A 56247-nucleotide genomic window follows, 5' to 3' on the forward strand; every position below is an offset into this window, starting at 1 on the left:
ATTGCTACGCACACTCTTAGAGTACATGTACCCGACGATAAATACGCAGTTCAACACGCATTGTGCGCCCACATTGTGTAGTTAACTACTGATAAAACGAGCAGGTGTTGCTTCATGTCGGCCGGGACGGCGCCGGGCGGCGCAGGCTCTCCGAGATCGCGGTGCTGCGCCGCGCGGCCCGGGGTGAGCTCGAGGTGGTGACGGCATGGGACGCCGACACCGGGTTGGGCTGCGGTGCAGAGATTCTCGATGCTCTGGTGGACCGGCGGGTATCGCCGTGACGGCGAGTGCACTGGCCTTGGCTGCCGCACTTCTGCTGTGGCCGGTCACGCCCCGCCGAGCTGCGGCGCTGCGGGCGGAGGCTCCTCGGCGGCGCGTTCGGGCAGCACCCATCGTCGTGGTGGTGGGAGTTGTTCTGGCCTGGCTGGTTTCGCCGCCGGTCGCGGTGGCCACGGCACTGGTATCGGGGACGGTCTTCGCACGCCGGCGGCGTCACCATGCATGGCGGCGGCAGCTGGAGGAATCGGCGTCACTGCAGGCCGCCTTGGACGTGTTGGTGGGTGAACTGCGTACCGGCGTCCATCCGGTGAGCGCCTTCGGCACTGCGGCCGGCGAGGTGTCGGGGGCAGTACGCGAGGGCATGGGCGCTGTCGCCGCCCGGGCCCGCCTGGGCGCCGATGTCGCGGCGGGCCTGGAGGATGTCGCGGCGACTTCGCAATTGCCGATGCACTGGGAACGGCTCGCGGTCTGCTGGCGACTGGCTCACACATACGGCCTTTCGATCGCCACGCTGATGCGCACCGCACAGCGCGACATCGTTGAGCGCGAACGGTTTTCCTCTCACGTCGAAGCGGCGATGGCGGGCCCCCGGGCGACGGCAGCGGTGCTGGCCGGGCTGCCGGTGGCCGGGATTGCACTGGGACAGTTGATCGGCGCGCAGCCCCTGGCGTTTCTGTGCGGGCCAGGGGCAGGCGGTTGGCTACTGGTGATCGGGGTCCTGCTGGCCTGCGCCGGACTGACGTGGTCGGACCGGATCACCGAACGGGCACTGAGATGAGTTGGGCAGCAGTATTTCTCGCTGTGGCACTGTTGGTCGGTGCAGATCCGGCGCGGGTGCGGTCGCGCGCCGCGCCCGCACCGCGTCTGCGGGCGGACCCGCGGCGGGTGCGCACCGATGATCCGCTCGCGGCAGCCTCGACGTTCGACCTGTTCTCCGCATGTCTGGCCGCAGGGATGGCGGTATCGACCGCGGCGGCGGCCGCCACCGCATCGGCCCCACCGTCACTGGCGCCGATGTTGCGGCGCGCGGCCGAGCTCCTGGCGCTCGGCGCGGATCCGGCCACGGCCTGGTCCGGTGGCAATGACGCGGTGCCGCAGGACAAGAACGCCGAGGCCCTGTTGCGGCTGGCCCGCCGCTCGGCGGCCTCGGGCAGCGCTCTGGCCGACGGCGTGGCCGAGCTGGCCGCTCAGTCTCGACACGATGCCACTGCCGCGGCCGACGCGGTGGCAGAACGGGCCTCGGTACTGGTCGCCGGACCGTTGGGGCTGTGTTATCTGCCGGCGTTCGTGTGCCTGGGTGTGATTCCTGTGGTCGCCGGCCTGGCCGGTGACGTACTGGGGTCAGGTTTGTTGTGAGTGCACATCGCAGAGGGAGGAAATATCATGGCGGGAAGCATGTTTCAGCGGGTGAATGCCAGGGCGGCACTGCTGATGCTCGACGAATCGGGGATGAGCACCGTCGAATACGCGATCGGCACGATCGCCGCCGCGGCGTTCGGAGCGATCCTGTACACCGTGGTCACGGGGGATTCGATCGTGAGCGCGCTGACGAACATCATCAGCCGGGCGCTGAATACCAACGTCTAGATGACCGGCTGGATGACCGGGGTGCGGTCACCGTCGAGGCGGCCTTTGCCATCGCATCACTGGTGGCTGTCCTGGTGTTGTGTGTCGGTGGCCTCGGTGCGGTGGGCATGCAGATCCGGTGTATCGACGCGGCCCGCGAAGCCGCCCGCCTGGCGGCCCGAGGTGAGGGCGATACGGCCACGGCCGCCGCTCGGCGTATCGCCCCGTCCGGCGCGGTGGTGCATCTCGGCCGCGACGGCGGTCTCGTGGTCGCCCGGGTCAGCGCCGCGACGGCACTGCCGGGGTTCACGGTGTCCGCCGAGGCAGCCGCGGTGCCCGAACCCGGAATCGGGTGAGCGCGGTTCGGCCACGCTGTTGGCCGCGGCGATGATCGCGATGGTGATCGCATTCGCGGCGGGTGGCGTCTACCTCGGTGCCGCCGTCACGGCCCGGCACCGGGCCCAGGCCACAGCGGATCTGGCCGCCCTCGGCGCTGCCGGCGCCGTGGTCTCCGGACCGGACGCGGCGTGCGCGCAGGCCACCCAGATTGCGGTACGACTGCGTTCGGCCCTGGGCGCTTGCCGGATCGACGGCCTCGACGTGGTGCTGGAGGTATCGGTCCCGGTGCGCCTCGGCCGATGGGGCGTCGGCCCGGCCCGCGCAGCCGCTCGTGCCGGACCGGTGGACACCGTCGCCTAGCCGAGGTTGCTTAGTCGAGCCGGTCGAGATCCGCTGCGGCGACCTCGTCGTCGGTCGGGAGCCGCAGGGCGATCAGGCCGGCGAACGTGTCCTCGTCGAGTTCGATCCGGTTGATCGTCATGTGGACCGGCTGCCAGCCGCCTTCTTCGGCGCGCATCCGCAGCACCGCCGTGGTGACACCGTCGGTGAAATCGGTGGTCATCCGGGCCATGTGCCGGGCGTCGGCCGGGTGGATGCGGGCCGGGCCGCCGTCGCGGTGACGCCAGTCGAAGAACGGTGCGGGCTCGTCGAGCCACTTCAACAACTTCCAGTCGTCGAGGCCGACCAGGGCCCGGTGTACACCGGGGCAGGCAAGTCCGTTGAGGATGCGCTGGGCCAGGTTGTCGACGGGTGTCACCGGGGTGTCGCGTTCGCTGCGCCAGTTCATGGCCCGGCAGACCATGCGGTCGGCGCCGTCGTCGTGCGGCTCCAGGGTCACCCGGGCCACGAATCCCACCGTGATGGTCTCCCCGCGATGGTCGGTGACATCCCAGGTGGTGCACAGGGTGTTGCCGACCACGGGCTTGACGGTCATGGCCAGCACCTTGGCCTCGCTGCCGTTGAGGTCCCGGGCGGGCAGATCGTCGGCGAACGTCCGGTCGTGGGTGGCTTCGGTTTCCGGGTTCATTCCGCTGTTGCGCAGCGATTCGGGGGTATCGGTGGCCACGCCTGCGGTGAGGTCCCAGATCAGCGGGCCGGGAACGGGCCGCTGGGGTGGGTCGACGTCGGTCGGCCCGATCCAGACGTGGACGCCGTGGATGTGTCCGTCGGACATCCGCACCACCTCGGTGCGGATTACGCGGTCATTCTTGGGTGTGATGCTGCTGAGACCCTGGCCGGCTTGGACGGTTTCCCTGATGGCGCTCTGAATTGCCATCAGGTGCGGATTTCGTCGTAGAAACACACTGATCGGGACGAGGTTCTTCGTCTGCAGACCTCGCGCGACCACGGCAGGCTCGCTACCCAGTGTCTCCACGAGCAGCCAGTCGTGGGTCATGCGCGGCATTTTACCGGGGGTGTGGGTAGCTGCATTACGCCTGCGACGACGACGTGATCCGCAGGAGAAAACTGCGGATTACGGTCGCGGATACCCGAAGCCGGGTCTGTCGGGTTGCAAACATGAGTGAGTTCACGTAATTTGCCACTGCGCCCGGCCTCCGGGATTGGGAACGGATCGCGTTGTCCGACCGTTCGTCGCACCGTCTGTGTGTTCGGCGTGGCCGAATGCAGCCACGCAGTTGTAGATCCGCGTAGTCGGCCGTCGAGGGGTCGGTCGTCAACGCGGTCGGGGGTCCGCTGAGGACGTACTCAGCGCGCCGAGCACCAGGCGGAGCACTTGTATCGCGCCCGATTTGTCCAGCGGTTCGTTCCCGTTGCCGCATTTCGGTGACTGCACGCACGAGGGACAACCCTGCGGGCACTCACAAGCCTCGATGGCGTCGGCGGTCGCGCCCCACCACGTACTCAGATTGCGGAATCCGCGGTCGGCGAAACCCGCCCCGCCGGGATAGCCGTCGTAGACGAAGATCGACGGCAGGCCGTCCACCGGTCCGACGGCCGTCGAGACGCCGCCGATGTCGCCGCGGTCGCAACTGGCCACCAGTGGCAGCAGGCCGATCGCTGCGTGTTCGGCGGCATGCAGACTCCCAGGCATGGTCAGCAGATCAATGCCGTTGTCCTGTAACGCTTCCGGAGTGATCGTGCACATCACGGCCATGGTGTCCAGGGTGCTGGGTGGCATGTCGAGCTCGACGAAATCGATGACCTCACCGTCGATGCGGCGGCGCAGGTAGCCGACCACGGTGTTGGTCACCGACACCGGGACCAGGCCCACGGTGACCGGGCCGAACGTCCTGCGCTCGCCGGGACCGGTGACCGCGATGTCGGTGAGTTCCCTGGCGAACGTGCTGTAGCCGGGATCGGCGGGATGCACGAACGCCACACCGTCCTCGAAGGACAACGAGTCGACCAGAAAGGTCTCGCCCTGGTGCAGATATACCGCGCCAGGATGCAACGACGCCGCCGCCTGCCCGGCGCCGGTGCTGCCCAGCATCCTGCCGGTGTCCACCTCCAGGATCGCGATCTGGCCGCCGCTGGAGCCGCGGATGTCCACGGCCGGGTGCGGATCCACCCCGGGCGCGGGGAAATAGCCGCGGGGACGTTTTCGGAGCAGGCCGTCGTCGACCAGGGTTTCGGCCACCGCCTCGGCGTTCCACAACCGGACCTCGGCCGCAGTGAGCGGCAGCTCGGCTGCGGCGCAGAGCAACTGCGGGCCCAGCACGTGCGGATTCGTCGGGTCGATGACCACCCGCTCGATCGGCTTGTCCAAGAGTGCCGCGGGATGGTGCACCAGATAGGTGTCGAGGGGATCGTCGCGGGCGATCAACACGATCAGCGCGCCCTGCCCGCGCCGGCCGGACCGCCCGGCCTGCTGCCAGAACGAGGTGACGGTGCCGGGGAACCCCGCCATCACCACCGCATCGAGTCCGGCGATGTCGATACCGAGCTCCAGCGCGTTGGTGGTGGCCAGCCCGCGCAGCCGGCCGTCGGTCAGGGCGTGTTCCAGTTCGCGGCGGTCCTCGGCGAGAAAACCGGCCCGGTAGGACGCCACCTGATCGGCCAGTTCGGGTGCGGTGTCCTCCAACCGGGCCCGGGTTCCCAGCGCGGTGAGTTCGGCGCCGCGCCGGGACCGGACGAAGGTCAACGTGCGTGCGCCCTCGGACATCAGGTCCGCCATCACCCGGGCGGCCTCGGCGCCGGCCGAACGCCGCACCGGCGCGCCGTTCTCACCGGTGAGCTCGTCGAGCAGGGCCGGTTCCCACAACGCGATCGTGCGCGCGCCCTGCGGTGAGCCGTCCTCGGTCACCTCGGCCACCGTCTGCCCGATCAACTCCGCGGCAGTCTCGGCCGGTGACGCCGTCGTGGCACTCGCGAAGATCACCGTCGGTATAGAAGGCTCAGCGCCGTCGGCCGCATATCGTTCGCACAATCGCAACAGGCGCCTCAGTACCATCGCCACGTTGGAACCGAAAATGCCACGGTAGTAATGACACTCGTCGACCACGACGTACTTGAGGTGACGCAGGAACACCGCCCACCGGGCATGGTTGCGCAGCAGCGACAGATGGATCATGTCCGGATTGGAGAAAATCCATCTCGACCGTTCCCGGGCGAACCGGCGCACCTCGGTCGGGCTGTCACCGTCATACGGTGCCGGCGCCACGTCACGCAGAGCGGCGACGGTCTCCGTCAGGGTCTGTGCCGTACGCAGTTGGTCGTGCCCGAGCGCCTTCGTCGGGGACAGGTACAGCACCCGGGTCTGCCGGTCCTCGGCCAATGCCGACAGGATCGGTAGTTGGTAGGCCAAGGACTTACCCGATGCGGTGCCGGTGGAGACCACCACATGTCGGCCGGCGCGGGCCAGTTCGGCGGCGGCGAGCTGATGTGACCACGGTGCGGTGACGCCGCGGTCCTGCAAAGCCTGAACGACCTCCGGATGGGCCCATTGCGGCCATCGATCTGGTTTGCCGGGTCGTGCCGGTATATCCGCAACATGTCGTAGCGGATCTTCCCCGGATGGGGTGCCGTCGACAGCGCAAGCCAGCAGCTCACGGCCGAAATCCGACCCCTGATCCAGCACTGTCTGTCCTCCTACGATCTACCCCGCCGACAACCGCTCGGATTTGTAAACGAATTGTTCACCACGCGCCGAATACCGAGACTGTCGCAGCAGCCTCGAACATGGTTGACTGATCACGGTCGCAGCTTCTGTGTTTGTACTCGCACTCGCAGGATCGTCGTTGCGATCGCGGTTCCTGCGAGGGTTGTAGGTCGGGTCAGTTCCGGTCGACTCGCGCGTTGGTATGGCGGTCGGAACGGGCCCGGTGCACCGGAAGTAGGTGGACCGCACCCGGTTGAAAGAGAAGGAAAGAACAAAAGATGCCACAGGGAACTGTGAAGTGGTTCAACGCGGAGAAGGGCTTCGGCTTCATTGCTCCGGAGGACGGCTCTGCCGACGTGTTTGTCCACTACACGGAAATCCAGGGCAGCGGATTCCGCACCCTGGAGGAGAACCAGAAGGTTGAGTTCGAGGTCGGCCAGAGCCCCAAGGGGCCGCAGGCCACGGGTGTTCGGGCCATCTGAGCCAAACAAACCCAAAGAGACACCCCCGTGTGAGTCCAAAATCGGACACCGCGGGGGTGTTCTCGTTTTTGCAGCCTGCGCTGGCCTAGTGTCGGTTTGTGAGCCAGCTGTCCTTCTTCTCGGCTGAGTCGGTGCCGCCTGCGGTGGCCGACCTGACCGGGCTGCTTGCCGGTCCGGGACAGATCGTTCTGGCGGGCAACAGTGGTCGGCAGGCGGCGCGGTTCTCGGTGGTCGTCGCCGAGCTGTGGCGTGCCCAGGGCCTGGCCGACATGATCACCGAGGTCGGGCTGGTTCCGGAGATCTCCCGGACCGACGAGAACAACCCGCTGGTGCGTACGGCGCTGGATCCGCAGTTGATGCTGATCGCGGAGGAGTGGACCAGGGGCGCGGTCAAGACAGTGCCGCCCCGATGGCTGCCCGGCGCCCGCGAGTTGCGGGCCTGGACGCTGGCCGCGGGCACGCCCGAGGTCGACGACCGTTACCTGCTGGGGCTGGACCCGCATGCGCCCGATACCTACGCGGCGCTGGCAGCGGCCTTGATGCGGGTGGGAATCGCCCCGACCCTGATCGGGACCAGGGGCTCCCATCCGGCGCTGCGGATCAGTGGGCGCCGACGCCTGTCACGCCTGGTAGAGAATGTCGGGGAACCGCCCGGGGATACCTCCGCGTTGGCGCATTGGCCACGTATTTAATGATGCATACGCGGAGAGCCGGTTTGCGTAGGCTCGCGCGTAATGCGAAATTGTCAGTTGCCGGGCGTGGCGCGGCAACTATAGGAGTGGAGCGTAAGCACAGTTGGCTGGCGATAGCGGCAGCAAGGGGAATGTCCGGCGACTCGTGATTGTCGAGTCGCCGACGAAGGCGCGCAAAATCGCCGGCTACCTGGGCTCCAATTACGTGGTCGAATCCTCCCGCGGGCACATTCGTGACCTGCCGCGCAATGCCGCTGACGTGCCGGCCAAGTACAAATCCGAGCCGTGGGCGCGCCTCGGGGTCAATGTCGACGACAACTTCGAACCGCTCTACATCGTCAGCCCGGAGAAGAAGAGCACGGTCACCGAGCTCAAAGACCTGCTCAAGGGTGTCGACGAGCTCTACCTCGCAACGGACGGTGACCGCGAGGGTGAGGCGATCGCCTGGCATCTGCTGGAGACGCTGAAGCCCAAGGTGCCGGTCCGGCGGATGGTGTTCCACGAGATCACCGAACCCGCGATCCGGGCCGCCGCGGAAAACCCCCGCGACCTGGACATCGCGCTGGTCGACGCGCAGGAAACCCGCCGCATCCTCGACCGGCTCTACGGCTACGAAGTGTCGCCCGTGCTGTGGAAGAAGGTCGCGCCGAAGCTGTCGGCAGGCCGGGTGCAGTCGGTGGCCACGCGCATCATCGTGCAGCGTGAGCGGGAGCGCATGGCGTTCCGCAGCGCCGGGTACTGGGACGTCAGCGCCGAGTTGGACGCGTCGGTCTCCGACCCGCAGGCCACGCCGCCCAAGTTCACCGCCAAGCTCAACACCGTCGACGGCCGCCGCGTCGCCGCCGGTCGTGATTTCGACTCGCTGGGCCAGCTGAAGAAGCCCGACGAGGTGCTGGTGCTCGACGAGGCCAGCGCCGGGGCCCTGGCCGCCGGTCTGCGCGGCGCCCAGTTGGCCGTCAGCTCCGTCGAGCAGAAGCCGTACACGCGCAAGCCCTACGCGCCGTTCATGACCTCCACGCTGCAGCAGGAGGCCGCCCGCAAGCTGCGGTTCTCCTCGGAGCGCACCATGAGCATCGCGCAGCGGTTGTACGAGAACGGCTACATCACCTATATGCGTACCGACTCGACGACTTTGTCGGCCAGCGCCATTGATGCTGCGCGCAACCAGGCGCGGCAGCTCTACGGTGACGAGTACGTGCATCCGTCGCCGCGGCAGTACACCCGCAAGGTCAAGAACGCCCAGGAGGCGCACGAGGCGATCCGCCCCTCCGGTGACGTGTTCCAGACCCCGGGGCAGCTGCACGCGCAGCTCGACACCGACGAGTTCCGGCTCTACGAGCTGATCTGGCAGCGCACCGTGGCCTCGCAGATGGCCGACGCGCGCGGCACCACGCTGTCGCTGCGGATCGCCGGGACGGCTGCGGGCGGCGAGCAGGTCGTCTTCAACGCGTCCGGCCGCACCATCACGTTCGCGGGCTTCCTGAAGGCCTACGTCGAGAGCCTCGACGAGCAGGCCGGCGGTGAGGCCGACGACGCCGAGAGCCGGCTGCCGAACCTGACCCAGGGTCAGCGCGTCGACGCCGCCGATCTGACCGCCGACGGGCACACCACCAGCCCGCCGGCTCGGTACACCGAGGCGTCGCTGATCAAGGCCCTCGAAGAACTCGGTATCGGCCGCCCGTCGACGTACAGCTCGATCATCAAGACCATCCAGGACCGCGGCTACGTGGTCAAGAAGGGCAGTGCGCTGGTCCCGTCGTGGGTCGCCTTCGCCGTCATCGGACTGCTGGAGCAGCACTTCGGCCGGCTGGTGGATTACGACTTCACCGCGGCCATGGAAGACGAGCTTGACGAGATCGCAAACGGCCAGGAACAACGCACCAACTGGCTGTCGAACTTCTACTTCGGCGGTGAGCACGGCGTCGAGGGATCGATCGCCCGCGCCGGTGGCCTCAAGCACCTCGTCGGCGGCAACCTCGAAGGCATCGACGCGCGAGAAGTCAACTCCATCAAGCTCTTCGATGACGACGAAGGTCGCGCGGTGGTGGTCCGGGTCGGTCGCAACGGACCGTACCTGGAGCGGATGATTGCCGACCCGGACAATCCGGGGGAGCTCAAGCCGCAGCGCGCCAACCTCAAGGATGAGCTGACGCCCGACGAGCTGACCCTCGAGTTGGCCGAGAAGGCTTTCGCCACACCGCAAGAGGGCCGCGTGCTGGGTGTCGACCCGGTGTCCGGACACGAGATCGTCGCCAAGGATGGACGATTCGGCCCCTACGTCACCGAGATTCTCCCGGAACCCCCCGAAGATCCCGATGCGGGAACGACGGCCAAGAAGGGCAAGAAGCCCACCGGACCCAAGCCGCGCACCGGATCTCTGTTGCGCACAATGGATCTGGAGACCGTGACGCTGGACGACGCGCTCAAGCTGCTGTCGTTGCCCCGGGTGGTCGGTGTCGACCCGTCGAACAACGAGGAGATCACCGCGCAGAACGGCCGCTACGGTCCGTATCTCAAGCGCGGCACCGACTCTCGTTCGCTGGCCACCGAGGAGCAGATGTTCACCATCACCCTCGAAGAGGCTCTCAAGATCTACGCCGAGCCGAAACGCCGTGGGCGCCAGGCCGCTGCGGCCCCGCCGCTGCGTGAGCTGGGCACCGACCCGGCCTCGGGTAAGCCGATGGTGATCAAGGACGGGCGATTCGGTCCGTACGTCACCGACGGTGAGACCAATGCCAGCCTGCGCAAGGGCGACGACGTCGCCTCGATCACCGACGAGCGTGCCTCGGAACTGCTGGCTGATCGCCGGGCCCGCGGTCCGGTGAAGAAGGCTGCCAAGAAGGCTCCGGCGAAGAAGGCTGCCGCCAAGAAAACCGCTGCCAAGAAGGCGCCGGCGAAGAAGGCCGCCGCCAAGAAGGCCTGACCTTCTCTAGCCGTTGTTGTGCAACGAGTGGCCAGTTATGTCACGCACTTCGCGAAAAGGCGTGCAATAACCGGCCATTCGGCGGTGGGGTGCGACTAGGTCGAGCTTCGCACGTCGTCGTCGGTGACGTTGCTTTCGGCTTCGCGCTCCAGATCCCGGGGCAGGACCAGGTTCATCGGGCGGGCCAGCTGGGTGGGCACGGTGCGTCCGCGCAGTTCGACGATCTCGCCGACATCCCAGCTCAGAGCCTCGGCGTCCAGGGCGCCGCTGACCGCGATCGCCGAGGCCAGCACATGGCCTTCCTCCAGTTTGGCGAGCTCGGTGAGGCGGGCGGCCTCGTTCACCGGGTCGCCGATCACGGTGTACTCGAACCGGGCCTGAGCACCGATGTGGCCGGCGATCGCGCGGCCGGCGGAGACACCGATACCGAACTCGGTGTCGGTGCCCAGCACGCTGAGCAACTCGTCGTGCAGTTCTCGGGATGCGGCCAGCGCACCGCCGGAGGCGTCGGGATGCTCGATCGGGGCGCCGAAGATGGCCAGGGCCGCGTCACCCTGGAACTTGTTGACGAACCCGCCGTGCCGGTTGACCGTGTCGACGATGACCCGGAAGAACTCGTTGAGCAGGTTCACCACGTCTCCGGCCGGGATCGTCGATGCCAGATGCGTCGACCCCACCAGGTCCACGAACAGCACCGCCACATCGCGTTCCTGGCCGCCCAGCTCGGTGCCGCGTTCCAGGGCGCGTCGGGCCACGTCCTCACCCACATAGCGGCCGAACAGGTCACGTAGGCGTTGCCGCTCGGCCAGCTCGCGCACCATGTCGTTGAACCCGGCCTGCAGCAGGCCCAGCTCGCTGGCGTCGTAGATCTGCATGTGCGCGTTGTAGTTTCCGCGCTGCACCTCGCCCAACGCCCAGCGCAGCTGGCGCAGCGGATCGGCGATCGACATCGCCACCAGCACGGTGCCGGACAGGCCGATCACCAGCGCCGCCACAGCCAACAGCAACAGCGGGGTGATCAGCCGGTCTGCAGAGGCGGTCAGGATCGAGAACTTGCTGGCCACCAGCGCCAGGACGATGGCCAGGACGGGCACGCCCGTCGAGAGCACCCAGGTCAGCACTTGGCGCAGGATCACCCCGGGGGCGCGGAAGTTCTCCGGAACCCCGCCGCGCAGTGCGGCCACCGCGACCGGCCGCAGTACCCGCTCGGACTGCAGGTAGCCGATGATCGCCGTGGCTGTCGCCCCGAGGGCGGTGGCGACGAGAACCACGGGAGCCGACTTACTGGCCACCGGCCAGCTGGCCACGATGAACACGATGGAGCCCAGCAGCCAGTTCGTGACGCTGATCAGGGTGCGGTAGAAGGGCATCTTCAGCGCCCGTACGCGGGCCAACTCGGTGATGCCGGGGTCCGACTTCGACAGCAGGGTGTCGCGGCGCTGCCACCGGATCACCGGGATCAGCAGCCGCAGGGCCAGGTACGCGCCGACGGTGAACGACACGAACAGATACCCCAGGAAGATCGCCAGGTTGAGCACCGGCAGATCCTGGAGCTGGATGCGGTCCTCGGGAGGCAGACCGAACCGCAGGAAGCCGAGCACGAACAGCGCGCCGATGATGTCGGCCTGCAGCATGCCCAGCGTGAACACCGGCCACGGGGTACGCGCCACCCATCGGACGAATGCATTGATTCGCCTTACGGGTAAAGCCTGCGCGGTCACCCGTTCACCGTATCGGGCGCCGGGGACGTTGAGCGCCTGCTGTGACGTGGTTGTGTCGGCTTGACCACTACTGTTGGGGACGATGAGCGGGGTCTTTTCGCGGCTGGTGGGCCAGCATGCGGTGGAACAGGAGCTGGTGGCGGCCGCGTCGGCGGCCCGAGGTGATTCGCCACACAGTGGCATCACCGTCGGGACCATGACACATGCCTGGCTGATCACCGGCCCGCCTGGATCGGGGCGTTCGGTGGCCGCACTGTGCTTTGCGGCGGCCTTGCAGTGCACGTCAGAAGGAACGCCGGGGTGCGGTGAATGCCGCGCCTGTACGACGACGATGGCCGGAACCCACGCCGATGTGCGCCGCATCGTGCCCGAGGGGTTGTCGATTGCGGTCAAGGAGATGCGCGAGATCGTCCAGATCGCGTCGCGGCGGCCCGGAACCGGGCGCTGGCAGGTCGTGGTGATCGAGGATGCCGACCGGCTCACCGAGGGCGCGGCCAATGCCCTACTCAAGGTGGTGGAGGAGCCGCCCGCCTCGACAGTGTTCCTGCTCTGTGCGCCGTCGGTGGACCCCGAGGACATCGCGATCACGCTGCGCTCCCGCTGCCGGCACGTGGCGCTGACCACGCCGTCGGTCGACGCCATCGCCGACGTGCTGATCTCCGGTGACGGGCTGCCCGAGGCGGACGCACGCTGGGCGGCGTCGGTCAGCGGCGGCCATGTGGGGCGGGCCCGGCGGTTGGCGACCGATCCCGAGGCCAGGGACCGTCGGAAAAGGGCGCTCGGGCTGGCCCGGGACGCTGCGACGCCGGCGCGGGCGTTCGCGGCGGCCGAGGAGATGGTGGCCGTCGCCGAGTCCGAGGCACTGGCGTTGACCGCGGGACGCAATGAGGCCGAGACCGAGGAGCTCAAGACGGCGCTGGGCGCCGGCGGGACCGGCAAGGGCACCGCCGCCACCACCCGGGGAACGGCCGGCGTGCTCAAGCAGCTGGAGAATCGGCAGAAGTCGCGACGGACGCGGGCTAATCGCGATGCGTTGGACCGGGCCCTGATTGACCTGGCCACCTACTTCCGCGATGCCCTGCTGGTGTCGTCGGGGGCCGGCGGCGTCACCGCGAACCACCCGGACATGGCCGAGAAAGTGGAGGCCATGGCCGCCCACGTGCCGCCGGACCGGCTGCTGCGCTGCATCGAGGCGGTGCTGGAATGCCGCGAGGCGCTGGCGATCAACGTCAAACCGAAGTTCGCCGTCGACGCCATGGTGGCCACCGTCGGGCAGGCGCTACGTGGGTGAGTTGGGTCCTGGGCGGCGTCTGCCGTAAAGTGGTGCCGCCCGGTTCGCCCGGGTGCGCCACCCTAGCTCAGTCGGTAGAGCAATTCACTCGTAATGAATAGGTCAGGGGTTCGATTCCCCTGGGTGGCTCCACGCGTTGTTCGCCTGGGCTGCTGCACTCGCTAGTGCAGCAGCCCGATGGCAATAGTCATGCCGACAAATAGCACTAGTTGATACGCGCTGTTGATCACGGTGAGCCGTGCCGGCTTCAACTCGAAAGCGTTGTGCTGTGCCAACGTAGACAGCGACAGTCCGAGCCAGGCCGCAGCTCCGACCGCCAGGGCGAGCCAGAGGGAATCACTGCCGAAGAACCCGAAGGTAATAGAGCACGCGGAGGTGAGCGCGATCGCCGTCACGAGTAGCGACACCAGTAGAACTATGAAGGGGCGCTTGCCCGCTCGTGCAGAGTCCTCCTTGGCCACCCCGGTCAGCTGTCGCCAGGCGCTGCCGACCAGGCCCCAATCGCTGTACCAGACCCACGCGATCGCCATTCCGACCGCGGTGGCCACGACTACTGCCAACCAACTGATGCTCAGCACCATTCGAAATCACCCCTCCTCGTCCGACATCCTCCCAACGTGATTGATAAAATCAAGTATGGTTGAAAATATCAATCAAACTGGAAAAGTTTCCCGCTCCTACGGGCAGTTCTGCGCTCTCGCTCGGTCGCTGGATGTTGTGGGTGACCGCTGGACGATGCTGATCGTGCGGGAGTTGCTTCCCGGAGCGATGCGGTACGGCGAGCTGAAGGCCTCGCTCGCAGGGATCGCCACCAATCTCCTGGCGGAGCGGCTTCGCACCATGGAGACGAACGGCATCGTCGAACGACGCCTCGATGACACCGGGGTCGTCTACGGACTCACGCCCTGGGGTGCGGCGCTCCGCGAGCCGATGGAGGCGCTCGGAAGGTGGGGCGTTCCGCTGCTGGCGACGGGGCGTGGCGAAGATGAATTCCGGCCTCGCTGGCTCACCCTCGCCCTGCCTGCCCTACTTCTCGGCGTCACGGCCACCCCGGCCGTCGAACTCGGGATCGAGACCGACGGCTTTCTGATGACCTTGCGCATCGATGAGAACGGTCCGAGTGCCTTCGTCCCGAAGGAGCGGCCCGGCACGGTCCTCACCGCCTCGCCCGACAGCGTCGTAGGACTCGCCGTCGGCGCGATCACCGTGGACCAGGCCCTCGCCGACGGAGCTTTCCAGGGCGACGTGAAATTGCTGCATTCGGCGTTCCCGCCGGGCAGATAGGCTCACCGCTATGCGGCGGATGGTGGTGGGTGCGGCTCTCGCAGCAGCGGTTTCACTGACATCGCCGGTGGCCGGGGCCGACCCGGGGCAGATCCCGGATCTCGGCGGTTACACCGCGGTGGACGTGCACCCCTACAACACGTACTACAACTACCCGACGACGAACGGCGCGCAGTTCGTCACCCCGGGCGGGTACCGCTGCCGAATTTCGTACACCGGCCGTGCCAATCCACCCATGAAGCAGGCCAGTTGCTGGGGTGAGCTGCCCGGTACCTCGAGCAACCTCGTCAACGTCTTCGCGGCCATGTCGGTCGATCCGGCGAGGTTTTCCACCGGCGATCTGGCGGGCATGGAGAAGTACACGGACTACAAGGAGCCGCGCGACCGCACGGTTGATCCGGCTGACTACAAGTTGCTTCCCGCGGGCAGCAAGCTCGTCTACCCCGACACCGGGACGTGTGCCGTCACCGAGGTGAGCACGGTGTGCGTGGTCGGTGACCACGGCTTCGAGCTGTCGGAGAAGGGCAGCCGGGTCTTCTAGTCCTTGGCCAGCGCTGCACGCGCCACGTTGCGGGCGGTGTTCGCAGCGGGGAATCCCGCGTAACCGCTGGCGTGGTAGATGACCTCGGCGATCTCGTCCTCGGTGAGGCCGTTTCGGAGGCCGATCCTGACGTGTGACTCGAACTCGTCGGTGGCCCGCAGGGCGATCAAGATGCCCATCGTGACCAGGCTGCGGTCACGTCGGCTCAACCCGTCACGGCTCCACAACCGGCCGAATACGTTGTCGACACCGATGGCCATCAGCTCATCGCCGAACCTGCCGTCCGGCTCGACGACGTCTGCCGGCAGATGCGGCACCATCTCCTGGAGGACCCGCAGACCCTGTTCGCGTACGTCAGTCATGCCTGCCAGCTTGGCACGCGCTCCGCATCACTCGTCGACCGATCGCATGACGAGCGTGTTCGACCCGTCGTGGAGGGGTGCCGCGAGATTCAGCGACGAGTCCATTGATCTCATCAGGGCAACGGGCTCAGTCGGGCTCGTGGATTGCTCCCATTATCGGCAGGGCACGCCCACCAACTAACTGTCCGATGCGATCTGCATCGGGAAGGCGGTGCCATCACGCGCGATGGTGCCCGGGGAGCAAGGCGAGATTGCATTGACGGTGGGCGGGAAATTTGTCGGTGACGCAGAAACGATCTGTAGGCGGTAGCCATCAGGGCCATATCCGAACTGGTTGGGCTTCCGGAACTCGTCGCGCTCGACCACTTTCCATCCCCAGCTGCTCCAGATCTCGCCAACCTTTCTCACGGTGGCGTCGTTGTCGGTTCCCGGGGATGAGTGCAGTTCACCGATGGTGCTGAAATTCCTCGGAGCGGTGGGTGTGCTGTCGTTGTCGTCGCAGTACCCGGTTGAGCCAGCTGAACCGTATCGGGTGGCGTCTATGACGGTGCCTGCCGGCAGCCCGTGCAGGGTGCGCTTCAGGTAGCTCATGAGCGTGTCCTGGGCTTGTTGTTGCGATTGGGGCACAACAGCATTCACGGATGAACCTTCGGCGGTGCAGGCGGTGGGGGTCAGGCAGAGCCCGGTCATGATGGCGACGAGAATTCTAGTTTTCATCGGCGTACCACCAGTGTGTGGCGGATTTGAGATCAACTGATTGCCCGTCTACTCCCCAATTGCGGTAATGACGATGACCGGCGAATTCTCGGCTAGGTAGGCCTTAGATTTGATCCTGGTAGAGGTGAACGCCGCGTTGAGTTGCTCGCTGCCGAGCAGGCCGCCTTGTGGCAGAACTCCTCTCAGCGTTTCCCAGACATCGGGCTGGTTGGCGGTCGGAACGGCTCGATACCTCGTTTTCAGATCGTTCGCGACTGCCGGGCTGAGTTCGACGATGCTGTCGATCCAGTACAACGACGGCCCTGGGGCCTGCGGATCACCCATGTCTCCGCTAACCCACGAGGCGGTGACTGGTGACCCGAGCGCGGGGAAGCGTTTGGTCAATGGCTCCAGTTCGTGCCGGACCGGATTTGACGTGGTCTTGGCGGCAGGGGTGTTCACGGTGCCCTCCATCGGTTGCCGATCATGCGAACTGGGAAAACATGCTGTAAGCGCGAAGATGAGCAAGGTCAATGACAGGGCTGCGGCGCTGATCCTTTTCGCCCCAAAAGAATTCGTCACGGCAGTGTCACACCTCCGGTGTTGCGATTGTTATCGGGTACTCGAATTCCACCGGGGCTGCCTCTGCCGTCCACCCGGTCTTCCCGTCCCGGATTGAATTGGGGTGAGCTCCCTTGATCGGCTGTCGGCGCGCTCCCGAGTTCCCAGGTAACTGTCCGGGTGACTTCCCCGTGGGAATCGAACGGCTTGGCCCATCCCAGCTCGGTGAACCTACCGTTGTCGTTGTCGGACGCTCCGGTCCCAATGTCGGATTGACCGCGATTGAAGTTGTAGTGGTCTTCGGCGTGCACTGTCACCGTCATCGTGACCTTGTTGCCTTCGACCTTGACGTCCGAACTGCTCCATTGTTGGTATCCGCCAACTGCTTTCTGCCAATTTTCAGTGGTCGGGTAGTTCGCGGTCTGTGTCGCATCGCCGGTCATCGAGAATGACGTGTTGCCGCCCCGGATCAGTTCTTCAGCCCCACGTTGTGCTCGGCTGATCTGATCGTCGACGTTGGCGCGGATACCTGGGTCCTCACGGTAGGCCTCTTCGTAATCGAATTCGATTGGTTTTCCGTCGTTATCCCAATAGTGCCGATACATCTGAGTCGCGTCGTCGAGGTCGCTTCGCAGCAAACGACCACCCGCAAGCTTTGCCTCCCATTCGGCTCGCTTCAGGTAATCACCGACCCCGGGCTCGGCGGAACCGTATTTGAAGTCTTCGTCCCAGGAGATGTCGGGTTTCGTAGGAGGTCCGATGACAAACTCAGGCCCGCCTGGCTCACCGGGTTTCGATCCAGGCTCGGCTGGCGCCTCGCCGCCGTCGGGGTCCTTCGAATCCTTGCCGTCCTTGTCCGGCCCGAGCTTCTGGTTCTGCAGCTCGTCGTACTGGTTCTTGATGTCGGTGATGCGAGAACCGATCTTGAGCATGTCTCCGTTGGCAGTGCTGACGGCGTTTTTGACCTGGGTGATGCCCTGATTGGCGATCGGTATCAGGCTGTTTTCGCGAGCCTGGGGGCTGAGCGAGCTGGGCAGTGAGTTCACGGCGCTGTCGACCCAGGACTTTGTGGTGTCGAGTTGAGTGCGACCGTTGGTGACGATGTTCGCGGCATTCGTGACCTCGGCAGCCATCTTTTTGTCGAGGTCGGCGAGTTTCTGGTAGACGGCTGCATGCTGTTTGTTGGCTGCGGCATAGGCCTCGGCGCCCTTTCCTTGCCAGCCATCGTGCTGGGCGGCCGATTCGACCATGCCCTTCATCCGCAGTAGCTGGGAGCTGCCGTCATGCTGGGAGCCGTCGACGGGCGTACCGACCCCGAAGGTTGCCCGCGCTTTGTTCCACGTGGAATAGAAGCCGTCAAGCGCGCTCACAAAACTCCCCCTCGACTGGATCCTGGCAGTCACCGGTCAGTATCTCAGCACTCATCGACCGCGATGCTCAGCCACCGAGAGCTGTGATCTCTTCGGGGATGTCGCCGACTGTTTCCGGATAGATGCTGGTCTTGATCCAGGTCCCATCGGGTTTCCGGTCGACGTGCGCAGTTCCGACATCGCTGGAGAGCAACCATAATTGGTCACTGGTGGACAGCCAGGTGATGCCGACGCCGTGACGGCTGCTGTAGGAGTTCGAGTCGCGGAACACCTCGGCGCCCGTTGCGTTGTCCCGGATCACTGCCACCCAGGTGTCGACACCGTTCTGATTCGGTCCCATGTCCACCGCCACCGCATACTGCCCGGACGGTGAGTCCTTCGGATGGTCCGGTCGCGCGAAGCGGTCGTCATGTGGACTCGGGCTGCCGAAGAGTCCACAACCAGCGAGCAGGCAGGCGACCAATGCTGTGATGGCTAGTTGGCGGATCACCGTGCTGACCACCTGTCTTCACTGTCCGCGAGCGATAACGTCGTACTCATCGCCGAACTGACGGATCGCGTCGTTGATGCGCGGCCACGGTGTCAGATACACCGTCAGCTGAGTGTCGTAGATGCTCCAGTCGGCCTCGGCGATGTCACTCGGGGGCAGAAGCCGTCCACCACTGAAGAACCCATCATTGATGTGAGGATCATCCGGGCGAGCGGTGAGCACTGCGACCTGATAAGCGAGTTCAGTCTGGGCATGCGCGGGTGTCGGGGGCGGCCTCTTCCCCGCCAGATGCGCTCCGGTGGCAACGAGACTGCGCAAGGTAGCGGCGCGAAGCAGGTCCGCTTGTTGTGCGGCCCCTCGGTCGGCCAACAACGGTTCGGCCACCGCGGCTTTGGCGAATGCGACCTCGTAGCCGTGCGCGCGCTCTGAGACCGCGTCGATCAAGACTTGGTTGGCGTCGTTGTCTTTGGTCATCGCGGCGAACAGGGCCGCAGTACGCCGCATCTGCGAACCCGGGCCGTCCAACGAGTCGAAGCCCTCGACTCCCGTCGCGTCGCCGACCATCGCGCCGACGTAAGGGCCGAGGCTGCGGGCAAAGGCTTGCCAAACAGGGGGATTGGCGGGGGTATTCACAGGTTCGCCCTTGTTGTCGGCGATGAACGAAGCGATGGCGTGCGCCGTTTGGCCGGCGCGAGTGGCTGCGGTGCGATCGGTTGAATGCGCATCGCGCGGAATCCATACGAAGAGTTCGGCCGCACGTCGGCCGTCGTCGGGCCACTCCGCAGACGTGATGTCCCGCAGGAACTCCGGACCGTCGGCTCGGTTGACCCGGTCGGAGATTGTGGCGGGATCTGTGTCGGAGGGAAGTGTGGGTTCGGCGCGTGAATTACAGCCGACGAGTGCGAGGAGAGCCATGACCAATGTGAGCCCACAGATGTGTCGACACCACTCGCGGCGCAGCGTTGTCATCGCTGTCTGCCCACAGAACGCCCCCCCACCAGGATTTCGACAGTCAACCGTCAGTATCTCAGCAGCTGATCTACTTCGGTGCCAGGAATCCGACGGGTCCGGGGGAGATGCAGACCGACAGCGCGGCGGTGTTGGCCTGCACGGAAATGGACTGCCCGGCGCCGGGCAGTCGGACGAACACCCGGTTGAGGCCGGGCCGTACCGGCACTTTCACCTCAGGGCCTTCGGCGAGGGCCATGGTCAGGGAACCGTCGCTGTTGGCCAGATAGTTGATCTCGGCGGTCCAATCGGCCGGCAGCAGGGGCCCGTCGAGCGGCATGACGACGGGTTCGTCGGGCTGGACCAGGAAGCCGCACTTGGGTGCCGGGCCCTCGACGATGGTGCGCACCCACGTCACTTTCGCAGGCAACAGCGTCCCGGTCCGGTCGAACATTCGCAGATCGGTTGTCGCCGAGGCGAACTCGGGACGTGGCGAGGCCAGGGCGAACATGTGGCTGGCCAGGTTCTCCGGAGCGGCCACCCGCTGAAGGATCAGCGGATCGACCTCCTGGTCCAGCAGTGGTGCAGCCGATGAGGTGGACGCCAGCGACGCGCGCGCATTGTTCAGATAGGCGGGCACCGGGTTGTCCTGCCACACCTTGAGGAAGGTGAACGTCGAATACAGGCTGCTCGCCACGAAAAGCACGGCAACACTGACACATACGGCAGTGCGCGCCGGTGATGCCGAAAGCAGGCGCGAGGATTCCCGGTTCGGCGCACAGAACCCCACCGCCGCCAACAGCGCCAGCACCACCACGAGGTCCGGCAGATAGCGCAGTGTCTGGGCCAGCTCCAAGGCGGTGAACCGCGACGAGCGCATCAGATAGATCGGGATCTGGCAGGCGACGGCGTAACCCAGGGCCACGACCAACACCGGCCAGATGCGGGTCTTGCGCACCAGCACCACCGCAACGGCGACAACGAGCACCACCCAGCCCAGCACCATCACCGAGACGGGTGGGGTGGCCCACGGTGAGGCGGGTGCCCAGCGTTGCCAGGACCACGGCCCACCCACGATCCCGGGCACGATGCCGTGGGTAAATGAGCGGCTCAGCAGGTCCCAGGTCATCCCCAGATCGAAGCTCCACCGCTTCTGGTCGACGACGAGAAGGTAAACCCCGATCCAGGCCACCAAGAGCGCCAGAGACCCGACCCACAGCTGAAGGCCGCGTCGCCAGACATCGCGCAGGCCGAAGGTCCCCGTGACGTACCCCAGGAGAGCGACGACCGCGAACGCCACGAACGGGATCACCGCGGCCTTCTCGAAGAACAACAGCCCGCCCAGAAAGACGAGCACACCAACAACTGCGTGCCGGGAAGACCCGGTACGCACCAGCAGCACGGCCTCACCGACCACCCACGCCAGCGCGGCCTGCATCGGCAGTGTGTTCAGCCCCGCAGCCCACCACGCGAACCCGGGCAAGGCCAACGGGGTGAACAAGGCGAAGGTCAGTGGGATCAGCAGCACGGGCCGCCAGCCGAGGATCACCCACAGCGCCCGCAGCAGCGCCAGTGAGGCCAGGAGCTGCATCACTACCAGGCTCACCGCGGCCAGCACCCAGGAGAACGGGGCCAACCGGGTCACCGCGCCGGACACCAGGAACGCCGCGGGCATGACGTGGCCGTCGTGATCGTCGAACAGGTACGACGGGGACAGCAGATCCTGAGTGCCGGCCCGGCCGATCAGGATCAGATCGTCCCAGTAGAAATAGCCACCGAATGCGAGTACCGCCCGGACCACCAGGTGCAGCGCGATGAGCGCGGCGGCTGTACGGGCGACTTTGTTCACTCTTGTCGACTGTACGGTGGGCGAGTGCGAACACTAGTCACGGGTGCGGCAGGTTTCATCGGGTCGACCCTGGTTGACCGACTGCTGGCGGACGGGCACAGCGTCGTCGGGCTGGACGACCTGAGCTCGGGGCGGGCAGAGAACCTGAGCAGCGCCGACAACAGCGACAACTTCGAGTTCGTCAAGGCCGACATCGTCGACGCCGACCTGCTGGGCCTGTTCAAGGACACCCAGCCCGAGGTGATCTTTCACCTGGGCGCCCAGATCTCGGTGAAGCGCTCGGTGGACGATCCGCAGCTGGACTCCACGGTGAATGTGGTGGGCGTGGTGCGGCTGGCCGAGGCGGCGCGGCAGTCCGGAGTGCGCAAGGTGGTGCACACGTCGTCGGGCGGCTCGGTGTACGGCACTCCGCCGTCGTATCCGACGAGCGAGGACACCCCGACGAATCCGGCGTCGCCGTACGCGGCGAGCAAGGTGGCCGGCGAGGTCTACTTCAACATGTTCCGCAATCTGTACAACCTGGACTGCTCACACATCGCGCCGGCCAACGTCTACGGCCCGCGGCAGGACCCGCACGGCGAGGCCGGAGTGGTGGCGATCTTCGCCCAGGCACTGCTGGCCGGGCGGCCCACCAAGATCTTCGGCGACGGCTCCGACACCCGCGATTACGTGTACGTAGACGACGTGGTCGACGCCTTCGTCAAGGCGTCCGGGCCGGACGGCGGCGGTCAGCGGTTCAACGTCGGCACCGGGGTCGAGACCTCGACCCGCGAGATGCACACCGCGATCGCGCTGGCCGTCGGTGCCGCGGACGACCCGGAGATGCACCCGCCGCGGCTCGGTGACCTGCGTCGTTCCCAGCTCGACATCACTCGGGCCCGGGACGTGCTGGGCTGGCGGCCGCAGGTCGATCTGGCGGCGGGTATCCCCAAGACGGTCGAATTCTTCCGGAGTAATTCTCACTAAAAGATTGTGAGTACTCACTTTCTCGTTTAGCGTTGCGTCATGTCCTACGACGTCATCGTTCGCAACGGCTTGTGGTTCGACGGCACCGGCGCCCCGCCGCAGGTCCGTTCGCTGGGGATTCGCGACGGGGTAGTGGTCACGGTGTCCGCCACCCCGCTCGACGAGACCGGTTGTCCCGACGTCATCAACGCCGGCGGTAAATGGGTGCTGCCCGGCTTCGTCGACGTGCACACCCACTACGACGCCGAGGTGCTGCTCGATCCGGGTCTGCGGGAATCGGTGCGCCACGGGGTGACCACCGTGCTGCTCGGCATGTGCTCGCTGTCGACGGTGTACGCCGACACCGAAGACGCCGCTGACCTGTTCAGTCGCGTCGAGGCGGTTCCGCGCCAGTTCGTGCTGGGTGCCTTGGAGCAGCACAAGACCTGGTCGGGCCCGGCCGAGTATGTGAAGGTCATCGACGAGTTGCCGCTGGGCCCGAATGTCGCATCTCTGCTGGGGCATTCGGATCTGCGGGCCTCGGTGCTCGGGCTGGACCGGGCCACCACCCGTGATGTCACCCCGACCGATGCCGAACTGGAGACCATGGCGGCAAAGCTCGACGAGGCGCTCGAAGCGGGCATGCTCGGTCTGTCCGGAATGGACGCGGCGATCGACAAGCTCGACGGTGACCGGTTCCGGTCCCGCGCGTTGCCGTCGACGTTCGCAACCTGGCGTGAGCGTCGACGGCTGATCAAGGTGCTGCGCAAGCGCGGACGGATGCTGCAGAGCGCGCCGAGTACGGCGAAAGCCTATGAGGCACTGAACTTCTTCCTGGAGAGCAGCGGACTGTTCGGCCGCCGCAAGGGTGTCCGGATGAGCCTGCTGGTGTCGGCCGACGCCAAGTCCGCGCCCGTCGGGGTGCACGTGCTCGGGCCGGGCATCCGGCTGCTCAACCGGGTCCTGGGCGCCAAGGTCCGGTTCCAGCATCTGCCGGTGCCGTTCGAATTGTATTCGGACGGAATCGATCTGCCCGTGTTCGAGGAGTTCGGCGCCGGAACTGCCGCGCTGCATCTCAAGGATCAGTTCGAGCGCAACAAGCTGCTCGCCGACCCCGAGTACCGCCGCCGGTTCCGCAAGTCGTTCGACCGCCGGGTGCTCGGACCGACCCTGTGGCACCGCGACTTCCACGACGCCACGATCGTCGAATGCCCCGACCAGTCGCTGGTGGGCAAGAGCTTCGGGCAGATCGCCGACGAGCGCGGCATCCACCCGCTCGACGCGTTCCTCGACGTGCTGGTCGACAACGGTGAGCGCAACGTGCGCTGGACCACCATCGTGGCCAACAACCGGCCGAAGTACCTGGACAAGCTCGCCACGGATCCCTCGGTGCACATGGGTTTCTCGGATGCCGGTGCGCACCTGCGGAACATGGCGTTCTACAACTACCCGGTGAAGCTGCTCAAGCGGGTACGCGATGCTCAGCTGGCCGGTCGGCCGTTCATGACCACCGAGCATGCCGTGCACCGGCTTACCGGCGAGGTGGCCGACTGGTTCGGCGTCTCGGCCGGCACCCTGCGCCAAGGTGACCGGGCCGACTTCGTGGTGATCGACCCAGCCGGCCTCAACGAGACGGTCGAGGCTTATCACGAGGAGTCGGTGCCGTTCTACGGCGGGCTGAGCCGGATGGTGAACCGCAGCGACGACGCCATCATCGCCACCGCCGTCAACGGTGCCGTGGTATTCCGCAACGGTCAGTTCCGGGACGGCTACGGCGAATCGGTGAAGTCGGGCCGCTACCTGCGGGCCGGTGCTGAGCAACTGGACCGCGCACCCGTATAGAGATGGCCAGAACCCAGCAGCAGCGCCGCGAGGAAACCGTCGCACGGCTCCTCGACGCCGCCATCGACACCATCATCGAGGTCGGCTACGCCAAGGCCTCGGCGGCGGTGATCGCCAAGCGGGCCAAGGTTTCCGACGGCGCGCTGTTCCGGCATTTCCCGACGATGAGCGACTTCATGGCGGCCACGGCGCGGGAGGTCGCGCGCCGGCAGGTGGAGTTGGGCAGCAAGTTGGGTGCGGATATCGCCGCCGAGCAGCCGGCGCTGCCGGCGGCGCTGGCGATCCTGCGCGACATCGCGGGCAGTGAAACCAACACCGTGTGGCACGAACTGCTGATGGCGGCGCGCACCGACGAAAAGCTGCGGGGCCCGCTCCAGGCGGTGCTCACCGAGTACATCCACAACATCTACGAAACCGCCAAGCACGGGCCCGGCATGGACCAGATCCCCGAGGATGTTTTCGCCGTGCTGCTGACCATCGTGATCAACACGTTCGACGGCGCCGCCATGGTGCGCCGTGTGCTGCCGATGCCGGAACTCGAGGACGCCCGGATCGCCATGTTGGCGGAGTTTGCCCAGTCGCTAGCTTCCGGTCAGGTCGGCGGCGTCGCTACCGTCCCAGAACGGTGAGAGTCCCGTCCACGCCTGGGTGTCGCTGAAGGACAACAAGATCCGCGTGGCGTCGGTCAATGGATGGTCCTCGCCGACGATGATCGTGCAGTCCTTGACCAGCCGTCGGGCCCGCTGACCGGCCGAACCGAATTCGTGTCCGGCCCACAGACACCATGCGAGGTAGTAGCGCCACAGCAACGTCTGGTGTGCATCGATACCTGCGTCCCGGACGCACCGCGACAACGCCCTTTTCGCCGTCAGAACGCATTCGAGGGAATGAGCTTGCGCGGACTCTTCCTCGTCTGCGGCATCAGTCGCTCTGCTCTCAGCTTCGGCGCCGGGGCAGTGTGGCTCGTTGCTCTGCTCTTGGAACTCAACGCTGTAGGCGATATCGCGGGTCGCCTCCAGCAGGTCTTGCCACTCCATGCGTGCTGCGTCCCGCTTGCCCAGAGCCGATAGGGTCAATGGGTCTGCATCGCCTCGTCCGTGGGCGAGATCCTCTGTGAGGACCTCCCATTCCGAAATGCGATCCATTGTGTTGTCAGCTGCTTCCGGGGTCCACAGGGCTCGGGTATACCGGGCCGTCAACGTGGTGGGATCGTCGTGACCGAGCGCTTTTTCCAGCACCGGGATCAGGTCGTCGAGGTCGTTGAGGGTCTTCGCGGTAACCCCCATCGCCTCACCGTGCCAGCTCACCTGCGCCAGTCGCGCCGCCAGCGTTTCGGGATGGTGCTCACCGAGGAGGCGAGCCCGGTGCTGGTGCACTACCAGCGCCTCCATACTCGCCCCGTAGGGATCGCCGAGATCGCGACGAGCCAACGCCGCTCCGTATGCTGCGGCCAGCGTCAGCGGGTGGCGTGCGCCGAAGGCACGAGTGTCTGCACCGCACAGGTGGACCCATCGCAGCAGCCGATCGGCCGGATCTGTTGCGCTGTCGTCGATTGCGGCCAGGGTGTGCTGCGCCCACAACGTGTCGCGGTGCTCGGCACCGAGGACGCGCTCCATGGTCGGGAGCAGGTCACGCACCGCTTCGACGGCCCCGGCTTCGCCGAGGTCGTATCGCCAGCTGACCACGAGCCACGCCACAGCGAGCGTGTCCGGATGATCGTTGCCCAGGGTGGTACGTCGGGCTTCGTGAACCTCGATGGCATTGCGCAGCGCCCCGCGCAGATCGCCTGCGTTCTGTCGCGCAGCCGCAGCAGCCAGCAGCGCGTTCAGCGACGCTGGGTTGTCGGTAGGGCCGGATGGCTCGTCATTCATCTTCTGAGGACGCCGGCACCCGCACGTTCTGCAGGGCCACGGCCCGGGCCAGCCGGGCATAGCGCAGCTCGAGATCCTTGATGCGCAAATACGTCGAGAGCGTGACGAAAACGAACGCGATGATGAGCATGTACTCCATCAGGTCCGTACCGCGGTCCACACCAAGCCAGTTCGCCACCACGGTGGTGTCGTCGGGGCGCAGGATCGCATAGATGCCGGCTGCCACGAACAACACGAAACCGACCTTCACCCACGCCTTGGACCGTGCGCTGCGCCGTGACCCCAACAGGTACGCCAACAGCACCAGCACCGCGACGATCAGCAGTGCCTGAATCCAGTTCACCGGGACATCCTCCTGCGTAACAGCCCGTCGAAGACGATGTTCACCCCATTGAGCAGTGGTTGCCCCTTCGACTTCGAGTAGTCGGTGTAGAGGATCTCGACCGGTTCCTCGACTACGCGCCAACGGTTTTCGTAGGCCAGTGAGATGAACTCGCCGGCGTGGCTCATGCCGTTCATCGTGAGGTTGAGTTCGTCGGCGACCAACTTGTTGAACACCCGCAGGCCGTTGTGCGCGTCGGTGAGCCCGAAGGCACGGCTCTGCGGGCTCAGGAATGCCGCCGCGCGCAGGATGATCCGTTTCAACGGCGGGGTGTGCGTCACCGCGTGGGCGTCCGGATTGGCGAACCGGGTGCCCACCACAAGATCGGCGCCGTCGGTGTCGAGCCGGTCGACCATCCGCACCACGTCCTTCACCTGGTGCTGACCGTCGGCATCGAACGTGGCGAACACCCGGGCTCCTGGCCGGCTGCGCGCGTACTCGACACCGGTCTGGATCGCCGCGCCCTGGCCGAGGTTCACCGGATGCGGGACGACGTGCGCGCCGGCCCGCACGGCCAGGTCGGCCGTACCGTCGCGGCTCCCGTCGTCGACACACACCACGTTAGGGAAAACCGAGCGCACGTCCGAGATGACGTCGCCGATGATGCTCGCCTCATTGAAGGCGGGGATGATGATCCAAATGTCGTGAAAGCGCATGTCGATGGGCACCAAACTACACTGCGGTCCAATGTCGCGGCCGGAGCCGCTCCGCGATCAGCCAGCAGCCCTCCGCGCCAGCGCGCCCAGGTGAACCGCGATGCCCACCAGCGGTCCGCACAGCAGCGCGATGACGGTCCGGGTCTCCAGCCCGACCGGTAGTAGCAGCAGCGCGACGGCCGCGACCGTGGCGATGATCCAGCCCAGCGCGTAGGCCCGGTGCAGGGCGGCCGCGACGGTCGCGGCGCCGGTCAGCGTGAGCATGGCGATGGCGACAGCGGCGGCGGTCAGCCAGGCCAGCAGAGGTCCGCCGGCTCGGTACTCGTCGCCGAATCCCACCCTCAGCAGCCACGGCCCCAGCAGTCCCGCCGCGGCCACACCCACGGCACCCAGCGCGGCCACGGCGGCGGCAGGGGCCAGCAATGCCCGCAGCCGCTTGTCGCGTTGGTCGACGAAGTGTGCGATCAGGTTGCCCTGCATCGCGGTGAGCGGAACCAGCAGCGGTGCGCGCGTCAGCGTCACGGCCAGGATCACCACACCGCCGGCCGCGCCAAGGTCACCCGAGGTGGCCTTGAGCAGCACCGGGAACCCCATCACCAGGATCGCGCTGGCGCCGGCCGCAGCGATCGAGTGGGCGGCCCCGCGCAGGAACGTCGCCGGGCTGCCCGCGGTCAGCAGTCCGGCGGCCATCCGCGCCGCCGGTGCGGCGATCAGCATGATCAGCCAGGCCGCGGCTCCGGCCACGGTGGCCCACAGGAATCCGGCCAGTCCCCAGCCGAGCACGAACGTCGCCGCGGCGACGGCGACCCGGGTGCCGGCGTCGGTGACCATCAGGGCCCCATACTCGGTCCACCGGTTCACTCCGGCGAGCATGCCGAGCAAGGTCGCGTGCAGGCAGAATCCGGCCAGCCCGACGCTGAGCAGCACCACGCTCAGCGCCCGGGACTCGGCGAATACGTGCGCGCTCCACAGCGGTGAACTGGCCGCGATCACCAGGGCCGCGACGATGCCGACCAGACCGGCGATCCGCATCGGATGGGTGGTGGGGCCCGCCGACGAGCGCTCGCGCGAGGAGCCGACCGGCACGCTGAGATCCCGATGTCGAGACGAGCGGACCTCGCGGGTGGCCTCTTGCAGTAGACCGTTGGCGGCTCCGGTCACCAGACCGAACGCACCCCAGAACACGCTGAAGATCGAGAAACCGGCCGGCTCGAGGTCGCGCGCGGCCAGGTACAGCACGGCGTAGCCGCACAGCGCGCTGATCGCCGTCGCCAGTCCGACGCGGGCGACGCTGCTGCGCGTTATGGGTCCAGTGGCGGGCGCGCCGCCGGCGTCGGTCACAGGTCAGGCAGCTCTTTCGAATACAGCCACGCCTGCCACAGCGGCTGCAGCGGCTCGTCGGTGTAGCCGGCCGCCAGCCCGGTGAAATCGTCGGTGAACGCCGTGCTGTGTCGGTAGCGGGCCGTCCAATCCCTCAGCAGCGCAAAGAAATTGCGGTCGCCGATCAGGGTGCGCAGCGCGTGCAGGGTGAGTGCGCCGCGTTTGTAGACCCGGTCGTCGAACATGTCCTCGGGCCCGGGGTCGGACAGCAGCAGGTCCTGGGGCTTGTCGCGCAGCCGTTCGTAGTAGTGCTCGGCCCACTCCGCGGCGGTGTGCCCGCCGCTGTGTTCGGACCACAGCCACTCGGCGTAGCAGGCGAACCCTTCATGCAGCCAGATGTCGCGCCAGCGTCGCGCCGTCACCGAGTTGCCGAACCACTGGTGGGCCAGTTCGTGGGCGATCAGTCGTTCGGCGCCGCGGTGCCCATCGCAATGGTTGGCCCCGAAGATCGAGATGCCCTGGGCCTCCAGCGGGATCTCGAGATCGTCCTCGGTGACCACCACGGTGTAACCGCTGGCCAGCGGATAGGGGCCGAACATCTTGATGAAGAGCTTCATCATCTGCGGCTGGTCTTGAAAGTCGTGCTCGAAATTGCGGCGCAAGCGGGCGGGCAGCACCGCGTGCATCGGTACCGGTGTCTTGGTCAGCCGGTGGCTTTCGTACTGGCCGATCTGCAGGGTGATCAGGTACGTCGATGTGGGTTCGGCCTGTTCGTAGGTCCACACGGTGTGCCCGGCGCGGGCTTTTCGGGAGATCAGCTCGCCGTTGGCCAGGGCGTAGTAGGGGCTGTCGGTGCTGATCTGGATCCGGTAGCTGGCCTTCGAGCTCGGATGGTCGTCGCACGGGAACCAGGAGGCCGCCCCGTTGGGTTGGCCGGCCACCAGGGCGCCGTTCGACAGTTCCTCGAAACCGACGTCACCCCAGAAGGATTCGATGGGTCGAGGGGTTCCGTTGTAGCGGATGACGACGGTCATCGCGGCGCCGGCCGGCAGCGGCGTGGGCAGCGTGATCGACAGCTTCCCGCCCGAACATCGGTACTGGGCCGGGCGCCGGCCGTTCACCGAAACCCGCGACACCGTAAGGGCATCGGACAGGTCGAGGGTGAAGTTGCGCACCGCGGCCAAGGTCACCGCGGTGATGGTGACGGTCCCGGCCAGCCGGTTGATCGCGACCTTGTATTCCAGGTCGAGTTCGTAGCGCGACACCCGGTACCCGAAGTTGCCGTTGCGCGGCAGATACGGGTCGATCACGGGTTGGGGTACCAACTTCTTTGCGGCTTTCTTCGATCGGGTCACGCGGCCGGGTCTTCTGTCTTCTTCGCAGTCTTGTCGGGGTTTTTCTCGGGGGCCTTGTCGCCCGCACGTTTCTTGCCGAACATGTTCCATGGTGCGATCGGGTTGCCCTGCCAGCGCGTCGACGGTGGCACCTCGTCGCCCCGCATCACCAGCGACCCCGGCCCGACGGTGGCGCCTGCGCCCAGGCGGGCCGCGGGCAACGCCACACAGTGCGGTCCCAGCGTCGAACCTTCTTCGAGCACAACGCTGTCCAACCGCATGATGCGATCGTGGAACAGGTGGGTCTGCACCACACAGCCGCGGTTGACGGTGGACGCCGTGCCCAGCGCCACCAGATCGGCTTCGGGCAGCCAGTAGGTTTCGCACCACACGCCGCGCCCGATCGAGGCGCCCAGGCCGCGCAGCCACAGGTTCATCACCGGCGTGCCGCTGGCGGCCCGGGCGAACCAGGGTGCGGCGACGGTTTCGACGAAGGTGTCCGACACCTCGTTGCGCCAGACGAACGACGACCACAACGGATGTTCGACCGCGCGAATCCGGCCGACCACCAACCACTTTGCGACCACGGCGATGGTCCCGGCCACCAGGCCGGCGGCCAGCAGGACCAGGCCCCCGGTGAGTGCCGCCCACAGGAAACCGAACCGGATCGTCACGGCCTGCATCGCACCCAGAACCGCGATGCCGATCGCGAAGGTGACGATCACCGGGATCAGCCGGCAGGTTTCCACCGCCGAGCGCATGATCTTGAGCCGGGTCGAGGGGTGGAACGTGCGCAGCGCATCGGCGGCGGTGGCGTTGCGGCGCAACCGGACCGGGGGACTGCCCAGCCACGAGGAGCCGGCCTTGGCCTTGTGAGGTGTGGCCGACAGCACGGCCACCAGTCCGTCATTGGGCACCTTGCGACCCGGCTGTGTGATACCTGAATTGCCGAGGAAGGCGCGCTTGCCGATCGTCGCCTTGGCGACGTGGATCCAGCCGCCGCCCAGCTCGTAGGAGGCCACCATGGTGTCGTCGGCGAGGAACGCGCCGTCCTGCACCTCGGTGAACTTCGGGGTGAACAGGGCGGTCGAGATCTCGGTGTCCTTACCGACTTTCGCGCCGAGCAGGCGCAGCCACCACGGCGTGAGCAGGCTGGCGTAGATCGGGAAGAGGTAGTTGCGGGCGGCGTCCATCAGGCGCTCTGTGGTCCACAGTTGCCAGCCCACGCGGCTGCGCACGGGGTGGTAACCCTCGGACAGTCGCACAGAGAGGATGCGCACCCCGATCACGGTCAGCGCGGCGTAGGTCAGCAGTGCCACCACGGCGGCGGCCGGCGTCCATGCCAGTGCGGGCAGCAGCGCGTCGGCCGGTGCGGAGGTGCCGTGTATGCCCCAGACGATCACCGCGAGGCCAGCGCCCAGGGCCAGCAGCGGCAGGCCGGCCAGCAGCAGCGAGGACACGCCGTACACCGCGACCCACAGCGGGGCGCGTCCCGGCCGGTGATCGGGCCACGGATGACGGGCCTTGCCCGATTTCACCGCGGGTGAGCCCTTCCAGAACTGCCCGTTCTTGACCTTGCCGGTCACCGCCGAGCCAGGCGCGACATCGGCGTTCTTACCGATGCTGGCCCCGGGCAACAGTGTGGTGCGCGCGCCGATCGTGGCGTCGTTGCCGATCGTCACGGGCCCGACGTGGAACAGGTCGCCGTCGATCCAGTGCCCGGTCAGGTCCACCTCGGGTTCGACCGAGGCGCGATGACCGATCTTGAGCATGCCGGTCACCGGCGGTGCCGAGTGCATGTCGACACCCTTGCCGACGGTGTTGCCCAGGGCGCGGGCGTAGTAGACCATCCACGGTGCCCCGGCCAGGTTCTCGGCGCCGCTGGCATCGGCCAGTCGCTCGGCGATCCAGACCCGTAGATGGACCGGGCCGCCGCGGCGATAGGTGCCGGGCTCAAGCCCGCCGAGGAGCATCCGGGCGAACAGCACCGCGATGCCCATGCGGCCCAGCGGCGAGACGAACAGCAGGAACCCGGCCAGCACCCACCACCAGCTGAGTGGATGGGCCCATGACACGACTCCGGTCACCGCAGCGACGTTGTTCAGCAGTGCCAGCCAGACCACCCACTGCATTCCGGTGAGGGTGGCCAACGGCAGCGACAGTGCGACCTGTGCGGCCTGGGTCAGCAGCGGGGTCGGCTTGACTTCGCGGGACTGGATCTCCGGCGGCGGCTTGAGCTCGTCGAGATAGCCGGCCAGTGAACCGAGCCGCGGGTGGTCGTAGAGGTCGGCGACGGTCACCAACGGGTAGCGCTGGCGTAATGCGGCCACCAATTGTGCGGCGGACAGTGAGCCGCCGCCCAGCGCGATGAAGTCGGCCTCCGGTCCTTCGACCGCCGTACCGAGCACGTCGCGCCACAATCCGGCCAGCCAGCCCATGGTGCCGTCGAGTTCGGGGGAGTCCTGGTCGGCACCGCCGGGTGGTGGCCAGGGCAGTGCGTTGCGGTCCACCTTGCCCGACGTGCGGGTCGGGAGTTCGTCGAGTAGCACCAGGCGGGGCACCAGCGCGGCCGGCAGAGACTCGGACAGCGCCGCCCGGGCCGCGGCCAGGTCGAAATCGGGATCGGTACTGGCGATGTAGCCGACCAACAGCGGGGTGCCGCTGGCGGTCTTGCGGACCGCGGCCGCGCCGCCGCTCACGCCGGGCAGGTGCACCAGCGCGTTGTCGACCTCACCCAGTTCGATGCGGCGGCCGCCGACCTTCACCTGATCGTCGGCGCGGCCCTGGAAGTACAGGCCGTCGTTCTCCAGACGGACCAGGTCGCCACTGCGGTAGGCCCGGTTCCAGCCCAGCGTCGGCATCGGGGCGTACTTTTCGGCGTCCTTGTCGGGATCGAGGTAGCGGGCCAGGCCGACGCCGCCGATCACGAGCTCGCCGACCTCACCGATCGCCACCGGCAAGCTGTCCTTGTCCACCACCGCCAGGTCCCAGCCCGCCAGGGGCAGGCCGATGCTGACCGGGCCCTGGCCGTCGAGCTGCGCGGCGCAGGCCACCACGGTCGCCTCGGTGGGGCCGTAGGTGTTCCACACCTCGCGGCCGTCGACCGCCAGGCGGGCGGCCAGCTCAGGTGGGCAGGCCTCGCCGCCGAAGATCAACAACCGGACGGCTTCCAGCGCCTCGGCCGGCCACAGCGCCGCCAGCGTCGGCACCGTGGACACCACGGTGATGTCGCGGCTGACCAGCCATGGGCCCAGATCCATGCCGCTGCGCACCAATGACCGCGGGGCGGGTACCAGGCAGGCGCCGTGGCGCCAGGCCAGCCACATCTCCTCGCACGACGCGTCGAAGGCGACGGACAGCCCGGCCAGTACCCGGTCGCCGGGGCCAATGGGGTTGTCTTGTAGGAACATTCGTGCTTCGGCATCGACGAATGCCGCGGCGCTGCGATGGGTGACGGCCACCCCTTTCGGGGTGCCGGTCGAGCCCGAGGTGAAGATGATCCAGGCGTCGTCGCGCCCGAGTGGCTCGGCGGCGCGCCAGCCGCGCGACGATCCCGGCCCGCGGACCAGCCCGGCCTCGGTGATCACCCCGACCACATTGGCCTCACCGAACACCAGCTCGGCCCGTTCGTCGGGGTCGTCGGCGTCCACCGGGACGTAGGCGGCGCCGCAGGCCAGCACCGACAGGATCGCCACGTACAGCGCATAGCTGCCCGAGGGCATCCGGATCCCGAGCTTGTCGCCGCGGCCGATACCGCGCGCCGCCAACCAGGCCACGCTGTCGACGACATCGGCGATCAGCTCGGAGTAGGTGAGTTGTACCGAGCCGTCGTCGAGGGCCGGTGCGTCGGGAAAACGCCTGGCGGTGTCGTTGAGGATGTCGACGAGTGTGCGTGGCTCGGGGGCCAGTGGGGATAGCACGTATTGCGGTGGAATCTCGTGTGCACTGGCGGCAGCTGTCACGAGTACAAACTACTAAGCCGGCGGCGACACGGCTCGCCGGTCGGTGCGGCGTGCCGGTTCGATTTCGATTCGTGGGGTCCGTCAGGCAGACTGGTCGGCGGAGGGGAGTATTCCTTCGCTGCGATGTCGTCATCACGTCGGTCGTCAAATGATCGATCGGTGTCGCGGGCCGGTGCGTGTAACCGGTGGAAGAGACCTCCGGCGTTTTGACGACCGGAGGATTCTTGATGCAGGTAACCCAGCTGGAATGGATCATCACCCTGGCGGTGACGATCGCCGTTCTGCTGTTCGACGTAGTCGTGATCGGGCGACGCCCCCACGAACCCACCACGCGGGAGACCGCGACATACCTGTCGATCTACATCGGTATGGCGGTCGCGTTCGGTGTGTGGGTCTGGTACTTCCACGGCAACCAGTTCGGGCTGGAGTTCTTCGCCGGGTGGCTCACCGAATACAGCCTGTCGGTCGACAACCTGTTCATCTTCTTGATCATCATGGCCAGCTTCAAGGTGCCGAGGATCTACCAGCAGCAGGCACTGCTGGTCGGCATCATCCTGGCGCTGATCTTCCGCGGCATCTTCATCGCGCTCGGCGCAGTCGCGATCAACGAGTTCTCCTGGGTGTTCTACATCTTCGGTGCGTTCCTGGTGTACACCGCGATCAACCTGGTCCGGGACACCAACCACGACGACGACGGCGACAACGGTGTGGTGCGGTTCGCCCGCAAGCACCTGCGCACCACCGACAAGTGGGATGGCTTGAAGCTGTGGGTGCACGAGAACGGGAAGCGGCTGATGACGCCGATGTTCCTGGTCATCGTCGCTCTGGGCACCACCGACCTGCTGTTCGCGCTGGACTCGATCCCGGCGATCTACGGGCTGACCCAGGAGCCCTACCTGGTGTTCACCGCCAACGTGTTCGCCCTGATGGGTCTGCGCCAGCTGTACTTCCTGCTCGGTGACCTGCTCAAGCGGCTCGTCTACCTGTCGCAGGGGTTGGCGTTCATCCTGGCCTTCATCGGCGTGAAGCTGGTGCTGCACGCGCTGCACGAGAACGAGTTGCCGTTCATCAACGGCGGCGAGCCGGTGCACGTCCCGGAGATCCCGACCCTGGCGAGTCTCGGTGTGATCATCGTGACGCTGGCCATCACCACGGTTGCGAGTCTGTACAAGACCCGGGTGCGAGACGCGCGGTAGTCCCTTGGATTCGGCCTGAACGTAACTCTGTGCAGGTGCGATATTTGCACTTAGCGTGGCCGGGGTGCGGATATTCGTGGCGGATGCCGAGGCGTGGACCGAACTGACCGACGGTGGGGCGCCGACGGCGCGGATCTCCGCGCCCGACCTGGCCAAGGCGCGCCGGATCCGGTCCGGCCTCAAGTCCGAGAACGACGATGTCTCGGTGATCCTCGATGTCACCGTCGCGGTGGCCGGTGATTACCGCTCGGCGCGCTGCAGCCTGACCGTGGCCGGTCCCGAGGCACAGGTGCGCTACATCGGGACGGTTGACGGCCTGGCCGGCCTGATCGCCGACATAGAGGCGGCCGAGGTGGCCGACGGGGTCACCCTGATCCCGGCCGCGCCTGATCAGGATCCGCGGGTGTTGGGCGACGACGTGCTGCGCCGGCTGGAGCTGCGCTCACAGGCGCGAGCCTCCTGATCTCGAGCCCGCAGTCAGTCGACTGTTGGGGAATTGACGCGTACGTCTAGGTATTCTCAACAACGTCGTCACTAATGCAGAGGTCAGCGCGACCGGGTGGCCTCAGTGAGTGAAGGACGTGACCCCATGCGCGCGGAGCAGACCTACCCCTCAGCCACACTTGCCGGTCCCGCTCCAGGGCGGCGATTGTCGCTGTTACTGGTCGAGGACGACCGGGGCGATGCGCTATTGGTCGAAGAGCAGATCGCCGACGTGGCCGGCACCGCCGACATCGACCTGGCTTGGGTGCAGTCCATGTCGGCTGCCGAGCGGTCATTGATCGAGTCCCACCCCGACTGTGTTCTGCTCGACCTGAATCTTCCCGACGCCGACGGCATCGATGCACTGCACCGGTTGGGCAAGCTTGATCCGGCGGTCCCGATCATCGTGCTCACCGGACTGAACGACGAGCACTTCGGTGTCTCGGCGGTCGCTTCGGGCGCGCAGGACTATCTCGTGAAAGGCCGCGTCGACCCGGAGATGCTGCGGCGAGCAGTGATGTACTCCATCGAGCGCAAACGCGCCGAGTTGACCGCGGTGGACCTGCACGCGAGCCGACTGCGGGAACGGGAGAACGCGCGCCTGGAGCGTGGCCTGCTGCCGTCACCACTGCTGTTGGAAGAACCGGGCGTCGAGGTCGTCACGCACTCGCTGCCGAGCCGCCGCGACGCCTTGCTGGGCGGTGATTTCTACGACATCGTCCAAACACCGGACCGGACGGTGCACGTGATGATGGGCGATGTGGCGGGACATGGACCGGATGAGGCCGCATTGGGGGTGGCTCTGCGCATCGGTTGGCGTGCACTGACATTCGCGGGCCTACGGGGCAACGAGCGGATGCGTCAACTGGACCGCATACTCACCACCGAGCGTCCAGGTCCCGGGATCTTCGCAACATTGCTCAGCGTGGCGCTCGATCCCGACAGCGGAGAGTACGACGTGGTGCGTGCCGGCCACCCCGGCCTGCTCGCACATGGTATCGACGCCGTGCAGTGGATCGAACCGGAGGCGGGTTCGGCGCTGGGTCTCGGCGCCAAGGAGTGGCCCGTCAACCGACTGGCACTGCCAGAACAGCATGGTCTGCTACTGCTCACCGACGGATTGTTCGAGGGACACGCCGGCCCCGGCGGAGCACGTCTGGGTGAAGAAGGACTACTCGAACTGGCCAATTCGCTTGCGGCGCTGCCCGGTCGCGACTTCGTCGGCGCACTGGTCGCCGAGGTCGAATCCCGCGCACGCCCGCACGGCGGTCTCAGCGATGACATCGCGATGATCAGAGTGGAGCGTTCGTCGGTATGAAGCTCACGGTGCAAGGTTGGCAGAACCTGCTGGTGTCGGTGATGTGTGTGATCGTCCTGACCGGTGCGATCGCAGGCATCGCGCTGGTGGCCCGAACCGACGCCGTATCGCGAGAGCTCATCGACAACATTCAGCCCGCCCGGGTGGCGGCGTATCAACTGCAGGCTGCCCTGCGGGACCAGGAGACGGCTGTGCGTGGATACGCGATTGCCGCGGATCCACGATTCCTTGAGCCGTACGGAGATGGGCAGGACGCGGAATCGGCTGCGGCAGCGGATATCCGCGGTTATCTGGCCGGCCACGACGGCCTGCTGGCCGATCTCGAATCGATCGAGACTGCGGCGGCGGCGTGGCGGGCCAACTATGCAGAGCCGCTCATCGCCGGCGTCGAGGTGGGTCGGCCCGCAGTTGTCGACCCCCGCGCCGCAGATGGCGGCAGGACTGCATTCGACGGACTGCGCGAACTCTTCGACGTGCAGAACGCCAACCTCAGTCAGGCCAGGCAGTCCAGCGTCGACGAGCTGGGCCACGTCCGGGCCTGGCGCAACGGCGTGGTGATCGCGATGATCGCGGCGTTCTTCACCATGGCGGTGTTGTTGACGGTGCTGGTGCGCAGTGCGGTCACGCGACCACTTGCGGCGCTGGCAGCCTCGTGCCGCCGGATCACCGAGGGCAACTTCGCGCAACGCATCGTCCCGCAGGGCCCCAAGGACATTCGGGCGATCGCCGCAGATGTCGAGGACATGCGACAGCGGGTCGTCGAAGAACTCGACGCGTCGCAATCCGCCAAGGACGCCCTCGATCAGCAGGCAGAGGAACTGCGCCGGTCCAATGCCGAACTGGAGCAGTTCGCGTACGTGGCATCGCATGATCTCCAGGAGCCGTTGCGCAAGGTCGCTTCGTTCTGTCAGCTGCTGGAGAAGCGCTACGGCGACAAACTGGACGAGCGGGGGACCGAGTACATCGGCTTCGCCGTCGACGGAGCCAAGCGCATGCAGGTACTGATCAACGATCTGCTGACGTTCTCGCGGGTGGGCCGGCTCAACGCCACCCATGCCGAGGTGAGCCTCGACGACGCACTCGACAGCGCGCTGAAGAACCTGGCCACCTCCGTCGGGGAGTCTGGTGCCGAGATCGAGCGGCCGGACGAGCCGTTGCCGCAGATAGACGGTGATCCCACACTCATGACCATGCTGTGGCAGAACCTGATCGGCAACGCGGTGAAGTTCCGTCGCGAGGGGGTTGTGCCCCGGATCGTCATCGACTGCCGGCCGGGTACCGGTGAACTGGCCGAGAACTGGGTATTCAGCGTTTCGGACAACGGGATCGGCATCGGCGAGGAGTTCGTGGACAAGGTGTTCGTCATATTTCAACGCCTGCACGGACGCGACGCCTTCAGCGGCACCGGCATCGGGCTCGCGTTGTGCAAGAAGATCGTCGAGCACCACGGCGGATCCATCTGGATCGACACGTCGTACTCGCCCGGGACCCGGTTCATGTTCACCCTGCCCGTCACGCCCACGACCGTGCCCGACGTCGTGCCGGAAGCCCAGTTGGAAGGAAGTCCCAAGTGACCTCATCGGTCAACCGAGCCATTGACATCCTGTTGGTCGAAGACGATCCCGGTGACGAGCTCATCACTCGGGAAGCCTTCGAGCACAACAAGATCAAGAACAACCTGCACGTTGCCCGCGACGGCGAGGAAGGCCTGGACTTCTTGTATCGGCGCGGCGCCTTCGAAGGTGCGCCGCGCCCGGATCTGATCCTTCTCGATCTGAACCTGCCGAAATACGACGGACGGCAGTTGCTGGAGAAGATCAAGTCGGACGTCGAGCTGTGCCACATCCCGATCGTGGTGCTGACCACCTCGTCAGCCGAGGAGGACATCCTGCGCAGCTACAAGCTGCACGCCAACGCCTACGTCACCAAGCCTGTCGACCTGGACCAGTTCATGAGTGCGGTCCGTCAGATCGACGAGTTCTTCGTTCAGGTGGTGCGGTTGCCGCAGTTCTGACCGATCTGATCCCACTGCAGGCGAACTTCGGTGCCTGCGTGGTTCGAGTCGATGACCGCGCGGTCGGTGAGCGCGCGCATCAGCGGGATTCCCCGTCCGCGGGCCGGGTTCTTGTGATCGGTTTCGCCGATCCGCCACACGCCGTCGTCGCTGACGGTGACGGTGAGCACCGCCGCATCCTCGTCGTAGTCGGCGCTCACGTGCATCAACCCGGGCACCGGGGCATCGACGTAGGCGAACTCCGCGGCGTTGGCCAACGCCTCGTTGACGGCCAGCACCACATCGCTGGCTCTGGTGGGGTCGAGGGTGAGATGCGTGCTCAGCCAACTGGAGAACTCACGGCGTATCTGCGCCGCATCTTCCGGTGCGGCTCTGACATGCTTCGTGAACTGAGCTGACTGGCCTGCGTCTGTCATGTCGACCTGCTGGCTACCCCCGTGTGGCCGGTGTTATGCCTTTACTGCGGCCAGTGCTTCGTCGAGCGTCGCGAACAGATCGACGACCTCGGCGATCCCGACCAGCTTGAGCGGCCGGCTGGTGGCAGGCCCATCGGCAACCACGGCGAACCGGGTCGCGTCACCCAACTGTTCGCGTGCGGCCACCAGTACGCCCATGCCGGCCGAGGCCAAGAATTCCACGGCGCTCAGATCAACGACGACGGCCGAAGGTGAGCTCTTGGCGGCAGAGTTGATCGCTTCCTCGAGCTTGGGTGCGGTGAGCATGTCGACCGTTCCGGCCACTGCCACCACACTGACCTCACCGACGCGGCGCTCTTCCACCGAGCACGCTGCCGGGTCCGGTTGGCTGGTCATCCGGTTACCTCCGACGTATCTGTGGCATCCATGGCGACGACATCCAAGGAGGCGTCGACAAATACTAGCGGTGTCGTTGGGCCCCTCAAGCCAGGGCCTCGTAGAACAGGGTGAGATAGCGCGCGGTACGCGGCGATCCTTCGACGCCCGCACCCATCCTGTTCATCACATAGGCGAACGTGGCGCGGTGATCAGGATTGCAGGTCTCCCACGAACCGCCCCAGCCGCCCCAGAAGCAGATCTTGCCGTCCGGGACATAGGGCACGGTCTGCGTCTGCGGCAGGCCGAAGCCGAGGCCCCAGCGCAGCGGGTGGCCGAGCAGCACCAGGTCAGGGCTGTCAATGTGAGGCTCGAAGATCGATTCGACGGTCTCAGGGCGCAGCATCTTGACGCCGTTCACCGTGCCGCCCAATGAGACTGTCGAGAGAATCCTGGCCAACGACCGCGCATTGCCGTGACCGTTGACGGCACCGATGTCGGCGGCGCGCCACTCGGCGGTGTTGGCGATCGCCGGTGACGGCGCGCCCATCAATGTCTTGATCGCGGTTTCGGACAGTTGGTCCAACGGCAGGTCCATCGGTTCGTCGGACGGGATGATCTCAGCGATGCGGTAGGCGTCCTCGGGGCGGGCACCGATCTGGAAGTCGGCGGCCAGTGGGCCCGCGATCTCGTCGCGGACGAACTCTTTGAGCGACTTACCGGTGACCCGGCGCAGCACCTCACCGATGAGGTGGCCATGCGTCAGCGCGTGGTAGCCCGATGCGGTACCCGGCTCCCACCACGGCGCCTGGGCCGCCAATGCCGCCGTCGATTTCTCCCAGTCGTAGATGTCCTCGATAGCGAACGGCTGTTCCCAACCTGACAGTCCCGAGCTGTGAGTCAACAGATGGCGAAACTCGATGTCCTGCTTACCGTTTGCCGCGAACTCCGGCCAGTACTCGGCCACCCGTGCGTCGGCGGCGATCAGGTCGCGGTCGATGAGCATGAGCCCGGCCAGTGCCGTCACCGTCTTGGTGGATGACCAGACGTTGACGATGGTGTCCTCGGTCCAGGGCTTGGTCCGCGCGGCGTCGGCGGATCCGCCCCACATGTCGACGACGAGTTCACCGTCGATGTCGACCGCGATCGCGGCACCGGTTTCCTCCCCGCTGGCGAGCGCTTCGGACAGCGCGTCGCGGATCGAAGAGAAGCGGGCATCGCAGTGGCCATGTACGAGGTCGTCCATCGCGACATCATCGCCGGGCCATCCCCGCCACGGGTGCGTTTCACCGAACGGGAGTGACGAGCTCGCCCGACTGCAGGAACTTGTCCAGATTGGCCAGGACCAGTGCCTCCATGGCCGCCCGGGTTTCGACCGTGCCACTGCCGACATGGGGCAGCAGCACCACGTTGTCCAGTTTCGTCAACGCGTCGGGGACGTTCGGCTCGTCGGCGAACACGTCCAGGCCCGCGCCGGCCAGCCGGCCATGGGTCAGTGCCTCGACGAGGGCGTCCTGATCGACGACGGAGCCGCGGGCGATGTTGATCAGATAGCCGTCTGCTCCGAGCGCGTCGAGCACCTCTCGATTCACGAGGTGACGGGTGCCGGAGCCGCCGGCCGTGGCGACCACGAGCACCCTGACCCGGCGGGCCAGCTCGACCAGAGAATCGACGTAGGCGTACGGGCTGTCGGAGATCTGCCTGCGGTTGTGATAGCTGATCGCACAGCCGAATGCGCTGAGCCGGGTGGCGATGGCGCCACCGATCCGGCCCAGTCCCAGGATGCCGACCGAGGACCCTGAAACATGCTGTGTCAGTGGATAATTGCCTTCCGCTGACCAGCGGCCCGCCCGCAGGTAACGGTCGGCGGCCGAGAACTGCCGCATGGTGTCGATGAGCAGGCCCACCGCGGTGTCTGCCACGCAGTCGTCGAGCACGTCAGGGGTGTTGCTCACGCCGATACCCCGGGCCGTGGCGGCGTCCACGTCGATGTTGTCGTAGCCGACCCCGAAGTTCACCACGGCCTTCAGGTTCGGCAGTGCCGCCATCAGGTCCGGGTCCACCCGGGTGACGCCGGAGACGACGATCGCGGTGACCTCGGCCGCGTGTTCGGCCAGAAATGCCTCGCGTTGGTCACTATTGGGCAGGGCGTACGCCCGGTAGTCGGTGCGGAGAGTTTCCGCGAGTGAGGGCTTCAGTGGGCCGATCTGCAGGACGTGGTTCGCAGAAGGGGGCATGGCTGTCCTCGTTCGGTGCAGGTCTGGCAGTGAAATCGGCTCTGCTGCACCACGCTACGTCAGAGGTCGGGGTGAGGCCCGTTACCAGTTGTAGTAGCCGCCCTCAGGGCCGAGCATGCGTTCCAGCCGGGCCCGGTTGATGCGGGCCAACTCGTTGCGGACCACCTTGCGTTCGGTGTCGCGGTCATTGTGCAGCCGGTCGACGATCCCGGTCATGGCCCGGCGCGCGCAGCAGTCCTCGACGAACATGACGAACCCGAACCCGAACCGCTCGGCATAGTGCAGGACCTCGTCGTTGAGCTGTGCCATCACCGCGGGATCGTCGTCCCACACCGAGCACTGCTCGCACACCGATTTCGGGCTGCGCGGACGTCTGCCGATGTGGGGATAGGCCTGCAGTACGCGGTCGATGGAATCCTCGCCGAGGCTGAACAGCAGGGCGTCGGCCTGCCGGAACAGCGCGGCATGGTCGGCGAACGGACGCCCGCCGGCCAGATCGGTCGCGAGCACCACGCTGTAGCAGCACTCGTACACGGCGTGCACCGCACGGCGGGTTGGCAATGCGTTGTACGCGTCAAGCCCCAGGCCCTGATGCATCAACACCTGGTCAAGCATGAAAGGCGCAGAGCACAGGGGCGTTACCCCGTGTTACAAGGAGGCTAACTCTCGGGAGATCAGGAGATCAGTGACCTTCGGTCTTGAACCGCTCGACCGAACGCTGCAACTCGGCCTCGGCCTCTTCGCGGCCCACCCAGTCGGCGGTCTTGACGAACTTGCCCGGCTCCAGGTCCTTGTAGTGCACGAAGAAGTGCTTGATCGCGTCGAGTTCGAACTGCGGCACGTCGCCGAGGTCCTGGATGTGGTCCCAGCGCGGGTCTCCGGCGGGCACGCACAGCAACTTGTCGTCGCCGCCGGCCTCGTCGGTCATCTTGAACATCGCGACCGGGCGGGCCTCGACGGTGCAGCCGGGGAACACCGACTCGGGCAGCAGCACCAGCGCATCCAGCGGATCGCCGTCCTCGCCGAGGGTGTCTTCGAAGAACCCGTAGTCGGCGGGGTAGCCGAATGCGGTGTAGAGGTAGCGGTCGAGCTTGACCCGGCCGGTTTCGTGGTCAACCTCGTACTTGTTGCGCGAACCCTTCGGGATCTCGATGACGACGTCGAACTTCACCGTCGCGGCTCCTTCGCATCTGCGGTCAGTCTTGGGTCGTCGGGCGACGACGCGGGTCAACCCTAATCGAGCGATAGTCTGGCCTAAACGGGTGGCTCGTCCCCACCACCGGCAGAGCAGGAGAAATATGCGGCCCACTCGGTGGCGGCAGTCCACCCATGTGGCGGTTGGCGTCGTGGTCTTGATGCTGGTCGCCGGTGTCGTCGCGCTTGCTGCCGTGCTCACCGGGCACCGTTCCAGTGATGCCGCGGCGGCCACACCTGCGCCTCCGCCCGCGACGGCGAGCCCGGGGATCGTCCCGGTGGACATGTCGGCGCCGAGCCCGACCGTGAGCGGTCTGGCCGCCGCGCTGGCCCCGGCTCTGGCCAATCCCGATCTCGGTCTGGTGACCGGCCGGATCACCGACGCCGAGACCGGCGCCGAATTGTGGGAGCAGAATTCCGGGGTGCCGATGCAGCCGGCGTCGGTCAACAAGGTGCTGACCACAGCCGCGGCGCTGCTCACGCTGGACCGTAACGCCCGGCTGGCCACCACGGTCCTGGCCGTCGACTCGCAGCCCGGTCTGGTGGTGCTCAAGGGCGGCGGGGATACCACGCTCTCGGCGGCGCCGGACGACACCGATACCTGGTACAAGGGTGCGGCCCGCATCAGCGACCTCGCCGAGCAGGTGCGCGGCAGCGGGATCACGGTCACCGCGGTGCGGGTGGACACCAGCGACTACAGCGGCCCGACCATGGCACCGGGATGGGATCCCGCCGACATCGAGGGCGGTGACATCGCACCGATGGAGCCGGTGATGCTCGACGGCGGGCGCATCCAGCCGACGACGGTGGAATCCAGGCGGTCGACCACACCGGCGCTCGACGCCGGGCGGGCCCTGGCCACCGCTCTGCGGGTGGACCCCGCGACGGTGACGGTGTTGCCCGCGGAGGTCTCGGGTGGCAGGCAGATCGCCGCGGTGCAGTCCGCGCCCCTGATCGAGCGCCTGCGCCAGATGATGAACGAGTCCGACAATGTGATGGCCGAGTCGATCGCCCGTGAGGTCGCCGCCCAACTGCACCGGCCGCAGAGTTTCGACGGCGGTGTCGACGCGGTGACGAGCCAACTCGAAGGCGTCGGCATCGACATGTCGGCCGCCAAACTGGTCGATTCCAGCGGCCTGTCGACCGATGACCGGCTGACCGCCCGGATCCTCGACGAGGTGGTCAACCTCGCGGCAGGCAACACCGAACCGGCCATGCGGCCGCTGGTGGATCTGCTGCCCATCGCCGGGGGCAGCGGCACGCTGTCCAACCGCTACCTCGACACCGATGCCGGGCGTGACGCCGCGGGCTGGCTGCGGGCCAAGACCGGATCGCTGACCGGGACCAACGCGCTGGCCGGCATCGTCACCGACGACAACGGCCGGGTGCTGACCTTCGCGCTGATCTCCAACAACGCCGGGCCCACCGGACGCACCGCGATCGACGAGCTGGCCGCGGTGCTGCGGTCGTGCGGATGTGGCACGTGAGCGACCGGGTCCCCGTGACCGCGGGCCGCGCGGTCGACTGGGACTTCGCCGCGACGGTCGGGGCGAAGCTGGCCCGGCCGGCCCCGGCATCCACGGACTACACCCGCAACCAGGTGATCGAGCAGCTCTCGGAGAGTTCGAAGGCCGCCGAGCTGCCGGTGCGCGAGGTGACGGGTCTGATCGAGGGCGCAGAGGTGCCCGAGGCCCGGGTGGTGGACCGTCCCGAGTGGATCCGGGCGGCCACCCGTTCGATGCGGGTGATGACCACCGGGATCCAGCCGGGCGACGAAACTGACGACCACAAGCCGGGATTCATCACCGGACGGGTGACCGGGGCGCAGACCGGCGCCGTGCTGGCGTTCATCTCGACGGGCATTCTCGGCCAGTACGATCCGTTCGGCCCCGATGGTGGCGAGCTGCTGCTGGTGTATCCCAACGTCATCGCGGTGGAACGCCAATTGCGGGTACCCCCAGCCGATTTCCGGTTGTGGGTGTGCCTGCACGAAGTCACCCACCGGGTGCAGTTCCGGGCCAATCCCTGGCTGGCCGACCACATGTCACAGGCCCTGGCGGTGCTGACCCAGGATGCCGGCGAGGACGTCACCGAGATGGTGGGACGGCTCGCGGAGTTCGTCCGGAACCAGCGCAATGGTCAAGCGCCGGACCCGAACTCGACCGGTGTGCTGGGCCTCATGCGTGCCGTGCAAGCCGAGCCTCAGCGCCGGGCACTGGATCAGCTGCTGGTGCTGGGCACGCTGCTGGAGGGGCACGCCGATCACGTGATGGATGCCGTCGGCCCGGCGGTGGTGCCCACGGTCTCGACCATTCGGCGTCGCTTCGATGAACGCAGGCAACGCAAACAGCCCCCGCTGCAGCGTCTCGTGCGCGCGCTTTTGGGCTTCGACGCCAAGATCAGCCAGTACACGCGGGGTAAGGCGTTCGTCGACCATGTGGTCACGACGGTCGGGATGGCGCGGTTCAACACCATCTGGTCGAGCCCCGACACCCTGCCGCTGCCCGACGAGATCGACGAACCGCAGCGATGGATCGATCGGGTGCTGTAGCCGCACTGCGGCGGGCGGTGTCGGCCGCCGGCGAGCTGATCGACGGCGCGAGCTGGTGTGTGGCCCTGTCCGGAGGCTCGGATTCCCTGGCGTTGACCGCGGTTGCCGCAGAGTTGCGGCCCACCACTGCGCTGATCGTCGACCACCGGTTGCAGGCCGGATCGGATGTTGTCGCCGACACCGCCCGCCGGCAGGCGCTGAAACTGGGCTGTGTTGGGGCGCAGGTGCTTTCGGTCGACGTCGGCCGCGTCGGCGGCCCGGAGGCAGCTGCCCGTCAGGCGCGCTATGCGGCCCTGGAGGTGGCGCGCGACAACGTACCGGTGCTGCTCGGACACACCCTCGACGACCAGGCCGAGACGGTGCTGCTCGGGCTCGGCCGCGGATCGGGACCGCGCTCGATCGCCGGCATGCGCCCGCACGACCCGCCGTGGCACCGGCCACTGCTGGGGGTGCGGCGGGAACTGACCCGTGCGGCATGCGACGAACTCGGCCTCACCCCGTGGCAGGACCCGCACAATGCCGACCGGCGGTTCACCCGGGTGCGGTTGCGGCACGAGGTGCTGCCGCTGCTGGAGGACGTGCTCGGCGGCGGGGTGGCCGAGGCCCTGGCCCGCACCGCCACGGCGCTGCGGGAGGACACCGAGACGCTCGACGCCCTGGCCGGTGACGCGCTGGCGGCGGCGCGCACGGAGGCCGGCGGTCTGGACACGGCCCGGTTGTCGGCGTTGCCCGACGCGCTGCGGCGCCGGGTGATCCGGGCCTGGTTGCTGGCCGGTGACGCATGTGATCTGACCGACACCCAGATCCGCGCGGTGGACCGACTGGTGACGGCCTGGCGTGGGCAGGGCGGGGTGGCCGTCGGTTCCGGGCTGCGCAAACAGCGGTTGTTCGCGGCGCGGCGGGCCGGCGTGCTGGTGATGCACACCAAACCCGTCTAGCGATCCGCGTTGGAATGCGGCCCCTTCACGTGGCACGCTGTTGCAGTGGCTGTCGACTCTGCCGAGCTGTATGCGGGAGACATCAAATCGGTGCTGTTGTCCGAGGAGCAGATCCGGACGCGCACCGTCGAACTCGCCGAGATGATCGCCGAGCAATACCGCGACAATTTGGGCAACGACGACCTGCTGTTGGTCACGGTGCTCAAGGGCGCGGTCATGTTCGTCACCGATCTGGCCCGGACCATCCCGCTGCCGACGCAGCTGGAGTTCATGGCGGTGAGCTCATACGGCTCGTCGACCTCGTCCTCGGGCGTCGTCCGGATTCTCAAGGATCTCGACCGCGACATCAACGACCGCGATGTGCTGATCGTCGAGGACATCATCGACTCGGGTCTGACCCTGTCCTGGTTGCTCCGCAACCTCGCCACCCGTCACCCGCGCTCGCTGCGAGTGTGCACGCTGCTCCGCAAGCCCGAGGCCGTCAAGGCCGAACTCGACGTCGCCTACGTGGGCTTCGACATCCCCAACGAGTTCGTCGTCGGCTACGGACTGGACTTCGCCGAGCGCTACCGCGACCTGCCCTACATCGGCACTCTCGAACCGAAGGTGTACGAAACGCCGTAAGCCGGAGGCTTACAAAAAGCGGAAGTCCGGCGCACAATTCGGGGCATGGCTGATACCAGCACAGCCCTGCGGATCTGCCCCTTCTGCGAGGCCACCTGTGGCCTGACGCTCACGATCTCCGACGGCCGGGTGACCGGTGCCCGCGGCGACCGCGACGACGTCTTCAGCGCGGGATTCATCTGCCCGAAAGGCGCCAGTTTCGGCGAACTCGACAACGACCCGGACCGGTTGACACACCCGCTGGTCCGCCGTGACGGCGTCCTGACCCCGGCCACCTGGGACGTGGCCTACGCCGTCATCACCGAGCGCCTCGGCGCGGTGATCGCCGAGCACGGCGGCGCCTCTGTCGGGGTGTACCTCGGCAACCCGAACGCACACACCGTCGCCGGCAGCCTGTATGCGCCGCTGATCATCAAGGGCCTCGGCACCCGGCAGGTGTTCAGCGCCAGCACGCTGGATCAGATGCCCAAGCACGTCGCACTCGGTCTGATGTTCGGCAGCCCGGTCGCGTTCACCGTGCCCGATCTCGACCGCACCGACTACCTCGTGATCATCGGCGCGAATCCGATGGTGTCCAACGGCAGCCTGGCCACCGCGGCCGATTTCCCCGGCAAGCTGCGGGCGCTGCGCAAGCGCGGCGGCAAGCTCGTCGTCATCGACCCCGCCCGTACCCAGACGGCCAAACTCGCCGACCGGCACCTCGCCCCGCGGCCCGGGACCGACGCGGCGCTCCTGTTCGCGATCGTGCACGTGCTGTTCGAGGAGGATCGCGTCGATCTCGGTCGGCTCGCCGAGCACGTCACCGGTGTCGAGGAGGTCCGCACGCTGGCCGACGAGTTCTCGCCCGAGGCCGTGGAAGCGGCCTGCGGCGTGGACGCCGAGGAGATCCGGGACCTGGCCCGCGAACTCGCGGCAGCGCCGACCGCCGCCGTCTACGGTCGCATCGGCACGTCGACGGTCGAGTTCGGGACGATCGGCAGCTGGCTCGTCGACGTCATCAACGTCCTCACCGGGAACCTCGACCGCCCCGGCGGCGCGATGTTCGCGCTCGGGGCGGCGGCCCCGGCGCCGCGGCCACCGAAACCGGGCCGCGGTTTCCGTACCGGACGGTGGGCCAGCCGGGTCTCGGGGTATCCGGAAGTGCTCTCCGAACTGCCGGCCGCCGCACTCGCCGAGGAGATCGACACCGCGGGCGAGGGCCAGATCAAGGCGATGATCACCATCGCAGGCAACCCGGTGCTGTCCGCGCCGGACGGCGACCGCCTCGACAAGGCCCTCGACACCGTTGACTTCATGCTGAGCGTCGACCCCTACCTCAACGAGACCACGCGCCACGCCGACGTGATCCTGCCGCCGCCTCCGCCGTCGCAGAGCGCCCACTTCGACGTCGCGCTGAACAATCTCGCGGTACGCAACAACGTGCGGTACTCGTCGCCGGCGCTGCCGCTCGACGGCCGGCCGGACGAGCCCGAGATCCTGTCCCGGCTCGCCCTCATCCTCTACGGCATCGGCGCCGACGGTGATCCCGCCCTCGTCGACGCACAGGTGATCACGACGACGCTGGCCAAGGAGGTCGCCAACCCCGATTCACCCGTGGCGGGGCGCGACGTCGCCGAACTCACCGCCATGCTGTACGACGGGCCCGGCTACGAACGGCGCCTGGACATGATGCTGCGGGTCGGGCCCTACGGCGACGCCTTCGGCGCCCAGCCCGACGGGCTCACCATGGAGCGGTTGAAGGCCAACCCACACGGCATCGACCTGGGACCGCTGCAGCCGCGGATCCCCGAGATTCTCCGAACCCCAAGTGGGCGGATCGAACTCGCGCCCGAACCGATCGTCACCGACGTGGCACGCCTGCGCGACGCGCTCGGCCGCTCGGCCGGTGGCTTCCTGTTGATCGGCCGGCGCCACCTGCGGTCCAACAACAGCTGGATGCACAACCTCCCGGCGCTGTCCGGAGGCTCCAACCGATGCACCCTGCAGATCCACCCCGACGACGCGGCTGATCTGGGCCTCACCGACATCGCGGTGATCAAGGGGCCGGGCGGCGAGCTGCTGGCCCCGATCGAGGTGGACGACGGCATGCGGCGCGGCGTGGTCTCGCTGCCGCACGGCTGGGGTCATGACCGCAGTGGCACCGGCCAGCGGCTCGCGGCCAGCCATCCCGGGGCCAACGTGAATCAGCTCAACGACGGCACCCATCTCGACCCACTGTCGGGCACCGCGGTGCTCAACGGGATTCCGGTCGACATCGCGCCGGCGGGCGGAGCCTGAGCGGGAAACTAGGTCAGCTCCCAGATCACCGTCACCGAGAAGTCCACCGTCTGCTGACCGGGTTCGAGTGGGACGGCCTGCATCGCGGCGCGCGGCATCGGAGTGGGCGAGGGCGGCGTCGAGCCACCCGACTGCTCGGAAATCGAGATCACCTTGCCCAGGTGCAGTCCGGACAACCCGGCGTACTGCTCGGCCCGGTTCTTGGCGTCGTCGAAGGCCCGGACGCGGGCGTCGCGGACCAGGTCCGAGTCGTCCTCGATCGAGTAGTTCACCGAGTTGATGCGGGTGGCGTCGCCTCCGGTGCTCGCGATCAAAGCCAAGGTCTGCGAAGCCTTGGCGGTGTCGCGGATCTTGACCTTGATCGAGTTGCTGGCGCGGTAACCCGTGATCGTGCTGTCCGTGAATTGCGGTTGCACGCTGACCTGGGTGGTGCTGATGTCCTTGCGGTCGATACCCGATCCGACCAGGGCGTCGATCACGGCCTGCTGCCGTTGGCTGGACTGGTTGAGCGCCCCCGACACATCCGGGGCGGTGAACTCCATCGCCACATCGGCGGTCAGGGTGTCCGGTACGCCTTGGACCTGGCCGGATCCGACGACGGTCACCTGGCGGGCCCCGTCCGGCGCGCCCGCGGTGGGACCCGAGGTTGTATCGCACGCGCTGGCGCTGACGGCGATCAATCCCGCCGCGGCAACGCCGAGGACCCGTAATTTCGCATTCCCGGCGATCGGCATGACCGAACCCTACCGGGACATCACGGTGTCACCAGGACTTTGCAGTGCCGGTCCGGCGAGGCGAGTTCGTCGAATGCGGTTGCGACGCCGTCGAGGCCGACGGTCCCGGTGATCATCGGTGCGACGTCGATCTCGCCCTCGGCGATGGCGCGCAGCGAGGTCGCGAACTCGGCCGGGTCGTAGCCGAAGACGAACTGGATGTTGATCTGTTTGGTGATCGCGTAGAACGGGTGCACCGTGTCGGGTTGCATGCAGACCCCGGCCACCACCAACCGGACGCCCGCGGGTGCGCGACGCAGCACGTCGTCGATGATTCCGGGGGCGCCGACCGCCTCGAACACCACTGCGGGCCGGCACTGATGAAACGGTGAATCCGCGGCCGGATCCAGCGTGGTGTGGGCGCCCATCGTGGCGGCGAGTTCACGCCGGGTAGGGGAGAAGTCCGACGCCACAATGGTTTCCACGCCCCGGAGCTTCAAGGCGGCGATGATCGCGATGCCGACGGGGCCGCACCCGACGACGAGTGCCGCCTCACCCGGTTCGATGCGCGACGCGTTGACCGCATGCAGGCCGACCGCCATGGGTTCGGTGAGCGCGGCGTGCGCGGCGCTCAGACCGTTGGGTACCGGGAGCAGCAGCGGTGTCGACAGCAGCATCTTCTCGGCGTAGCCGCCGACGGTGGTGTTGCTGTACACGATCGGTGAGATCCCGGCAGTGGAGATCAGCACCGGCACCGACGTCACCAGCGTCCCGGCGGCAGGAGCGTCGGCTCCCGGTCCTGCGTCGAGGATCTCGCCACTGAACTCGTGGCCCATGTAGACATCGCCGGCCAGGTCGATGTCCATGTCGGGCACGCCCTCCAGGTCGGCGCTCGCAGCCAGCATGTCGGCGCCGTGGGTGGCGAAATGCAGGTCGGACCCGCAGATCCCGCACGCCTTCACCTCGACCAGCACCTGCCCCGGGCCGGGCACCGGATCGGGTACGTCATCGCGGACGATCATCCGCCCGTCACGCAGGACCGCGGCGCGCATCAGTTCTTCTCCTCGGAGGTGTGTTCGGTGATTGCCTTGACGATCGCCTGCCCGGCGCGGCCCAGCAGTTGATCCCGCATGCCCTTGGCCCAGTCGTGCGACGCCCGCGCGGCCGTGAGTTGGCCTTTGAAGTGCGGGATCACCTCACGGGCGAACAGTTCGTAGGAGTGGAACGTGGCCGCCGGCGGTGCCCAGTCGTGGCCGAGGAGCAGGAGGGTGCCGAACCCGCCGGAACGGTCCAGCAGGTCCTGGATATAGGTGATCGCGTCGGCGGTGGTGCCGATGCAGCAATTGCCTCCTGCGGCATAGTTTTCCACGAACTCGTACGGGGAGCCCGTCCCCTCGACTTTCTCTGAAAGTGGCACGAAACCCGCTGCGCCGAAGTAGTTGGCGAAATCCTGCAGGCCGTACGTGCAGTCCTCGATGGCCTGCTCGCGGGTGTCGGCGAGGTGGATGATGCCGAGCACCCGCCAGTCTTTCCGGTCGGGTTCGGGCCGGCCGGATTTGGCAGCCTGATCGCGCACGGTGTCCCAGGTGGTCTCGATGGCCGCGTAGCCGCCGGGTACCGACATCGACAAGGACAGCAGGGACGTGCCCAACGCGCCGGCCAACCGTGGCCCGGACGGGGAAACCATTGCCGCGGTGGATATTTCCGGATACGGCCAGGTGTAGGGACGGATGTGCAGCGCGGCGTCTCGCAGGGTGAACCAGTCGGTCTTGCGGTCGATCCGTTCATCGGGCCCGGCGCGGAACAACGCCAGGATCGCCTCCAGGGATTCCTGCATCATCGGCCGCTGATCCATCGGGTCGATGCCCATCATGTAGGCATCCGACGGCAGCGCACCCGGACCTGTCCCGAACATCACCCGGCCGCGGGTGAGGTGGTCGAGCAACACCCAACGGTCGGCCACCATGAGCGGGTGGTGATACGGCAGGGAGACCACGCCGGTGCCCAACCGGATGTGCTTGGTCCGTTCGGCTGCGGCGGCGATGAACACCTCAGGGCAGGCGATGAGTTCGTAACCGCCGGAATGGTGTTCACCGAACCAGGCCTCGTCGTAGCCCAGCCGGTCCAGCGCCTCGACCCGATCCATGTCGTATTGCAGTGCGGTGGTGGGGGATTGGCCGACCGGGTGGAACGGCGTGATGAAGACGCCGAAATTCAACGGACTCATTTCAGACCCTCCAGGAACTCCAGCAGAACTTTGTTCACCTCATCGGGACGCTCCTGCTGCAGCCAGTGCCCGGCCCCGTCGATCAACACCTCGCGGTAGTCGCCGGTGGCCACGTCCCGCACCCGGTCGCGCGGGGTGAAGCCCAGCACCGGATCGGCGGTGCCGGCGACGAACAGCATCGGGACCGTGATGGTCTGGTGCGCGGTGGTTCCCGAATCAGGATCGGTGAGCTCCCAGTTCCGGTCGAAGTTGCGGTACCAGTTCAGTGGCCCGGTGAAGCCGGTCTCGGTGTAGGCCTGCACGTACCGCTCGAACTCGTCGGTGGTGATCCAGTCCGGCAGCGGCGGCAGTGGTCGATCCGACAGGCTGTCCGGGGGAGCGCTGATGCCTTCCATCGCGACCATGCGGCGCAGGGACTGACGGACGTCGGCGCCCAGTGCGGCGTCGGCGACGCCGGGCTCCTGGAAATACAGGATGTAGAAGAAGTTGTCTCCGACGATCTTGCGCCAGATCTGCGTCGGCGGCGCGGATGCCCGCGGGACCGGGGGCACGCTCAGCGCGGCCACCGCGGAGACCCGGTCCGGGAAGAACAACGGAAAGTTGGTGGCGACGGGCGAGCCCCAGTCGTGGCCGATCAGCACTGCCTTCTCGGCGCCGACCTCATCGAGCAACCCCGCGATGTCGGCGGTCAGCTCGGTGATGTTGTAGGCGTCGATCTCGTCGGGTCGCGACGAGCCACCGTAACCGCGCTGGTCGGGGGCCAGAACGTGGTAGCCGGCTGCGGCCAGAACCGGGATCTGATGACGCCACGAATACGCCAGCTCGGGAAACCCGTGGGCCAGCACCACCACCGGATTTCCGCGTTCACCCGCCTCGATCACCTTCAACGTCACGCCATTGGTATCGACTAACCGTTCGGTCGGTGTGAGCACGATCTCACCCAAGCACAGCGGTCCGTCGTCGGCTAGATACCGTCGGGAACTGCCGGACGTTGGTGTAGCGGTAGCCTAAAACTCTCAACTGCGCACGTTGGAAGGACCGGGCCGAACTCGGCCGAGTGATCGATGAACCGCAAAAATGTGATCCGTACGCTGACCGTCATCGCGGTCGTGCTGCTGCTGGGCTGGTCGTTTTTCTATTTCAGCGACGACACCCGTGGCTACAAACCCGTCGACACCTCGGTGGCGGTGGCCCAGATCGGTGCTGACAACGTCAAGAACGCCCAGATCGACGACCGCGAGCAACAGCTGCGGCTCGATCTGAAGAGCGGCAAAGAAGAGACCGAGAACAGCGACAAGGTCATCACGAAGTACCCGACCGGCTATGCGGTGAAGCTCGTCGATCAGCTCGATGCCAAGCACGTCAAGTTCGGAACCACCGTCAACCAGGGCAGCTTCCTCGGCTCGATGCTGATCTACATGCTGCCGCTGCTGCTGCTGGTCGGCCTGTTCGTGATGTTCTCCCGGATGCAGGGCGGCGGCCGGATGGGCTTCGGCTTCGGCAAGTCGAAGGCCAAGCAGCTGGGCAAGGACATGCCCAAGACCACGTTCGCCGACGTCGCAGGCGTCGACGAGGCGGTCGAAGAGCTCTACGAGATCAAGGACTTCCTGCAGAACCCGTCGCGCTATCAGGCGCTGGGCGCCAAGATCCCCAAGGGCGTGCTGCTCTACGGCCCGCCCGGAACCGGTAAGACCCTGCTGGCCCGCGCCGTCGCCGGCGAGGCCGGGGTGCCGTTCTTCACCATCTCCGGTTCGGACTTCGTCGAGATGTTCGTCGGTGTCGGTGCCTCCCGGGTCCGCGACATGTTCGAGCAGGCGAAGGCGAACAGCCCCTGCATCATCTTCGTCGACGAGATCGACGCGGTCGGTCGTCAGCGCGGAGCCGGCATGGGCGGCGGTCACGACGAGCGTGAGCAGACGCTGAACCAGTTGCTGGTCGAGATGGACGGCTTCGGGGATCGGCAGGGCGTCATCCTGATCGCCGCCACCAACCGGCCCGACATCCTCGACCCGGCCCTGCTGCGTCCCGGCCGTTTCGACCGTCAGATCCCGGTGTCCAATCCCGATCTGGCGGGCCGTCGCGCCGTGCTCAAGGTGCACTCGGCCGGCAAGCCGATCGCCCCTGACGCCGACCTCGACGGGCTGGCCAAGCGGACCGTCGGCATGTCCGGCGCCGATCTCGCCAACGTGATCAACGAGTCCGCGCTGCTGACCGCCCGCGAGAACGGGACCGTCATCACCGGTGCGGCGCTGGAAGAAGCCGTCGACCGCGTCGTGGGCGGCCCGCGCCGCAAGGGCCGCATCATCAGCGAGCAGGAAAAGAAGATCACCGCTTACCACGAGGGCGGGCACACCCTGGCCGCGTGGGCGATGCCCGACATCGAGCCGATCTACAAGGTCACCATCCTGGCCCGCGGGCGCACCGGCGGCCACGCCGTCGCGGTGCCCGAGGACGACAAGGGTCTGATGACCCGCTCGGAGATGATCGCCCGCCTGGTGTTCGCCATGGGTGGTCGCGCCGCCGAGGAGCTCGTCTTCCGCGAGCCCACCACGGGTGCGGTGTCCGACATCGAGCAGGCCACCAAGATCGCCCGAGCGATGGTCACCGAGTACGGCATGAGCTCCAAGCTGGGCGCGGTGCGCTACGGCACCGAGCACGGAGATCCGTTCCTGGGCCGCACCATGGGCACCCAGGCCGATTTCGGTCACGAGGTGGCCCGCGACATCGACGACGAGGTCCGCAAGCTCATCGAGGCCGCGCACACCGAGGCGTGGGAGATCCTCACCGAGTATCGCGACGTGCTCGACGCACTGGCCGGTGAGCTCCTGGAGAAGGAGACGCTGCACCGCGCCGAGCTCGAGGCCATCTTCGGCGACGTGAAGAAGCGCCCACGCCTGACCATGTTCGACGACTTCGGTGGCCGGGTGCCTTCGGACAAGCCGCCGATCAAGACCCCGGGTGAGATCGCCATCGAGCGCGGCGAACCGTGGCCGCCGCCGGTGCCCGAGCCTGCGTTCAAGGCCGCGATCGCGGCCGCCACCCGTGAGGCCGAGCGGGCCAAGGAGACCAACGGTGCCGGTGCCAACGGTGCCCCGCCGAACGGGTCGAACCAGAACGGCTCCACTCAGCCCGATTACGGTGCACCGGCCGGTTGGCACGCCCCGGGCTGGCCGCCCCCGCCGTCACAGCCGGGATACCAGCCGCCGCAGCAACAGCAGCAGCAACCGGGCTACTGGTACCCGCCGCCGCATCCGTCGGGATGGCAACAGCCCCAGCCGTACCCGTACCAGCCTTATCCTCATCCCGGCCAGCCTGCTCCCAATGAGGAGGCGGGTCAGGATGGCGGTCATGAGCGGGCCGACCGGTCCAACCCGCCGGCCCACGGCTGATCCGAGAACGGAGGCTTCGATGTCGCAGTCGTTGCGCGAGCATCACAACAACACCGATACGGCCACGCGGGTGTTCGATCAACCGCGCGCCGAGGCGGCTGTACGTGAGCTGCTGATCGCCATCGGTGAGGACCCGGATCGTCAGGGTCTGCTGGATACCCCGGCCCGCGTGGCGCGTGCGTACAAAGAGCTGATGGCCGGGCTGTACACCGACCCGGACGCGGTGCTCAACACCACCTTTGACGAGGAGCACGACGAGCTCGTGCTGGTCAAGCAGATCCCGATGTACTCCACGTGTGAGCATCACCTGGTGTCGTTCCACGGGGTGGCCCACGTCGGGTACATCCCCGGGGTGGACGGCCGGGTGACCGGACTGTCGAAGATCGCGCGTCTGGTCGACCTGTACTCGAAGCGCCCCCAGGTGCAGGAGCGCCTGACCGCCCAGATCGCCGACGCGCTGATGCGCAAGCTCGATCCGCGCGGAGCCATCGTGGTGATCGAGGCCGAGCACCTCTGCATGGCCATGCGC

Annotated in this window: 54 protein-coding genes and 1 tRNA gene (1 of these 55 only partly in view); 28 read left to right on the forward strand and 27 right to left on the reverse strand. The window is 67.0% G+C overall.

Annotated features, from left to right (window positions below; all coding sequences use genetic code 11):
• Positions 1-104 precede the first annotated feature (104 nt).
• The 6 genes from AB0876_RS00005 (at position 105) to AB0876_RS00030 (ending at position 2544) form a co-directional block, all read left to right on the forward strand.
• Entirely contained in the window at positions 105-281 is a 177-nt protein-coding gene (locus AB0876_RS00005) for a hypothetical protein (RefSeq protein WP_064884020.1), read from the forward strand.
• Positions 278-1057 carry a type II secretion system F family protein gene (locus AB0876_RS00010; RefSeq protein ID WP_491837570.1) on the forward strand — a complete coding sequence of 260 codons (780 nt, stop codon included), beginning with the start codon at positions 278-280 and terminating at the stop codon, positions 1055-1057. The genes AB0876_RS00005 and AB0876_RS00010 overlap by 4 nt, the downstream gene beginning before the upstream one ends.
• Positions 1054-1635: a type II secretion system F family protein gene (locus AB0876_RS00015; protein WP_491837571.1), complete on the forward strand. Its 582-nt coding sequence runs from the start codon at positions 1054-1056 to the stop codon at positions 1633-1635. The genes AB0876_RS00010 and AB0876_RS00015 overlap by 4 nt, the downstream gene beginning before the upstream one ends.
• Before the next feature lie 27 nt (positions 1636-1662).
• A complete protein-coding gene (locus AB0876_RS00020) occupies positions 1663-1866 on the forward strand; it encodes a DUF4244 domain-containing protein (RefSeq protein ID WP_491837572.1) in 204 nt (67 codons plus the stop codon).
• 62 nt (positions 1867-1928) lie between these two features.
• Positions 1929-2201, forward strand: coding sequence for a TadE family type IV pilus minor pilin (locus tag AB0876_RS00025; RefSeq protein ID WP_491837573.1), 273 nt, complete (start codon positions 1929-1931; stop codon positions 2199-2201).
• Between the two features lie 40 nt (positions 2202-2241).
• Positions 2242-2544: an Rv3654c family TadE-like protein gene (locus tag AB0876_RS00030; protein WP_491837574.1), complete on the forward strand. Its 303-nt coding sequence runs from the start codon at positions 2242-2244 to the stop codon at positions 2542-2544.
• Positions 2545-2554: 10 nt separating this feature from the next.
• Here the strand turns inward: AB0876_RS00030 and AB0876_RS00035 are convergent, their stop codons facing one another.
• Positions 2555-3580, reverse strand: coding sequence for a PAS domain-containing protein (locus tag AB0876_RS00035; RefSeq protein WP_491837575.1), 1026 nt, complete (start codon positions 3578-3580; stop codon positions 2555-2557).
• 279 nt (positions 3581-3859) lie between these two features.
• Positions 3860-6223 (reverse strand): DNA 3'-5' helicase SftH, encoded by a 2364-nt coding sequence (gene sftH, locus AB0876_RS00040; RefSeq protein ID WP_526040846.1) that lies wholly within the window; start codon positions 6221-6223, stop codon positions 3860-3862.
• A gap of 299 nt (positions 6224-6522) precedes the next feature.
• Between sftH and AB0876_RS00045 the strand changes: the two genes are divergently transcribed.
• From AB0876_RS00045 to topA, 3 genes are all read left to right on the forward strand, one after another.
• A complete protein-coding gene (locus tag AB0876_RS00045) occupies positions 6523-6726 on the forward strand; it encodes a cold-shock protein (RefSeq protein WP_003882601.1) in 204 nt (67 codons plus the stop codon).
• A gap of 98 nt (positions 6727-6824) precedes the next feature.
• Positions 6825-7418 carry a hypothetical protein gene (locus AB0876_RS00050; protein WP_526040847.1) on the forward strand — a complete coding sequence of 198 codons (594 nt, stop codon included), beginning with the start codon at positions 6825-6827 and terminating at the stop codon, positions 7416-7418.
• Positions 7419-7521: 103 nt separating this feature from the next.
• Complete coding sequence (gene topA, locus AB0876_RS00055; protein ID WP_526040848.1) at positions 7522-10341, forward strand: type I DNA topoisomerase; 2820 nt, start codon at positions 7522-7524, stop codon at positions 10339-10341.
• Between the two features lie 95 nt (positions 10342-10436).
• Here the strand turns inward: topA and AB0876_RS00060 are convergent, their stop codons facing one another.
• Positions 10437-12260 (reverse strand): adenylate/guanylate cyclase domain-containing protein, encoded by a 1824-nt coding sequence (locus tag AB0876_RS00060; protein ID WP_491837579.1) that lies wholly within the window; start codon positions 12258-12260, stop codon positions 10437-10439.
• On the opposite strand from AB0876_RS00060, the gene AB0876_RS00065 reads away from it, so the two are divergent.
• Together AB0876_RS00065 and AB0876_RS00070 are read left to right on the forward strand one after the other, a co-directional pair.
• Positions 12145-13353 carry a DNA polymerase III subunit delta' gene (locus AB0876_RS00065; protein ID WP_526040849.1) on the forward strand — a complete coding sequence of 403 codons (1209 nt, stop codon included), beginning with the start codon at positions 12145-12147 and terminating at the stop codon, positions 13351-13353. The genes AB0876_RS00060 and AB0876_RS00065 overlap by 116 nt on opposite strands.
• 56 nt (positions 13354-13409) lie before the next feature.
• Positions 13410-13485, forward strand: a tRNA-Thr gene (locus AB0876_RS00070).
• Positions 13486-13514: 29 nt separating this feature from the next.
• On the opposite strand, the gene AB0876_RS00075 is transcribed toward AB0876_RS00070, so the two are convergent.
• Positions 13515-13934 carry a DUF1761 family protein gene (locus AB0876_RS00075; protein WP_526040850.1) on the reverse strand — a complete coding sequence of 140 codons (420 nt, stop codon included), beginning with the start codon at positions 13932-13934 and terminating at the stop codon, positions 13515-13517.
• A gap of 55 nt (positions 13935-13989) precedes the next feature.
• Here AB0876_RS00075 and AB0876_RS00080 point away from each other — a divergent pair, with 55 nt between their 5' ends.
• A complete protein-coding gene (locus AB0876_RS00080; protein WP_526040851.1) occupies positions 13990-14637 on the forward strand; it encodes a winged helix-turn-helix transcriptional regulator in 648 nt (215 codons plus the stop codon).
• A 10-nt stretch (positions 14638-14647) separates the two neighbouring features.
• The gene (locus tag AB0876_RS00085; protein ID WP_526040852.1) at positions 14648-15178 is read left to right on the forward strand and encodes a hypothetical protein; all 531 of its coding nucleotides are present in this window, start codon (positions 14648-14650) and stop codon (positions 15176-15178) included.
• Here the strand turns inward: AB0876_RS00085 and AB0876_RS00090 are convergent.
• From AB0876_RS00090 to AB0876_RS00120, 7 genes are all read right to left on the reverse strand, one after another.
• Positions 15175-15540 (reverse strand): carboxymuconolactone decarboxylase family protein, encoded by a 366-nt coding sequence (locus tag AB0876_RS00090; RefSeq protein WP_491837584.1) that lies wholly within the window; start codon positions 15538-15540, stop codon positions 15175-15177. The two genes, AB0876_RS00085 and AB0876_RS00090, sit on opposite strands and share 4 nt — an antisense overlap.
• Positions 15541-15717: 177 nt before the next feature.
• The gene (locus AB0876_RS00095; protein WP_526040853.1) at positions 15718-16257 is read right to left on the reverse strand and encodes a hypothetical protein; all 540 of its coding nucleotides are present in this window, start codon (positions 16255-16257) and stop codon (positions 15718-15720) included.
• A 48-nt stretch (positions 16258-16305) separates the two neighbouring features.
• On the reverse strand, positions 16306-16698 hold the full coding sequence (locus AB0876_RS00100) for a hypothetical protein (RefSeq protein ID WP_463836516.1): 393 nt from the start codon (positions 16696-16698) through the stop codon (positions 16306-16308).
• A gap of 116 nt (positions 16699-16814) precedes the next feature.
• Positions 16815-18167, reverse strand: coding sequence for an EspA/EspE family type VII secretion system effector (locus tag AB0876_RS00105; protein ID WP_526040854.1), 1353 nt, complete (start codon positions 18165-18167; stop codon positions 16815-16817).
• 67 nt (positions 18168-18234) lie between these two features.
• Positions 18235-18669: a hypothetical protein gene (locus AB0876_RS00110; protein ID WP_491837588.1), complete on the reverse strand. Its 435-nt coding sequence runs from the start codon at positions 18667-18669 to the stop codon at positions 18235-18237.
• A 6-nt stretch (positions 18670-18675) separates the two neighbouring features.
• The gene (locus AB0876_RS00115) at positions 18676-19572 is read right to left on the reverse strand and encodes a hypothetical protein (RefSeq protein WP_526040855.1); all 897 of its coding nucleotides are present in this window, start codon (positions 19570-19572) and stop codon (positions 18676-18678) included.
• 124 nt (positions 19573-19696) lie between these two features.
• Positions 19697-21454, reverse strand: a complete 1758-nt coding sequence (locus AB0876_RS00120; RefSeq protein ID WP_526040856.1) for a hypothetical protein — start codon at positions 21452-21454, stop codon at positions 19697-19699.
• A 24-nt stretch (positions 21455-21478) separates the two neighbouring features.
• On the opposite strand from AB0876_RS00120, the gene AB0876_RS00125 reads away from it, so the two are divergent.
• Genes AB0876_RS00125 through AB0876_RS00135 form a run of 3 tightly spaced genes read left to right on the forward strand, consistent with a single transcriptional unit; the run spans position 21479 to position 24870 of the window.
• Positions 21479-22420 (forward strand): GDP-mannose 4,6-dehydratase, encoded by a 942-nt coding sequence (locus AB0876_RS00125; protein ID WP_491837591.1) that lies wholly within the window; start codon positions 21479-21481, stop codon positions 22418-22420.
• A 39-nt stretch (positions 22421-22459) separates the two neighbouring features.
• Complete coding sequence (locus AB0876_RS00130; RefSeq protein ID WP_526040857.1) at positions 22460-24241, forward strand: N-acyl-D-amino-acid deacylase family protein; 1782 nt, start codon at positions 22460-22462, stop codon at positions 24239-24241.
• A 2-nt stretch (positions 24242-24243) separates the two neighbouring features.
• Entirely contained in the window at positions 24244-24870 is a 627-nt protein-coding gene (locus AB0876_RS00135) for a TetR/AcrR family transcriptional regulator (protein WP_526040858.1), read from the forward strand.
• Here AB0876_RS00135 and AB0876_RS00140 read toward each other — a convergent pair.
• The 6 genes from AB0876_RS00140 to AB0876_RS00165 are packed head-to-tail and all read right to left on the reverse strand — an operon-like array spanning position 24823 to position 33766.
• On the reverse strand, positions 24823-26112 hold the full coding sequence (locus AB0876_RS00140; protein WP_526040859.1) for a hypothetical protein: 1290 nt from the start codon (positions 26110-26112) through the stop codon (positions 24823-24825). The two genes, AB0876_RS00135 and AB0876_RS00140, sit on opposite strands and share 48 nt — an antisense overlap.
• Positions 26105-26455, reverse strand: coding sequence for a DUF2304 domain-containing protein (locus AB0876_RS00145; RefSeq protein ID WP_526040860.1), 351 nt, complete (start codon positions 26453-26455; stop codon positions 26105-26107). The genes AB0876_RS00140 and AB0876_RS00145 overlap by 8 nt, the downstream gene beginning before the upstream one ends.
• Positions 26452-27150: a polyprenyl-phospho-N-acetylgalactosaminyl synthase PpgS gene (gene ppgS / locus AB0876_RS00150; protein ID WP_491837741.1), complete on the reverse strand. Its 699-nt coding sequence runs from the start codon at positions 27148-27150 to the stop codon at positions 26452-26454. The genes AB0876_RS00145 and ppgS overlap by 4 nt, the downstream gene beginning before the upstream one ends.
• Positions 27151-27207: 57 nt before the next feature.
• Positions 27208-28491, reverse strand: coding sequence for an MATE family efflux transporter (locus AB0876_RS00155; RefSeq protein ID WP_491837596.1), 1284 nt, complete (start codon positions 28489-28491; stop codon positions 27208-27210).
• The gene (locus AB0876_RS00160) at positions 28488-29825 is read right to left on the reverse strand and encodes a M1 family metallopeptidase (RefSeq protein ID WP_526040861.1); all 1338 of its coding nucleotides are present in this window, start codon (positions 29823-29825) and stop codon (positions 28488-28490) included. The genes AB0876_RS00155 and AB0876_RS00160 overlap by 4 nt, the downstream gene beginning before the upstream one ends.
• Positions 29822-33766 carry a Pls/PosA family non-ribosomal peptide synthetase gene (locus AB0876_RS00165; RefSeq protein ID WP_526040862.1) on the reverse strand — a complete coding sequence of 1315 codons (3945 nt, stop codon included), beginning with the start codon at positions 33764-33766 and terminating at the stop codon, positions 29822-29824. The genes AB0876_RS00160 and AB0876_RS00165 overlap by 4 nt, the downstream gene beginning before the upstream one ends.
• Positions 33767-33993: 227 nt before the next feature.
• Here AB0876_RS00165 and AB0876_RS00170 point away from each other — a divergent pair, with 227 nt between their 5' ends.
• From AB0876_RS00170 to AB0876_RS00190, 5 genes are all read left to right on the forward strand, one after another.
• The gene (locus AB0876_RS00170; protein WP_135360391.1) at positions 33994-34962 is read left to right on the forward strand and encodes a TerC family protein; all 969 of its coding nucleotides are present in this window, start codon (positions 33994-33996) and stop codon (positions 34960-34962) included.
• Between the two features lie 55 nt (positions 34963-35017).
• Positions 35018-35425, forward strand: a complete 408-nt coding sequence (locus tag AB0876_RS00175) for a hypothetical protein (RefSeq protein WP_526040863.1) — start codon at positions 35018-35020, stop codon at positions 35423-35425.
• Positions 35426-35551: 126 nt separating this feature from the next.
• A complete protein-coding gene (locus AB0876_RS00180; RefSeq protein WP_526041440.1) occupies positions 35552-36763 on the forward strand; it encodes a PP2C family protein-serine/threonine phosphatase in 1212 nt (403 codons plus the stop codon).
• Positions 36760-38337, forward strand: coding sequence for a sensor histidine kinase (locus AB0876_RS00185; protein WP_526040864.1), 1578 nt, complete (start codon positions 36760-36762; stop codon positions 38335-38337). Before AB0876_RS00180 ends, AB0876_RS00185 begins: the two co-directional genes overlap by 4 nt.
• Positions 38334-38777 (forward strand): response regulator, encoded by a 444-nt coding sequence (locus tag AB0876_RS00190; RefSeq protein ID WP_036442566.1) that lies wholly within the window; start codon positions 38334-38336, stop codon positions 38775-38777. The genes AB0876_RS00185 and AB0876_RS00190 overlap by 4 nt, the downstream gene beginning before the upstream one ends.
• Here AB0876_RS00190 and AB0876_RS00195 read toward each other — a convergent pair.
• The 6 genes from AB0876_RS00195 to AB0876_RS00220 form a co-directional block, all read right to left on the reverse strand.
• On the reverse strand, positions 38750-39193 hold the full coding sequence (locus AB0876_RS00195; protein ID WP_491837602.1) for an ATP-binding protein: 444 nt from the start codon (positions 39191-39193) through the stop codon (positions 38750-38752). The genes AB0876_RS00190 and AB0876_RS00195 overlap by 28 nt on opposite strands.
• A gap of 33 nt (positions 39194-39226) precedes the next feature.
• Positions 39227-39589 carry an STAS domain-containing protein gene (locus AB0876_RS00200; protein ID WP_526040865.1) on the reverse strand — a complete coding sequence of 121 codons (363 nt, stop codon included), beginning with the start codon at positions 39587-39589 and terminating at the stop codon, positions 39227-39229.
• A gap of 85 nt (positions 39590-39674) precedes the next feature.
• Complete coding sequence (locus AB0876_RS00205) at positions 39675-40814, reverse strand: serine hydrolase domain-containing protein (RefSeq protein ID WP_526040866.1); 1140 nt, start codon at positions 40812-40814, stop codon at positions 39675-39677.
• Between the two features lie 40 nt (positions 40815-40854).
• A complete protein-coding gene (locus AB0876_RS00210; protein WP_491837605.1) occupies positions 40855-41805 on the reverse strand; it encodes a 2-hydroxyacid dehydrogenase in 951 nt (316 codons plus the stop codon).
• 81 nt (positions 41806-41886) lie between these two features.
• On the reverse strand, positions 41887-42402 hold the full coding sequence (locus AB0876_RS00215) for a 2-oxo-4-hydroxy-4-carboxy-5-ureidoimidazoline decarboxylase (RefSeq protein WP_526041441.1): 516 nt from the start codon (positions 42400-42402) through the stop codon (positions 41887-41889).
• An 85-nt stretch (positions 42403-42487) separates the two neighbouring features.
• A complete protein-coding gene (locus AB0876_RS00220; RefSeq protein ID WP_064883966.1) occupies positions 42488-42976 on the reverse strand; it encodes an inorganic diphosphatase in 489 nt (162 codons plus the stop codon).
• A gap of 127 nt (positions 42977-43103) precedes the next feature.
• On the opposite strand from AB0876_RS00220, the gene dacB reads away from it, so the two are divergent.
• From dacB to AB0876_RS00245, 5 genes are read left to right on the forward strand one after another with little or no spacing between them, the layout of a single operon-like run.
• Positions 43104-44486: a D-alanyl-D-alanine carboxypeptidase/D-alanyl-D-alanine endopeptidase gene (gene dacB / locus AB0876_RS00225; protein ID WP_491837606.1), complete on the forward strand. Its 1383-nt coding sequence runs from the start codon at positions 43104-43106 to the stop codon at positions 44484-44486.
• A complete protein-coding gene (locus AB0876_RS00230; RefSeq protein ID WP_526040867.1) occupies positions 44474-45550 on the forward strand; it encodes an Rv3626c family coenzyme F420 biosynthesis-associated protein in 1077 nt (358 codons plus the stop codon). The genes dacB and AB0876_RS00230 overlap by 13 nt, the downstream gene beginning before the upstream one ends.
• A complete protein-coding gene (gene tilS, locus AB0876_RS00235) occupies positions 45529-46488 on the forward strand; it encodes a tRNA lysidine(34) synthetase TilS (RefSeq protein ID WP_526040868.1) in 960 nt (319 codons plus the stop codon). The genes AB0876_RS00230 and tilS overlap by 22 nt, the downstream gene beginning before the upstream one ends.
• Positions 46489-46533: 45 nt before the next feature.
• Positions 46534-47112, forward strand: coding sequence for a hypoxanthine phosphoribosyltransferase (hpt, locus tag AB0876_RS00240; RefSeq protein WP_526040869.1), 579 nt, complete (start codon positions 46534-46536; stop codon positions 47110-47112).
• A 45-nt stretch (positions 47113-47157) separates the two neighbouring features.
• Positions 47158-49389: a molybdopterin-dependent oxidoreductase gene (locus AB0876_RS00245; RefSeq protein ID WP_526040870.1), complete on the forward strand. Its 2232-nt coding sequence runs from the start codon at positions 47158-47160 to the stop codon at positions 49387-49389.
• Between the two features lie 8 nt (positions 49390-49397).
• Here the strand turns inward: AB0876_RS00245 and AB0876_RS00250 are convergent, their stop codons facing one another.
• The 4 genes from AB0876_RS00250 to AB0876_RS00265 are packed head-to-tail and all read right to left on the reverse strand — an operon-like array spanning position 49398 to position 53261.
• Entirely contained in the window at positions 49398-50123 is a 726-nt protein-coding gene (locus tag AB0876_RS00250) for an SIMPL domain-containing protein (protein ID WP_526040871.1), read from the reverse strand.
• Between the two features lie 20 nt (positions 50124-50143).
• Positions 50144-51154, reverse strand: coding sequence for a zinc-binding dehydrogenase (locus tag AB0876_RS00255; protein ID WP_491837611.1), 1011 nt, complete (start codon positions 51152-51154; stop codon positions 50144-50146).
• Positions 51154-52329 carry an LLM class flavin-dependent oxidoreductase gene (locus AB0876_RS00260; RefSeq protein WP_491837612.1) on the reverse strand — a complete coding sequence of 392 codons (1176 nt, stop codon included), beginning with the start codon at positions 52327-52329 and terminating at the stop codon, positions 51154-51156. Before AB0876_RS00260 ends, AB0876_RS00255 begins: the two co-directional genes overlap by 1 nt.
• Positions 52326-53261 carry an alpha/beta fold hydrolase gene (locus tag AB0876_RS00265; protein WP_491837613.1) on the reverse strand — a complete coding sequence of 312 codons (936 nt, stop codon included), beginning with the start codon at positions 53259-53261 and terminating at the stop codon, positions 52326-52328. The genes AB0876_RS00260 and AB0876_RS00265 overlap by 4 nt, the downstream gene beginning before the upstream one ends.
• A gap of 132 nt (positions 53262-53393) precedes the next feature.
• Here AB0876_RS00265 and ftsH point away from each other — a divergent pair, with 132 nt between their 5' ends.
• Both ftsH and folE read left to right on the forward strand, forming a co-directional pair.
• On the forward strand, positions 53394-55718 hold the full coding sequence (ftsH, locus tag AB0876_RS00270; RefSeq protein WP_526040872.1) for an ATP-dependent zinc metalloprotease FtsH: 2325 nt from the start codon (positions 53394-53396) through the stop codon (positions 55716-55718).
• Between the two features lie 19 nt (positions 55719-55737).
• Positions 55738-56247, forward strand: the 5' portion of a protein-coding gene (gene folE / locus AB0876_RS00275; protein ID WP_055118027.1) for a GTP cyclohydrolase I FolE. 108 nt of this gene lie beyond the right edge of the window; the window shows 510 of its 618 coding nt (coding positions 1-510); it begins with the start codon at positions 55738-55740; the stop codon falls past the right edge of the window.

Origin of the sequence: Mycobacterium sp. NPDC049093 (genome assembly GCF_040704635.1) — a bacterium.
Lineage (GTDB): Bacteria > Actinomycetota > Actinomycetes > Mycobacteriales > Mycobacteriaceae > Mycobacterium.

Excerpts from the sequence above, each read along its gene's own strand:
- AB0876_RS00230 (WP_526040867.1), top strand. The coding sequence starts at position 44,474 with ATGTGGCACGTGAGCGACCGGGTCCCCGTGACCGCGGGCCGCGCGGTC.
- AB0876_RS00115 (WP_526040855.1), bottom strand. The coding sequence starts at position 19,572 with ATGGCTCTCCTCGCACTCGTCGGCTGTAATTCACGCGCCGAACCCACA.
- AB0876_RS00140 (WP_526040859.1), bottom strand. The coding sequence starts at position 26,112 with ATGAATGACGAGCCATCCGGCCCTACCGACAACCCAGCGTCGCTGAAC.
- tilS (WP_526040868.1), top strand. The coding sequence starts at position 45,529 with ATGGATCGATCGGGTGCTGTAGCCGCACTGCGGCGGGCGGTGTCGGCC.
- dacB (WP_491837606.1), top strand. The coding sequence starts at position 43,104 with ATGCGGCCCACTCGGTGGCGGCAGTCCACCCATGTGGCGGTTGGCGTC.
- AB0876_RS00170 (WP_135360391.1), top strand. The coding sequence starts at position 33,994 with ATGCAGGTAACCCAGCTGGAATGGATCATCACCCTGGCGGTGACGATC.
- AB0876_RS00135 (WP_526040858.1), top strand. The coding sequence starts at position 24,244 with ATGGCCAGAACCCAGCAGCAGCGCCGCGAGGAAACCGTCGCACGGCTC.
- AB0876_RS00085 (WP_526040852.1), top strand. The coding sequence starts at position 14,648 with ATGCGGCGGATGGTGGTGGGTGCGGCTCTCGCAGCAGCGGTTTCACTG.
- AB0876_RS00065 (WP_526040849.1), top strand. The coding sequence starts at position 12,145 with ATGAGCGGGGTCTTTTCGCGGCTGGTGGGCCAGCATGCGGTGGAACAG.
- ftsH (WP_526040872.1), top strand. The coding sequence starts at position 53,394 with ATGAACCGCAAAAATGTGATCCGTACGCTGACCGTCATCGCGGTCGTG.
- AB0876_RS00260 (WP_491837612.1), bottom strand. The coding sequence starts at position 52,329 with ATGAGTCCGTTGAATTTCGGCGTCTTCATCACGCCGTTCCACCCGGTC.
- AB0876_RS00035 (WP_491837575.1), bottom strand. The coding sequence starts at position 3,580 with ATGACCCACGACTGGCTGCTCGTGGAGACACTGGGTAGCGAGCCTGCC.
- AB0876_RS00255 (WP_491837611.1), bottom strand. The coding sequence starts at position 51,154 with ATGCGCGCCGCGGTCCTGCGTGACGGGCGGATGATCGTCCGCGATGAC.
- AB0876_RS00075 (WP_526040850.1), bottom strand. The coding sequence starts at position 13,934 with ATGGTGCTGAGCATCAGTTGGTTGGCAGTAGTCGTGGCCACCGCGGTC.
- AB0876_RS00215 (WP_526041441.1), bottom strand. The coding sequence starts at position 42,402 with ATGCATCAGGGCCTGGGGCTTGACGCGTACAACGCATTGCCAACCCGC.
- AB0876_RS00180 (WP_526041440.1), top strand. The coding sequence starts at position 35,552 with ATGCGCGCGGAGCAGACCTACCCCTCAGCCACACTTGCCGGTCCCGCT.
- AB0876_RS00200 (WP_526040865.1), bottom strand. The coding sequence starts at position 39,589 with ATGACCAGCCAACCGGACCCGGCAGCGTGCTCGGTGGAAGAGCGCCGC.
- AB0876_RS00185 (WP_526040864.1), top strand. The coding sequence starts at position 36,760 with ATGAAGCTCACGGTGCAAGGTTGGCAGAACCTGCTGGTGTCGGTGATG.
- AB0876_RS00205 (WP_526040866.1), bottom strand. The coding sequence starts at position 40,814 with ATGGACGACCTCGTACATGGCCACTGCGATGCCCGCTTCTCTTCGATC.
- AB0876_RS00245 (WP_526040870.1), top strand. The coding sequence starts at position 47,158 with ATGGCTGATACCAGCACAGCCCTGCGGATCTGCCCCTTCTGCGAGGCC.
- AB0876_RS00015 (WP_491837571.1), top strand. The coding sequence starts at position 1,054 with ATGAGTTGGGCAGCAGTATTTCTCGCTGTGGCACTGTTGGTCGGTGCA.
- AB0876_RS00090 (WP_491837584.1), bottom strand. The coding sequence starts at position 15,540 with ATGACTGACGTACGCGAACAGGGTCTGCGGGTCCTCCAGGAGATGGTG.
- AB0876_RS00060 (WP_491837579.1), bottom strand. The coding sequence starts at position 12,260 with ATGGTCCCGACGGTGATGCCACTGTGTGGCGAATCACCTCGGGCCGCC.
- AB0876_RS00030 (WP_491837574.1), top strand. The coding sequence starts at position 2,242 with ATGGTGATCGCATTCGCGGCGGGTGGCGTCTACCTCGGTGCCGCCGTC.
- AB0876_RS00210 (WP_491837605.1), bottom strand. The coding sequence starts at position 41,805 with ATGCCCCCTTCTGCGAACCACGTCCTGCAGATCGGCCCACTGAAGCCC.
- AB0876_RS00195 (WP_491837602.1), bottom strand. The coding sequence starts at position 39,193 with ATGACAGACGCAGGCCAGTCAGCTCAGTTCACGAAGCATGTCAGAGCC.
- AB0876_RS00080 (WP_526040851.1), top strand. The coding sequence starts at position 13,990 with ATGGTTGAAAATATCAATCAAACTGGAAAAGTTTCCCGCTCCTACGGG.
- AB0876_RS00130 (WP_526040857.1), top strand. The coding sequence starts at position 22,460 with ATGTCCTACGACGTCATCGTTCGCAACGGCTTGTGGTTCGACGGCACC.
- AB0876_RS00020 (WP_491837572.1), top strand. The coding sequence starts at position 1,663 with ATGGCGGGAAGCATGTTTCAGCGGGTGAATGCCAGGGCGGCACTGCTG.
- AB0876_RS00095 (WP_526040853.1), bottom strand. The coding sequence starts at position 16,257 with ATGAAAACTAGAATTCTCGTCGCCATCATGACCGGGCTCTGCCTGACC.
- AB0876_RS00250 (WP_526040871.1), bottom strand. The coding sequence starts at position 50,123 with ATGCCGATCGCCGGGAATGCGAAATTACGGGTCCTCGGCGTTGCCGCG.
- ppgS (WP_491837741.1), bottom strand. The coding sequence starts at position 27,150 with ATGCGCTTTCACGACATTTGGATCATCATCCCCGCCTTCAATGAGGCG.
- AB0876_RS00045 (WP_003882601.1), top strand. The coding sequence starts at position 6,523 with ATGCCACAGGGAACTGTGAAGTGGTTCAACGCGGAGAAGGGCTTCGGC.